The organism is Variovorax sp. WDL1, assembly GCF_001541225.1.
Classification (GTDB): domain Bacteria; phylum Pseudomonadota; class Gammaproteobacteria; order Burkholderiales; family Burkholderiaceae_C; genus Variovorax.
This window is the reverse complement of the sequence record NZ_LMTS01000257.1, coordinates 13,732-61,643: the sequence shown is the minus strand read 5'-3', so window position 1 is coordinate 61,643 and position 47,912 is coordinate 13,732. Positions and strand designations below refer to the sequence as shown.

The 47,912-nt window shown below is 66.7% G+C and carries 47 protein-coding genes and 1 pseudogene; 23 read left to right on the top strand and 25 right to left on the bottom strand.

From position 1 onward, the window contains the following. From APY03_RS32605 to gtdA, 6 genes and pseudogenes are all read right to left on the bottom strand, one after another. A partial coding sequence (locus APY03_RS32605) for a fumarate hydratase (RefSeq protein ID WP_198161339.1) occupies window positions 1-544 on the bottom strand: 544 nt, incomplete at its 3' end. 14 nt (window positions 545-558) lie between these two features. Continuing rightward, window positions 559-1,554 carry a Bug family tripartite tricarboxylate transporter substrate binding protein gene (locus tag APY03_RS32600; protein ID WP_068683755.1) on the bottom strand — a complete coding sequence of 332 codons (996 nt, stop codon included), beginning with the start codon at window positions 1,552-1,554 and terminating at the stop codon, window positions 559-561. Window positions 1,555-1,583: 29 nt separating this feature from the next. Then, window positions 1,584-2,804 carry a 3-hydroxybenzoate 6-monooxygenase gene (locus APY03_RS32595; protein WP_068683754.1) on the bottom strand — a complete coding sequence of 407 codons (1,221 nt, stop codon included), beginning with the start codon at window positions 2,802-2,804 and terminating at the stop codon, window positions 1,584-1,586. Continuing rightward, the gene (maiA, locus tag APY03_RS32590; RefSeq protein WP_068683752.1) at window positions 2,801-3,445 is read right to left on the bottom strand and encodes a maleylacetoacetate isomerase; all 645 of its coding nucleotides are present in this window, start codon (window positions 3,443-3,445) and stop codon (window positions 2,801-2,803) included. Before maiA ends, APY03_RS32595 begins: the two co-directional genes overlap by 4 nt. A gap of 14 nt (window positions 3,446-3,459) precedes the next feature. Then, window positions 3,460-4,164, bottom strand: a complete 705-nt coding sequence (locus APY03_RS32585) for a fumarylacetoacetate hydrolase family protein (protein ID WP_068683750.1) — start codon at window positions 4,162-4,164, stop codon at window positions 3,460-3,462. Window positions 4,165-4,203: 39 nt separating this feature from the next. Further along, window positions 4,204-5,263 (bottom strand): annotated as a pseudogene (gtdA, locus tag APY03_RS32580) (gentisate 1,2-dioxygenase). Between the two features lie 113 nt (window positions 5,264-5,376). On the opposite strand from gtdA, the gene APY03_RS32575 reads away from it, so the two are divergent. Further along, window positions 5,377-6,309 carry a LysR family transcriptional regulator gene (locus tag APY03_RS32575; RefSeq protein ID WP_068683748.1) on the top strand — a complete coding sequence of 311 codons (933 nt, stop codon included), beginning with the start codon at window positions 5,377-5,379 and terminating at the stop codon, window positions 6,307-6,309. A gap of 360 nt (window positions 6,310-6,669) precedes the next feature. Then, the gene (locus APY03_RS32570) at window positions 6,670-7,068 is read left to right on the top strand and encodes a cupin domain-containing protein (RefSeq protein WP_068683746.1); all 399 of its coding nucleotides are present in this window, start codon (window positions 6,670-6,672) and stop codon (window positions 7,066-7,068) included. A 32-nt stretch (window positions 7,069-7,100) separates the two neighbouring features. Here APY03_RS32570 and APY03_RS32565 read toward each other — a convergent pair whose 3' ends face one another. Further along, on the bottom strand, window positions 7,101-7,595 hold the full coding sequence (locus APY03_RS32565; protein ID WP_068683744.1) for an NADH-quinone oxidoreductase subunit NuoE family protein: 495 nt from the start codon (window positions 7,593-7,595) through the stop codon (window positions 7,101-7,103). A gap of 450 nt (window positions 7,596-8,045) precedes the next feature. On the opposite strand from APY03_RS32565, the gene APY03_RS32555 reads away from it, so the two are divergent. Both APY03_RS32555 and APY03_RS32550 read left to right on the top strand, forming a co-directional pair. Next, entirely contained in the window at window positions 8,046-9,134 is a 1,089-nt protein-coding gene (locus APY03_RS32555) for an alpha/beta fold hydrolase (protein WP_232324496.1), read from the top strand. Between the two features lie 63 nt (window positions 9,135-9,197). Then, a complete protein-coding gene (locus APY03_RS32550; protein ID WP_068683740.1) occupies window positions 9,198-10,103 on the top strand; it encodes a ZIP family metal transporter in 906 nt (301 codons plus the stop codon). 3 nt (window positions 10,104-10,106) lie between these two features. On the opposite strand, the gene APY03_RS32545 is transcribed toward APY03_RS32550, so the two are convergent. Together APY03_RS32545 and APY03_RS32540 are read right to left on the bottom strand one after the other, a co-directional pair. Further along, window positions 10,107-11,540 carry an aldehyde dehydrogenase family protein gene (locus tag APY03_RS32545; protein ID WP_068683738.1) on the bottom strand — a complete coding sequence of 478 codons (1,434 nt, stop codon included), beginning with the start codon at window positions 11,538-11,540 and terminating at the stop codon, window positions 10,107-10,109. 51 nt (window positions 11,541-11,591) lie between these two features. Next, entirely contained in the window at window positions 11,592-12,146 is a 555-nt protein-coding gene (locus APY03_RS32540) for a peroxiredoxin (RefSeq protein WP_068683737.1), read from the bottom strand. A gap of 116 nt (window positions 12,147-12,262) precedes the next feature. Here APY03_RS32540 and APY03_RS32535 point away from each other — a divergent pair, with 116 nt between their 5' ends. From APY03_RS32535 to APY03_RS32520, 4 genes are all read left to right on the top strand, one after another. Further along, window positions 12,263-13,837, top strand: a complete 1,575-nt coding sequence (locus APY03_RS32535) for a phospholipase D family protein (RefSeq protein ID WP_068683736.1) — start codon at window positions 12,263-12,265, stop codon at window positions 13,835-13,837. Between the two features lie 160 nt (window positions 13,838-13,997). Next, window positions 13,998-14,351, top strand: a complete 354-nt coding sequence (locus tag APY03_RS32530; protein WP_174262757.1) for a hypothetical protein — start codon at window positions 13,998-14,000, stop codon at window positions 14,349-14,351. After that, window positions 14,338-14,577 (top strand): hypothetical protein, encoded by a 240-nt coding sequence (locus APY03_RS32525; RefSeq protein ID WP_068683734.1) that lies wholly within the window; start codon window positions 14,338-14,340, stop codon window positions 14,575-14,577. Before APY03_RS32530 ends, APY03_RS32525 begins: the two co-directional genes overlap by 14 nt. A gap of 275 nt (window positions 14,578-14,852) precedes the next feature. Then, window positions 14,853-15,413, top strand: a complete 561-nt coding sequence (locus tag APY03_RS32520; RefSeq protein WP_068683733.1) for a hypothetical protein — start codon at window positions 14,853-14,855, stop codon at window positions 15,411-15,413. A gap of 49 nt (window positions 15,414-15,462) precedes the next feature. On the opposite strand, the gene APY03_RS32515 is transcribed toward APY03_RS32520, so the two are convergent. After that, window positions 15,463-17,631, bottom strand: coding sequence for a sodium-translocating pyrophosphatase (locus APY03_RS32515; RefSeq protein WP_102905485.1), 2,169 nt, complete (start codon window positions 17,629-17,631; stop codon window positions 15,463-15,465). A 251-nt stretch (window positions 17,632-17,882) separates the two neighbouring features. On the opposite strand from APY03_RS32515, the gene ppa reads away from it, so the two are divergent. Beyond that, window positions 17,883-18,413: an inorganic diphosphatase gene (ppa, locus tag APY03_RS32510; protein ID WP_068683730.1), complete on the top strand. Its 531-nt coding sequence runs from the start codon at window positions 17,883-17,885 to the stop codon at window positions 18,411-18,413. Between the two features lie 16 nt (window positions 18,414-18,429). On the opposite strand, the gene APY03_RS32505 is transcribed toward ppa, so the two are convergent. The 4 genes from APY03_RS32505 to APY03_RS32490 all read right to left on the bottom strand — a co-directional run bounded on the left by APY03_RS32505 (window position 18,430) and on the right by APY03_RS32490 (window position 22,422). Beyond that, window positions 18,430-19,464: an L-idonate 5-dehydrogenase gene (locus APY03_RS32505; protein ID WP_068683726.1), complete on the bottom strand. Its 1,035-nt coding sequence runs from the start codon at window positions 19,462-19,464 to the stop codon at window positions 18,430-18,432. Window positions 19,465-19,486: 22 nt separating this feature from the next. Further along, window positions 19,487-20,260, bottom strand: coding sequence for a glucose 1-dehydrogenase (locus APY03_RS32500; RefSeq protein WP_068683723.1), 774 nt, complete (start codon window positions 20,258-20,260; stop codon window positions 19,487-19,489). 64 nt (window positions 20,261-20,324) lie between these two features. Continuing rightward, a complete protein-coding gene (locus APY03_RS32495; protein ID WP_068683721.1) occupies window positions 20,325-21,473 on the bottom strand; it encodes a GNAT family N-acetyltransferase in 1,149 nt (382 codons plus the stop codon). Between the two features lie 10 nt (window positions 21,474-21,483). Next, window positions 21,484-22,422 (bottom strand): DMT family transporter, encoded by a 939-nt coding sequence (locus APY03_RS32490; RefSeq protein WP_068683718.1) that lies wholly within the window; start codon window positions 22,420-22,422, stop codon window positions 21,484-21,486. 231 nt (window positions 22,423-22,653) lie between these two features. Here APY03_RS32490 and APY03_RS32485 point away from each other — a divergent pair, with 231 nt between their 5' ends. Further along, the gene (locus tag APY03_RS32485) at window positions 22,654-22,992 is read left to right on the top strand and encodes a P-II family nitrogen regulator (protein WP_068683717.1); all 339 of its coding nucleotides are present in this window, start codon (window positions 22,654-22,656) and stop codon (window positions 22,990-22,992) included. A gap of 41 nt (window positions 22,993-23,033) precedes the next feature. Here the strand turns inward: APY03_RS32485 and APY03_RS32480 are convergent, their stop codons facing one another. From APY03_RS32480 to APY03_RS32455, 6 genes are read right to left on the bottom strand one after another with little or no spacing between them, the layout of a single operon-like run. After that, entirely contained in the window at window positions 23,034-23,624 is a 591-nt protein-coding gene (locus tag APY03_RS32480) for a TIGR00730 family Rossman fold protein (RefSeq protein ID WP_068683715.1), read from the bottom strand. Window positions 23,625-23,678: 54 nt separating this feature from the next. Then, window positions 23,679-24,128: a diacylglycerol kinase gene (locus APY03_RS32475; RefSeq protein WP_083944706.1), complete on the bottom strand. Its 450-nt coding sequence runs from the start codon at window positions 24,126-24,128 to the stop codon at window positions 23,679-23,681. Then, window positions 24,125-24,694 carry an RDD family protein gene (locus APY03_RS32470; RefSeq protein WP_068683712.1) on the bottom strand — a complete coding sequence of 190 codons (570 nt, stop codon included), beginning with the start codon at window positions 24,692-24,694 and terminating at the stop codon, window positions 24,125-24,127. Before APY03_RS32470 ends, APY03_RS32475 begins: the two co-directional genes overlap by 4 nt. Before the next feature lie 12 nt (window positions 24,695-24,706). After that, window positions 24,707-25,534 (bottom strand): DUF3106 domain-containing protein, encoded by an 828-nt coding sequence (locus APY03_RS32465; protein ID WP_068683710.1) that lies wholly within the window; start codon window positions 25,532-25,534, stop codon window positions 24,707-24,709. A 15-nt stretch (window positions 25,535-25,549) separates the two neighbouring features. Further along, window positions 25,550-25,975, bottom strand: coding sequence for a DUF3619 family protein (locus APY03_RS32460; RefSeq protein ID WP_068683708.1), 426 nt, complete (start codon window positions 25,973-25,975; stop codon window positions 25,550-25,552). Next, window positions 25,972-26,538, bottom strand: a complete 567-nt coding sequence (locus APY03_RS32455; RefSeq protein WP_068683706.1) for an RNA polymerase sigma factor — start codon at window positions 26,536-26,538, stop codon at window positions 25,972-25,974. The genes APY03_RS32460 and APY03_RS32455 overlap by 4 nt, the downstream gene beginning before the upstream one ends. Before the next feature lie 280 nt (window positions 26,539-26,818). Here APY03_RS32455 and APY03_RS32450 point away from each other — a divergent pair, with 280 nt between their 5' ends. The 7 genes from APY03_RS32450 to APY03_RS32420 all read left to right on the top strand — a co-directional run bounded on the left by APY03_RS32450 (window position 26,819) and on the right by APY03_RS32420 (window position 35,931). Continuing rightward, complete coding sequence (locus tag APY03_RS32450; protein WP_068683704.1) at window positions 26,819-28,594, top strand: acetolactate synthase 3 catalytic subunit; 1,776 nt, start codon at window positions 26,819-26,821, stop codon at window positions 28,592-28,594. 132 nt (window positions 28,595-28,726) lie between these two features. After that, window positions 28,727-29,218, top strand: a complete 492-nt coding sequence (ilvN, locus tag APY03_RS32445; protein WP_068683703.1) for an acetolactate synthase small subunit — start codon at window positions 28,727-28,729, stop codon at window positions 29,216-29,218. A 23-nt stretch (window positions 29,219-29,241) separates the two neighbouring features. Beyond that, on the top strand, window positions 29,242-30,279 hold the full coding sequence (gene ilvC / locus APY03_RS32440) for a ketol-acid reductoisomerase (protein ID WP_332112725.1): 1,038 nt from the start codon (window positions 29,242-29,244) through the stop codon (window positions 30,277-30,279). Between the two features lie 87 nt (window positions 30,280-30,366). After that, on the top strand, window positions 30,367-31,191 hold the full coding sequence (gene pssA / locus APY03_RS32435; RefSeq protein WP_068683700.1) for a CDP-diacylglycerol--serine O-phosphatidyltransferase: 825 nt from the start codon (window positions 30,367-30,369) through the stop codon (window positions 31,189-31,191). Window positions 31,192-31,373: 182 nt separating this feature from the next. Continuing rightward, window positions 31,374-33,077 (top strand): 2-isopropylmalate synthase, encoded by a 1,704-nt coding sequence (gene leuA, locus APY03_RS32430; protein WP_068683699.1) that lies wholly within the window; start codon window positions 31,374-31,376, stop codon window positions 33,075-33,077. A gap of 18 nt (window positions 33,078-33,095) precedes the next feature. After that, a complete protein-coding gene (locus APY03_RS32425) occupies window positions 33,096-34,634 on the top strand; it encodes a 2-isopropylmalate synthase (protein ID WP_068683696.1) in 1,539 nt (512 codons plus the stop codon). A gap of 115 nt (window positions 34,635-34,749) precedes the next feature. Continuing rightward, window positions 34,750-35,931 carry a serine hydrolase gene (locus APY03_RS32420; RefSeq protein ID WP_068683695.1) on the top strand — a complete coding sequence of 394 codons (1,182 nt, stop codon included), beginning with the start codon at window positions 34,750-34,752 and terminating at the stop codon, window positions 35,929-35,931. A gap of 44 nt (window positions 35,932-35,975) precedes the next feature. Here APY03_RS32420 and APY03_RS32415 read toward each other — a convergent pair whose 3' ends face one another. From APY03_RS32415 to aat, 3 genes are read right to left on the bottom strand one after another with little or no spacing between them, the layout of a single operon-like run. Beyond that, window positions 35,976-36,770, bottom strand: a complete 795-nt coding sequence (locus tag APY03_RS32415) for an IclR family transcriptional regulator (protein ID WP_068683693.1) — start codon at window positions 36,768-36,770, stop codon at window positions 35,976-35,978. Window positions 36,771-36,802: 32 nt separating this feature from the next. After that, window positions 36,803-37,552 (bottom strand): arginyltransferase, encoded by a 750-nt coding sequence (locus APY03_RS32410; RefSeq protein ID WP_068683691.1) that lies wholly within the window; start codon window positions 37,550-37,552, stop codon window positions 36,803-36,805. Next, window positions 37,549-38,301 (bottom strand): leucyl/phenylalanyl-tRNA--protein transferase, encoded by a 753-nt coding sequence (gene aat / locus APY03_RS32405; protein ID WP_068683689.1) that lies wholly within the window; start codon window positions 38,299-38,301, stop codon window positions 37,549-37,551. The genes APY03_RS32410 and aat overlap by 4 nt, the downstream gene beginning before the upstream one ends. 117 nt (window positions 38,302-38,418) lie before the next feature. On the opposite strand from aat, the gene APY03_RS32400 reads away from it, so the two are divergent. Further along, window positions 38,419-40,749: a xanthine dehydrogenase family protein molybdopterin-binding subunit gene (locus tag APY03_RS32400; protein WP_083944705.1), complete on the top strand. Its 2,331-nt coding sequence runs from the start codon at window positions 38,419-38,421 to the stop codon at window positions 40,747-40,749. 3 nt (window positions 40,750-40,752) lie between these two features. On the opposite strand, the gene pobA is transcribed toward APY03_RS32400, so the two are convergent. Next, entirely contained in the window at window positions 40,753-41,934 is a 1,182-nt protein-coding gene (pobA, locus tag APY03_RS32395; protein WP_068683685.1) for a 4-hydroxybenzoate 3-monooxygenase, read from the bottom strand. Between the two features lie 133 nt (window positions 41,935-42,067). Here pobA and APY03_RS32390 point away from each other — a divergent pair, with 133 nt between their 5' ends. The 5 genes from APY03_RS32390 (at window position 42,068) to APY03_RS32370 (ending at window position 46,877) form a co-directional block, all read left to right on the top strand. Beyond that, the gene (locus APY03_RS32390) at window positions 42,068-42,838 is read left to right on the top strand and encodes an IclR family transcriptional regulator domain-containing protein (RefSeq protein ID WP_068683684.1); all 771 of its coding nucleotides are present in this window, start codon (window positions 42,068-42,070) and stop codon (window positions 42,836-42,838) included. 49 nt (window positions 42,839-42,887) lie between these two features. After that, a complete protein-coding gene (locus APY03_RS32385) occupies window positions 42,888-43,547 on the top strand; it encodes a response regulator (RefSeq protein ID WP_068683683.1) in 660 nt (219 codons plus the stop codon). Beyond that, window positions 43,544-44,857, top strand: coding sequence for an ATP-binding protein (locus APY03_RS32380; RefSeq protein WP_068683682.1), 1,314 nt, complete (start codon window positions 43,544-43,546; stop codon window positions 44,855-44,857). Before APY03_RS32385 ends, APY03_RS32380 begins: the two co-directional genes overlap by 4 nt. A gap of 71 nt (window positions 44,858-44,928) precedes the next feature. Beyond that, window positions 44,929-46,386, top strand: a complete 1,458-nt coding sequence (locus APY03_RS32375) for a DegQ family serine endoprotease (RefSeq protein ID WP_068683681.1) — start codon at window positions 44,929-44,931, stop codon at window positions 46,384-46,386. A 140-nt stretch (window positions 46,387-46,526) separates the two neighbouring features. Next, window positions 46,527-46,877, top strand: coding sequence for a hypothetical protein (locus APY03_RS32370; protein ID WP_068683680.1), 351 nt, complete (start codon window positions 46,527-46,529; stop codon window positions 46,875-46,877). 16 nt (window positions 46,878-46,893) lie between these two features. Here the strand turns inward: APY03_RS32370 and APY03_RS32365 are convergent, their stop codons facing one another. After that, complete coding sequence (locus tag APY03_RS32365; protein ID WP_332112694.1) at window positions 46,894-47,847, bottom strand: carbohydrate kinase family protein; 954 nt, start codon at window positions 47,845-47,847, stop codon at window positions 46,894-46,896. Window positions 47,848-47,912 lie beyond the last annotated feature (65 nt).

Below are 47,912 nucleotides of genomic sequence, written 5' to 3'. Positions count from 1 at the left end.
CCCCCATGGTCGGCACGGTCTTGAGCACCCAATCGACCACGCTGTCTCCGGGGTTCAGCATCACCAGCTTGCTCTTGTTCTCGCTGCCGCCGCCCTTGGCGGCCACCGTGACCTCGACGGTGTTGCCGGGCACGATCTCGGTGAAGATCACGGCCGGCGTGTTGTCCTTGGTGTTCTTGCGGTCGAACTGCGGATCGGCGACCACCGAGGCACGCAGCATGTTGTCAGGATGGTTGTAGCCGCGGCGCACGCCTTCGTTGATGGCGTCGTCCAGGCTGCCGGTGAAGCCGCCCCAGCGCACGTCCATGCCGACCTTGAGGAACACGTTGACGATGCCCGTGTCCTGGCAGATCGGCCGGTGGCCGATGGCGCTCATCTTGCTGTTGGTGAGGATCTGCGCCATCGCGTCCTTGGCTGCAGGGCTCTGCTCGCGCTCATAGGCACGCGCCAGGTGGGCGATGTAGTCGCCCGGGTGGTAATAGCTGATGTACTGGAGCGCGGCGGCAACCGACTCGATCAGGTCGGCTTGCTGGATGATGGTCATGGCGGCCGGCAAGCTCAATCGAGACTGATGTTGCCCCGGCGAACCAGGCTCTCGTAGAGAGACGAGCGTAGTTCGACCTGGCGCCGGATCTCTTGCGGCGACCAGTCGAGGACCTCGAAGGCGAAGGTGTCGAAGCGCGCGCGGATGTCTGGTTCCGCGATTCCCTTGGCGACGTCCGCGTGGATGCGTTCGGCGATCGAGGCGGGGAGGCCCTTGGGGCCGACCAGCACGACGAATCCGTTGACATCGAGACTCGGAGGACCGCCCGCCTCCGCGACGGTCGGAACGTCAGGCATCTGGGGCACGCGCTTCGGCGCCGCCACGGCGAGGTAGCGCAGCTTGCCGCTCTTGTAGATGCCCTGGCTCGACGGCAGCGTGGCGAAGGCCCAGGGCACATCGCCGGCGCCTACGCTGGCGTAGAGCTGAGACACCTCTCGGAATGGAACATGCTGCATGCGTGTGCCGCTCAATTGCTCCAACTGCTGCGTCCCTAGGTGTGCCGGGCTTCCAACGCCCCAGGACCCATAGCTCAGCGCGCCCGGCTGCGCCTTGGCGGCAGAAACGAGGTCGGCCATGCTGCGCCACTTCGATTCGCTGGACACGGCGACGAAGAAGGGTGTGCGAAGGAGGGGTGCAATAGGATCGAAATGCGCGAGCGGCACGAAGTTCTTCGACTTGTAGAGGTAGGGCAAGGCTGCCATGTGCTCGCTGTCGAGCTGCAGCAGCGTGTAGCCATCAGCCGCCGCGCGCTTGGCGGCATCGATCGCGATGAAGCCGGCGCCGCCTGGTCGGTTGTCGACCAGAACACGCTGCTTCCACTGCCTGGAGAGCTTGTCCGTCACCAGGCGCAGCACGGCATCCGGGCCGCTGCCGGCCGCGAATGGCGTGATGATGGTGACGGGCCTGGACGGGTAGTCCGGCGCCTGCGCGGATGCGCCGGCCGTCACTGCAAAAGACAGAAGAAGAAGGGCAGGGCGCGCAAGACGCGTGCAAAGTGAGGCGATGTCCATGGTTCTTGTCTCGTGTCGTTGTAGGTGGTTCAAAAAGCAGTCAAACAGTTCTCGGGCTTCCAGGCGTAGATCCATTCGAGCGCGTCATAGAAGCGCTGGGGCTTCCTGCCGCTCCACAGGCTGTTGCGCACCAGGCGCTCGACGCCTGTGGCATGGCAGAGGCGTCCGAACTCGCGCACCGACAGCACCACGCGCGCCGCGCGGGCGACGCGCGCGGATTCGTAGCGGCGGAAGGCCGCCGACCAGTCGACAACGCCGCCTTTCGCGCGACATTCCCTGGCCGCGGCGCTCAAGGTGACGGCATCCTCGAGCGCCATGCAGGCGCCTTGGGCAAGGTACTGCATCATCGGATGCGCGGCATCGCCGAGCAGCGTGGCGTGGCCTTCGCTCCAGCGCGCCACCGGATCGCGATCAGCGGTACTCCAGCGCCGCCAGCTGCGTGGCAGTTCGAGTAAGCGGCGTGGACGGGCGTCGATGCCTGCGAAGTACGACATCACTTCGTTCTTGCTGCCATCAGTCACGCCCCATTGCTCGGGCTCGCGGCTGTGGAAGGTGACGACCAGGTTGTATTGCTCGCCGCCGCGCAGCGGATAGTGCACCAGGTGGCAGTTCGGGCCTGCCCAGACCACGGGTGCATTCCACTGCAGATCCTCCGGCATCTCGGCGGCGGGAATGACGGCGCGATACACCACATGACCGGAAACGCGCGGCACATCGCCGACCAGCCGATCGCGCACCACCGATCTCACGCCGTCGCAACCGACCAGTGAGGCGCCGGTGAAGCGCTGCCCGGTGGCGGTGCGAATCTCGGCCATGCCGTCGACGCGTTCGATGGACGCAATGCGCGTATCGACATGGATGCGCACCAGCGGATTGGCGCGTGCAGCAGCATGCAGCGTGGCATGCAGGTCAGCACGGTGGCTGACCGCATAGGGGTTACCGAAACGCGCAAGAAAGTCGGCGCCGAGCGGGATCGACGCGACTTCGCTGCAGTCCACTGCGTCCATCATCACCATCCGCTCGGTGAACACCGCGGCACTCCGGATCTGTTCGCCCACGCCGAGCTCGTCGAGTGCGGCGAAGGCATTGGGGCCGAGCTGCAGTCCGGCGCCGATCTCGCCAATCTCGGCGCTCTGTTCGAAAAGTTCGACGGGCAGTCCTTCGCGAGCCAGTGCCAGCGCGCAGGCCATGCCGCCGATTCCGCCACCCGCGACTAGCACGGGCGCTTTGGAGTGAATTGCGTTGGTCATTCTGCGTCCACCTGCGCGTTAGGCGCCGCCCGCCGAAAGGCAGCGATCTGCATGAGATGCGCGTCGATGCGCGTGACGTTGGGATAGGCGTCCAGCGCGACATCGAGGCGGCGCGCATTGGCCACCTGCGGAACGAGGCAGCAGTCGGCAAGGCCAGGCTGGTCGCCGAAGCAGCAACTGCCGCTGTGGCCGTCGCGTGCGAGCCGTTCTTCCAGTGCCGCGAAACCCACATCGACCCAGTGCGCGATCCAGGCATGCTTCTGCGCCGCCGAGACACCGAGCTTGCCTTCGAGATAGTGCAGCACGCGCAGGTTGTTGAGCGGATGGATTTCGCAGGCCACATGCGAGGCCAAGGCACGGACCCAGGCGCGCTCGGCTGGCTTTGCAGGCAGCAGCGCTGGCTTGGGAAAGCGCTCTTCGAGGTACTCCAGGATGGCGAGCGACTGCGTCAGCAGTGTGTTTCCGGTCTTGAGCACCGGCACCAACTGTTCCGGATTGATCGCGCGAAACGCGGCGCCGAGATGCTCACCGCCGTCGCGCCGCAGGTGGATGGGAAGTGTTTCGTAGTCCACGCCTTTGAGTCCGAGTGCTATCCGCACGCGGAAGGTGGCTGAGCTGCGGAAATAGCTGTAGAGCTGCATGGTTGCGTCCGTGCTCATGCAATACGAACCGCGAGCGGAGCAAGGCCGTGGATCTGCAGCTGCAGCGTCTGTCCCGGAACGACCGCGCCGATGCCTTCGGGCGTTCCCGTGAAGATCAGGTCGCCGGCCTCCAGCGCGAACAGCGCGGACAGGTTGGCGATGATCTCGTCGACCGACCAGATCAGGTGCCCGATGGTGCTCCGCTGGCGCACCTGACCGTCGACCTCCAGCACGATGCCGGCTTGATTGATGGCGCCCGCATCCTCCCGACGACTCAGCGGACCGATCGGCGCTGAGAAATCGAAGGCCTTTCCCACCTCCCACGGCCGGCCCTTGTCGCGCGCCGCGATCTGCAGGTCGCGGCGCGTCATGTCCAGGCCTGCTCCATAGCCGTAGATGTGCTGTGCGGCAACTTCGGGCGCGATGTTGCGACCCGCCTTTCCAATGGCCACCACCAGCTCGGCTTCGTAGTGGTAGTTCGATGTCAGGGGCGGGTAAGGCAACTCACCGACGGCGCCTTGCCGCACGGGGACCACCGAGGCGTCGTCGTTGGGCTTGCAGAAGAAGAAGGGCGGCTCGCGAGCGGGGTCGAAGCCCATCTCGCGGACGTGGCCAGCGTAGTTGCGGCCGACGCAATAGACGCGGCGTACCGGAAACAGGTCATGGGTGCCGACAACCGGCAGGCCGACGATGGAGGACGGTTCGATCACGAAGGACATGGAATCTCGAAGGTTGGAGATGAAGGAAAGGAGCCCTGTTCAGGAATCCAGCCACTGCTCGCGGTGGATGGCGACGGCTTCCTGCACGGGTCGGTCGGAGTAGCTGAAGAGCACCGCGTCTTCCTCGGCCTCCAGGCGCAGCGTGGCCCACGAGGGAACGACGAAGGTGTCCTTCGGCGCGAAGTGCAGGCGCTGGCCTGCGACCTCTGCAGTGCCGCGGCCTTCGACCCCCGCTGTACACCGCGCCGTCGGTCCCGCGGGCGCCCTTTCCGCAGAAGCCCTTGGGCAGCAACTGGAGATAGGTTGCGATGGTCGGGATCGGCGTGCCGCCGGTCAGCGGATTCACGTAGCGCAGCTTCCAGCCTTGCCATGCGTCCGGCGCCTCCAGCTTCTGAAGCGCGGCCAAGGCTTCGCGGCTGCGCGCATAGGGATAGCTGAAGATCGGTGAACTGGCGGTGCGATGCACGTGCCGCACCGGAACCATGTTGTGGCCATAGCGCGCGAAGCTGGTGCCCTCGGCCCGAGTCAACTGGTGGGTGCGCTCCTCGCCGTTCTCCGCGAAGCCGGCGTCGAAGAAGCGCACCAACGGAACATCGAGGCCGTCGAGCCAGATCACGGGCTCGGCCGCTTCTGCGTCGACGCCCTCGTTGCCGTGGTCATGCCAAGTCCATGCGGGCGTGATGATGAAGTCGCCCGGGAACATCGTCGTGCGTTCGCCGTCGACCGCGGTGTAGGCGCCCTTGCCTTCGACGATGAAGCGCAGCGCCGACTGCACGTGGCGGTGCGAGGGCGCGATCTCGCCCGGCATGATGAGTTGCAGTCCCGCGTAGAGCGATTGGGTGATCGAAGAGCGGCCCGCCAGCCCGGGGTTCTCCAGGACGAGCACGCGGCGCACGGCTTCCTCGGCCGTTATGAGCGTGGCCGACTCCATCAGGAGCGGCTTGATGTCGGCATAGCGCCAGATGGCGGGAACGCAGGGGGATGCGGGTTCGAGCGGCACCAGGTTGTGCAACTGTTCCCAAAGGGGAAACAGGCCGAGTTTCCGGATGCGGTCGTAGTAGGCGCGCCGCTCGTCGTGTTCAGCCGGGGCCGGGTTCATGGGTTGTGTCTCCTTCATGGGCGGCATTCTTCGACCGCTTGACTATTTCCTCAATAGCTTTGAGGGATACTTGATATCGAAATTCTCGATAGTGAACACCGAGGAGTGCAACCATGGCATCGCTCGATCTCGAATGGGTGGCGGTCTTCGACGAGGTCTACAAGACCGCGAACGTATCGCGCGCCGCGGAGCGGCTCGACATCACGCAGGGGGCCGCGAGCACCGCTCTGAACCGGCTGCGCGCCTACTTTGACGATGCGTTGTTCAGCCGCACGCCGCGCGGCATGCTGCCGACGCCCCGCGCCGAGGCGCTCTACCCGGTGCTGCGCGGCGTGCGCGAGGGCTTGGAGCAGGCACGCGCCGGGCGAAGCACATTCGTGCCTGCACAGGCAGAACGGACATTTCGCATCTGCATGACGGACATCAGTGAGATCGTGCTGGTGCCGATCCTGATGAATCACCTGCGGCTCGCCGCGCCGGGTGTTTGCGTCGAGGTCGAGAAGATCTCGCCTGAAAGCCCACGGCATCTGGAAGGGGGCGATGTCGACCTCGCAGTAGGGTTCATGCCCCAGCTGGAGGCTGGCTTCTATCAGCAGGTGCTGTTCTCGCAACGCTTCGTCTGCGTGGCGTCACAGCAGCATCCCCGCATCGGACATCGCTTCACGAAAGCTGCCTTCGGGCGCGAGCAGCATGTACTGGTCTCTGCGTCAGGCACGGGCCATGTCATCGTGGACAAGACGCTGGCACGAGCCGGCGTCGAGCGCCGCATTGCACTGCGCGTGCCGAGCTTCCTTGGCGTCGCCAGCATCGTGGCGGACACCGAGTTGATTGCGACTGTTCCCTCTCACTTCGCGACGGTGATGCAGCGCCGCGAGCGCATACGGATTCTTCCGATGCCGCACGCGCTGCCTGCCTATGAGGTCAAGCAACACTGGCACGCACGCTTCCATTCCGATCCCGGCAACGTGTGGCTGCGGCGCACCGTGGCCGAACTGATGACACCGGGAAGCGGTTTGACGAAGTTCGCTGCGGACAGGGGCGTGTAGGCCCACCTCGAACGTCGTCGGATCTGGCTTGGAACGATCAAGTCAGTACGGCAGCGGTCGCGTCCCTGGTTCCCCGGGCAGTTGCTCGCGTGGGCAATTCGTACGCGCGATCCGCAGTCCCGATCGCCTCGCCTGCCTTAACCGACACACTCCTCCACCTTTGGTATCGACGGTACTAACGTGCAATCGAACGAATGCTCGATCTGTTGTGAACTCGCGCTGTGACACGTCGGCGCCACTCCCAGCTTGACCCGGCCCCACTGGTTGAAGGAACTCATGGGATGCATGTCGCTTTGCCGCTCAAGCGTGCGCCGCGTGCGCCGAGTACGTAACCACTCTGAACGTGATAGGAGAACCCCCATGAAATGCATTCGAAGTATCGGCGCGGTGCTTGTCGCCGCTGGCGGATTGGCCCTGACCGCGTCTTATGCTCAGCAGTCGGGGTTCACCCGCACCGACGTTCTGAGGCACGATCTGAGCGTTGCCGGACGAGAGGTCATTCAGGTTCGCGTTGACTTTGAGCCGGGAGTAGCGTTTCCCCGCCACTCCCATCCAGGTGAAGAGATCGCCTATGTGCTCGAGGGCACGCTCGAGTATGAACTCGACGGAAAGCCGCCGATCACGCTCAAGGCAGGTCAAGCCCTGCTTATCCCCGCTGGAGTGAACCACGTGGCGAGAAATGTCGGCACGGTCAAGGCGTCGGAGCTCGCGACGTACTTGGTGTTGAAAGGCAAGCCACTCCTCCTGCTCGCTCAATGAGGGCAAGCCATATGACTTGTGAGCTTCCTGGTTCACGGCCTCCCTTCTGCGCTGGCGCGCAGGCCGTCGACCAGCTGGTCGAGCTTCTCGTCGCTCATGAAGCTGCACATGGCGCGGTCGTTGACCAGCATCACCGGCGCGTCGGCGCAGGCGCCCAAGCACTCGCTCTGCTGTAGGGTGAACAGCCCGTCGGCCGTGGTCTCGCCGATCAGGATGCCAAGTTTGTTCTCAAGGTGTTCTAGCGTACGCCGGCCGTCGCGCAGCTGGCACGGCAGATTGGTGCAGACGTTGAGCTTGAACCTGCCCACCGGCCGCTGGTTATACATGCTGTAGAAGGTCGTCACCTCGTGCACGCCGATGGGCGCCATCCCCAGATAGGCTGCGATCTCGCGCTCGCGCTCAAGGCTGACGAAGCCCTCTTCCTGTTGCACGATCGACAGACAGGCCATCACGGCCGATTGCTTGCCTGCCTCAGGGTACTTGGCCACTTCGCGCGCGAAGCGCGTCATCATTTGGTCTGAAATCATCAGTATCCCGGCACACGACGTCCGTCGTGACGATCAGATCGCAGTAAGCACAGAAGCTGAGTAGTAAAGAACGAGAGAACGGGCCATGAAATGCTCCAAGACAACTGGATGCTCATCTTCGATGGACTGCAGATGCTTGGCATTGGCCTGGAGTTCGCCGGAAGGGTAGTCCAAAGGATTGGAAACAGTCGAGGCCGCGTGCACAAGCCGCGCGCCCGCTCGCCAGCGGGGCTTTCGCTGAGCTGGCCTTTCAGATGGTCGGAGCAATTGCAGTCGCGTTCAGACGTTGGTATCGAATAGACCATCGTCCAATTGATTCAACCAGGGGCTTCTGCTGTGATGAAGGCCTTCCTAAAGCAGAGCCAGGAGACCTCACATGACAACGCTCGCACAAGAGCTCTTCTACCAGAATGTGCGCTACTACTGGCGCGCGGCCATGAATGAATGTGTTTGCGAGTTCCGCCGGATATGCGTAATGCGTTGAGCGCGCCGGGCCATGCACGGCACGCAGTAAGCCGAGCACAGGTCGCGCAACGGAATCTTCCTGTTCTCGAGGCCACCGTTCAAGTACTGATTGTGGTTACGCTCTTGCTCGGAGCCACCTTGTTGGGGTCGTGCACCCGTGTCGAGAAGCGCATCTCGCGGGTAGAAATCGGCTTCCTTCAGATTGATTCAGAGGTTCAACTCAGAAGAATGATCGTCCGAAGTTCGAGGCCCAGGGGCAGCGTGCTTTTTCTGCACGGCTTTCCCGAAACCTTGTATGCGTGGAAAGACATCGCGCTCGCTCTGGCCGACGACTACGAAGTGCACGCTTTCGACTGGCCGGGCTTCGGTCTGTCAGCGAGACCGCCCATAGAAAAATTCTCCTACGCACCCAAGGACTATGCGCGCGTGCTGAAGGAGTACATCAGGAAGTCGAACCTCGACGCGTCCTCACTGACCATCTACGCGACAGACATCGGAGCCTTGCCTGCGCTTCTGCTCGCCCTTGAAGAGCCGGGCATTGCCCAGGCCATCATCGTGGGCGACTTCGCGCCGCTGAACAGGCCGCAGTACATGGCTGAGAACCTGCAGGCGCTGAAAGCGAAGCCCTCCTCGGACTTGGTGCGCGCCGCGTTGAACAAGAACCGGGACGAGATCCTGGAGAACGCGTTCAGAAGGGGCCTGACCAAGAACGAGCAGTTCGAGCTTTCGCAGGAGCTGAAGGACGACATGCTCCGCGGCTGGAACCACGGCAGCCTCACCACTGCCGACGCCTTCTATCACTACTACGCCCACTTTACCCGCGACCAGGAGTACTTCGAAGCCAACCTCAACACGCTTCGGACGCCCGTCAGGATTGTCTGGGGCGAGAAGGACTTCTACATCAAGAAGGAAATGGGGCTCGAGCTCGCACAGAAGGCCAAGCTGCAGATCCAGGTACTCGCCAACATCGGGCACTACCCGCATCTCCAGGATCCAAGGCGAACCATCGAAGACGTTCGCGCGTTCTCGGGAAGCGGCAGAAGGAAGGCGGTTCCCGGCGCGTCTGCGAGGTAGCTCTATCGTGAGGATTGAAATTCCCGAACCCGGGCTTAGATGAGAATTACTATCATCTAATCCATGAACCGTAGTTCCTACATTGCCAGCGCCGCCGACCGCGCCCCTTTGCCATTGCGGCAGGCCCTCGGGATTGCCATCGTGCTGGCCGGCGTCCTGGCGCTTGGCGCGCAGTTCTGGCAGTACGTGGCCGCGCGACCCGTGGTGTTGCAGGCCCTGGCCGGCGGCTCGATGGCGGCACTCGCCACCGCGCTGGGCACCTTGCCGATCGCGTTCTCGCAACGCTTGTCGGACCGCATGCAGGACACGCTGTTCGGCTTCGGCGCCGGCGTGATGCTGGCGGCCAGCGCCTTCTCCCTGATCATCCCCGGCATCGCCGCGGCGCGCGCTGCCGGCGCGGATGCCTGGGCTGCCGGCGGCATCGTCGGCAGCGCGATCCTGCTGGGCGGCGTGGCGCTGCTGGTGCTGGACCGGGTGCTGCCGCACGAGCACTTCATCAAGGGCGTGGAAGGGCGGGACACGCGCGCGCTGCGGCGCACCTGGCTATTCGTGTTCGCGATCGCGCTGCACAACCTGCCGGAAGGCCTGGCGATCGGCGTCGGCTTTGCCGGAGGGGATGCGCTGCGCGGCAGCGCACTGGCGACCGGCATCGCGATCCAGGACGTGCCCGAGGGCCTGGTCGTCGCCGCGGCGCTGCTGGCCGCGGGCTACCGCCGGCCGTTCGCGGTGGCGATCGGCATGGCCTCCGGCCTGGTCGAGCCGCTGGGGGCGGTGCTCGGGGCCGCGATCGTCAGCCATTCGGCGCTGCTGCTGCCGTGGGGCCTGGGTTTCGCGGCCGGGGCCATGCTCTTCGTGATCAGCCACGAGATCATCCCGGAGTCCCATCGCAAGGGCCATGAGGCCTTCGCAACGGGCGGGCTGATGCTGGGCTTCGTGCTGATGATGCTGCTGGATACCGCGCTGGGCTGATGCTCAGCCGTGGCGCACGGCCACGGTCTTGAGCGTGGTGAAGCCGTAGAGCGCCTCGAAGCCCTTCTCGCGCCCGTAGCCCGAGGACTTGACGCCGCCGAAGGGCAACTCCACGCCGCCGCCGGCCCCGTAGTTGTTGACGAAGACCTGGCCGCTCCTCACCCGCCTGGCCATGCGGAACTGGCGGCCGCCGTCCTTCGTCCAGATGCCGGCGACCAGTCCGAACTGGGTCGCGTTGGCGAGCGCCACTGCCTCGTCCTCGTCGCGGAAGGACATCGCCGCGAGCACCGGGCCGAAGACTTCCTCCTGCGCGAGCCGGTGTGCCACCGGCACGTCGCGCAGCAGAGTGGGCGCCTGGTAGAAGCCGGTCTGCGGCGCCTCGTCGACCACGACGCCCTGGGCCACCATCGGGATGCCGGCATGCTGGGCGTCGGACAGGAAGTCCCAGACGCGCTGCTGCTGCGTCTGGCGGATCAGCGGGCCGACGTCCAGGTCCATGGCCGCGGGTCCGACGCGCAGCGCCTCGAAGGCCTGGCCGAGGCGCTCCAGCAGCAGCTCGTAGATCTCGCGCTCGACCAGCACGCGCGAGCCGGCCGAGCAGGTCTGGCCGGCGTTCTGCACGATGGCGTTGATCAGCACCGGGATGGCGGCGCCCAGGTCGGCGTCGGCAAAGATGATCTGCGGGCTCTTTCCGCCCAGCTCCAGCGTGACGGGGCAGTGGCGCTCGGCCGCCACCTGCTGGATCAGCGTGCCCACCGTCGGGCTGCCGGTGAAGCTGATGTGGTCGATGCCCGGGTGCCGCGCCAGCGCATCGCCCACTTCGTGGCCGTAGCCGGTCACGATGTTGATCGCGCCGGGTGGGAAGCCGACCTCCGCCGCCAGCTGCGCCACGCGGATCAGCGACAGGCAGGCGTCCTCGGAGGGCTTGACCACGCAGACGTTGCCTGCGGCCAGCGCGCCGCCGACGCTGCGGCCGAAGATCTGCATCGGGTAGTTCCACGGAATGACGTGGCCGGTGACGCCGTGCGGCTCGCGCCAGGTGAAGACGCTGTACCCCTCCTGGTAGGGGATGGTCTCGCCGTGCAGCTTGTCGCAGGCGCCGGCATAGAACTCGAAGTAGCGCACCAGCGCCAGCGCATCGGCACGCGCCTGCTTGACGGGCTTGCCGCAGTCGCGCTGCTCGAGCAGCGCCAGCTCGTCCGTATGCTCGGCGATCTTCTGCGACAGCCTGTAGAGCAGCCGGCCGCGCTCGGCCGCGCTCTGCTTCTGCCAGTTGCCCTCGAAGCAGTCGCGCGCCGCGCGCACGGCCGCGTCGATGTCGGTTGCGTTGCCGCGCTGCAGCTCGTCGAAGGGCTGGCCGTCGGAGGGGTCGAGAACGGGGAGGGTGCGGCCGGAGGAAGAGGGGACGCTTTCGTTGGCGATGTAATGGAGCTGCATGGCTGAAATTGTGCGCGATGGCGGCCAGCCCCGGCCGGTGGCTGCTGGCGGCTAGCGTTGGGCGGTCTGCTTCGGCAGCGCCTTCAGCGCATTGAGCATGCGCTCCACGTGCTTGTCCGGGTTGAGGTTCTGGTAGTAGTAGGCGACGGTGCCGTTGGGCGCGACCACGTAGGACAGCCGGTTGGCGAAATCGGGGCGGGTCTGCATCACCGCGTCGAATCCCTCGATCACGACCTTCGAACGGTCGGCGGCCACCGGGAACTTGCTCTGGCACTGCTTGACCGAGAAATCCTTCAGCGTCTCGATGTCGTCGGCCGAGACGCCGATTACCGAGGCGCCCACCGCCTCGAACTGTTCCATGGCCTCGGCGAAGGCGTGCGCCTCGATGTTGCAGTCGGTGGTGCCGGCCGCCGGGAAAAAATACACCACCACCGGGCCCTTGGCCAAGGCGTCGGCCAACGAATAGGTGAAGGCCTTGCCACCCAGGGCGGCGGTCGCGGTGAACTTGGGCACCGGGTCGCCGATGTCCAGGGCCGCGAGGGCAGGGGATAGTCCGATGCTCGCGAGCCCAAAGGCGGCGAGACGCGCGAGAATCCGTCGGGTCATGGTGTAACTCCAAGAAGAGGCATCGCGAAATTCTAGAGCCGGGTGCGTTGTGGGGCAGAGGTGAAGCCAGTCCGCCCCTGGTGCCGTATCCGGAACAAGTCCAAAGAGGGGAAAGAATGAACGCATGGGTCCAACTGCTGCGCGCGGCGCTGCTGTGCGCCCTCGCCGCAGGGCTCGCGGCTTGTGGCTCGCTTCCGCCGGCCAGGGAGCGGCCCGCGGCATTCGCGGCGCCTGCCGATGCGTCGACCACCCTGGCCAAGGTGGTGGCTGCGTCCACGCCGCCTGGCGAGCATTCCGGCTTCCGCCTGATGCCACTGGGCGTGTATTCGCTGGACGCCCGCATCCAGCTCGCCAAGCGCGCCGAACGCTCCCTGGTGGTGCAGTACTACCAGCTCGAGAACGATGGCGTCGGCCGGTTGCTGATGCGATCGCTGCGCGAGGCCGCGGCCCGCGGCGTCAAGGTGCGCATCCTGGTGGACGATCTCTACACGGCCAGGAGCCAGCACCTGTTGCTGGCGCTCTCGCAGACGCCCAATGTAGAGGTGCGGCTGTTCAACCCGTTCTGCTGCGGGCGCGACGGCTTCCTCTCGCGCTTCGCAGCCTCGCCGCACGAGATCTACCGGCTCAACCACCGCATGCACAACAAGCTCTTCATCGCGGATGGCGCGATGGCGGTGGTCGGCGGGCGCAACATCGCCGACGAATATTTCGTGTTGAGCGAGGCACAGAACTTCATCGACATGGATGCGGTTGTCGTCGGCAAGGTGCTGCCCCAGCTCGAAGCCATCTTCGACGCCTACTGGAACAGCGAGCAGGTCTGGCCCATCGGCGACATCGTGCGCGGCCAGGGTGGCACGACGCCGGGCGCCGCCGAGTTCGATTCCTGGGTCGACATGGCCGCGCCGGCGCCCAAGATCGTTCTGCCGCCCAACGACATCCTGGGCTACGGCCCGATTTCCGAGGAACTCGACGAGGGACGCATGGGCCTGCTGTGGGGCCCGGCCTATGCCGTAGCCGATCCGCCCACCAAGCCAACGACCATGACGGCCGAAGAGGCCCTGGCAACCAGCGTGACGATGAAGATCTGGGAGCGCCTGCTCGAGGCCAAGCAGGAGGTGCAGATGACCTCGCCCTACCTGGTGCCCGGCGAGCAAGGCATGGCTGCCTTCGAGGAACTGGGCCGGCGCAAGATCAAGCTGGTTCTGCTGACCAACTCGCTGGCGGCCAACGACGAGCCGCTCGTCCACACGGGCTACATGCGCTACCGCGAGCGCCTGCTGAGATCTGGGGCCGACCTCTATGAATTGAGCCCGGAGCGCACCACGGCGAGCAAGCGCTTCGGCTCCTTTGGCAGCTCGCTGGGCCGGCTGCATGCGAAGACCGCGGCCATCGATCGCTCGCGAATCCTGCTCGGCTCGGCTAATCTCGATCCGCGCTCGGCCACCCAGAACACCGAGATGGGCATGCTGATCGACAGCCCGCAGCTCGCACGCGAGATGCTGCGGGTGATCAACGTGAGCCGGGTTCAGAACTCGTACCGCCTGCGCCTGGCCAAGGACACCGGCCGGCTCGAATGGCTGACCACCGATGGCGAGAAGGAGGTCATCCTCACCTCCGAGCCGGAGGCGACCTTCTTCCAGCGCTTCTACAACAGGCTGATCGCGCCGATCGTGCCTGAGATGCTGCTGTAGCCGACGGGGCGATGCTGCCCTCGGACGAGCACCGGCTGGTGATCCATGGCCTTCCGACCGAGATGTTGCACAGGCCTGCTGGTGCGGTGCCGTGCCTCGCAGAAGGCCGGCGCCGCGGCCGGGCACTTGTAATCCGGTATCGTTGCCCCAAATGCCCTGCATGAACGCTACTCAATCTCCGGCGCCCAAGACCGACCTGGCGGTGACGCATGTTCTTGCCCAGCTCCTCGAGCGGCTTGAACACAGCCCCGTTCCCGTGGGCGCAGAGCAGTACCGGTCGGTCGTGACGCACTTGGTCGACGAGTTCCGCGACGTTGCCCCCGGCGATGGGCTGGGCAAGTTGCTGGACGCCTATCCTGCCGCCGCCGAGGTGTACGAGAACCTCAACTACCAGCACGCCGGCCTGTGCCGCTCCGGCCTGGACGCCTCGCTCGCCGCCGAGCTGGCGGCCAAGGATGCGATCCAGCGCATCATGCGCCGTGCAGCGCCGGACGCCGCCCATGGCCAAGGCTGAGATCAAGACCGCCATCGTCGCCGATGGCCTGCGCTACAAGGCCAAGGCGTCCGGGTCCCCGTTCCGGGCGTCGGCCTCGTTCAGCGGCGCGACCATGTCCTGCTTCCTTTGCGGCAAGCACCGCGTGCGCTCGCAAATGCGCACGCGCCAGTTCCTGGGCAAGTCGCAAACGGTCTGCGCACCTTCCTGCAAGGCGCTGGACGAGGCAGAGTCGGCAGCGGCCTGAATCGCCCACACCGGATGTGACGGCCCGCGTCGGCGCGTGATGCGCTCCAGCTGAGCTCAGGTTCGTGACGTTTTCGCGACGTGGTCGAGCAATTCACTTGCCTCTGTAAACCGACTACCAAAAGCGCCAAATTCGATCTACAGTTGGAAACAATTGATGCAAATATTTGCGTCAATACTAAAGTTCCAATTCACGGTCGATTAAATGAATTCGCTTAAAACCATTCACTGCTATTGGTTGCGGCGCGTCCATGACGACGGCAAGGGCGGCCTGCGATGAGCCGGCCTGCCCGTCATGTCGTCATGCAGGTCGTCAAGCGCTCCGGTGGCGCCACCCACCACGTGGAGTTCACCATGGACGACAACTTCGCCGAGCGCTTGCGGCAATTGCGTTCGCTGGTCCCTCCGCTCACGGCCCTGAACCGGCAGCGCGACCTGGTCATCGACAAGGTGCGTGTGCGGCTGCCCACCGCCGTGTGGCGCCTCGGCGGCGAAGCGGAGGCGGAAGTCGACGGCTCCTGCATCGTGATTGCCGCCGAAGGCTTCTTCAATTGCGGCGGCAAGGATCGAAAGACCAAGGAGAAGCTGGTCACCTACACCTTCCCGATTGGGCGGCTCATCGAATTGCACTCCGAGCGTCCCGCCGGCGAGACTTTCTACATTCGCGACGGCGTCTTCACCAATGACGAGCCCGCCAACTCCGCGGCAGGCCGCTGGGTTGCCTCGCTGCACGAGATGGAAGAGACGCGTCCGCCGGAGTCGCCGTCCGACTTCGACACGCTCCAGGGCGTGCCGCTGCGCACCGAGCAGGGCGCACTGCCGGCCAGCCTGAACTGAGCGCGCCGGCGGCCAGCGCCGCCGATGCGCCTGCGGGCCTACCGAAGCCTCACTTCACTCCGGCAGCGGGTGCCGCCGCTGGTGCCGGCGTGGCGGCCGGGGCAACCGCCGGGGCAGGCGAGGTTGCGGGCGGGGTCATCGCGGCGACGTCGCCGGTGTGGAACTTGACCACCAGCGGCACGATGAGGAGCGCCACGATGTTGATGATCTTGATCAGCGGGTTCACCGCCGGGCCGGCCGTGTCCTTGTAGGGGTCGCCCACGGTGTCGCCGGTCACGGCTGCCTTGTGGGCCTCGGAGCCCTTGCCACCATGGTGGCCGTCCTCGATGTACTTCTTGGCGTTGTCCCAGGCGCCGCCGCCGGTGCACATGGAGATCGCGACGAACAGGCCGGTGACGATGGTGCCCATCAGGAGGCCGCCCAGCGCCTTCGGTCCCAGCAGCAGGCCGACCAGGATCGGCACCACGACCGGCAGCAGGCTGGGGATCATCATTTCCTTGATCGCGGCGCCGGTCAGCATGCTCACCGCGCGGCCGTATTCGGGCTTGCCGGTGCCTTCCATGATGCCGGGGATCTCGCGGAACTGCCGCCGTACTTCCTCCACCACCGAGCCGGCCGCGCGGCCGACGGCTTCCATTGCCATGGCGCCGAACAGGTAGGGGATCAGGCCGCCGATGAAGAGGCCCACGATCACCATCGGCTCGCTCAGGTTGAAGCTGATGGCCTGGCCGTAGGTCTCGAGCTTGTGCGTGTAGTCGGCGAACAGCACGAGCGAGGCCAGGCCGGCCGAGCCGATGGCGTAGCCCTTGGTCACGGCCTTGGTCGTGTTGCCCACCGCGTCCAGGGGGTCGGTGATGTCGCGCACGCTGGCCGGCATCTCCGACATCTCGGCGATGCCCCCGGCGTTGTCGGTGATCGGGCCGTACGCGTCGAGCGCCACCACGATGCCCGCCATGCTCAGCATGGCCGTCGCTGCCACGGCAATGCCGTAGAGGCCGCCCAGCCAGTATGAAGCCATGATCGCGATGCAGACGCAGATCACCGGCCAGGCGGTGGAACGCATCGACACGCCCAGGCCCGCGATGATGTTGGTGCCATGGCCCGTGGTCGAGGCCTGCGCGATGTGGCGCACCGGCGAGTACTGGGTGCCGGTGTAGAACTCGGTGATCCACACCAGCGCCGCCGTCAGCGCCAGGCCGACGAAGCAGGCGCCGAAGAGCCTGATCTGGCTGCCCGAGGCCGCAATGGCGTTGTCCGGGATGAGCCACTGCGTCACGAACCAGAAGGCGATCAGCGACAGGATGCCCGCCACCGCCAACCCCTTGTACAGCGCCGGCATCACGTTGACCATGCCGGGCGAGGCGCGCACGAAGAAGCAGCCGATGATCGAGGCGATGATCGAAACGGCCCCCAGCGCCAGCGGATACAGCACCGCGTTGACCGGCGCCGCCGTCACCATGAGCGCTCCCAGCACCATGGTCGCGATCAGCGTCACCGCGTAGGTCTCGAACAGGTCGGCCGCCATGCCGGCGCAGTCGCCGACGTTGTCGCCCACGTTGTCGGCGATCACGGCCGGGTTGCGGGGATCGTCCTCGGGGATGCCGGCCTCGACCTTGCCCACGAGATCGGCGCCGACGTCCGCGCCCTTGGTGAAGATGCCGCCGCCCAGCCGCGCGAAGATGGAGATCAGCGAGGAGCCGAAGGCGAAGCCGATCAGCGGATTGAGCAGGGTGGCCAGCTTGGTGTCGGGCGTCAGCTGCCCGTTTCCTGCCAGGACCCAGAAGAAGACCGTGACCCCCAGCAGGCCCAGGCCCACCACCAGCATGCCGGTGATGGCGCCGCCGCGGAAGGCGACATCGAGGGCCGGGCCGATGCCCTGTGTGGCGGCCTGTGCGGTGCGCACGTTCGCACGCACGGAAACGTTCATGCCGATGAAGCCGCAGGCGCCCGACAGCACCGCGCCGATGATGAAGCCGACCGCGGTGGTGACGTCGAGGAAGACGCCGATCAGGATCGCGAGCACGATGCCCACGACCGCGATGGTGCGGTACTGCTTGGCCAGGTAGGCCGCCGCGCCGGTCTGGATCGCGGCTGCGATCTCCTGCATTCGGGCGTTGCCCGGGTCTTTCGAAAGTATCCAGCTGCGCGCCCAGAAGCCATAGCCCACGGCCACGAGGCCGCAGACGATGGCGAGGACGAGAGGGGTGTTGCCGATCATGCCTTGCTTCTCCATTCGTTCGTTGTGACTTGTGGAGACGAAAGCACGGAGCCTGTGCGCAACGCGTACGGGTCAGTGCTTCCGCCGCGTTGCTTCCTCGAAGCCCCGATGCCTGAAAAGGCGGGGCCGATTGGCCAACGTGGGCAATTTACAGGCAAAAGTCTCGTTTGGTGCGACCGGCCGGTGACACGGAAAGTAAACTTCGGGTTTGTCCGAATCCCTCTAACACTTATCCACTACAAGACAGTCCTATGTCCCTCGGCCAAGTTTCTCCCGGCAAAGATGCCCCCGAAGCGTTCAACGTCATCATCGAGATCCCGATGAACGCCGATCCGATCAAGTACGAGGTCGACAAGGAGTCGGGCGCGATCTTCGTCGACCGCTTCATGACGACGGCGATGCACTACCCGACCAACTACGGCTACGTGCCGCAGACGCTCTCGGGCGACGGCGATCCGGTCGACGTGCTGGTCATCACCCCCTGGGCACTGGTGCCGGGCGTGGTCGTGCCCTGCCGGCCGATCGGCATCCTGATGATGGAGGATGAGGCGGGCGTCGACGGCAAGGTGCTGGCCGTGCCCACCGACAAGGTGCTGCCCATCTACAGCCACTGGAAGAAGGTCGAGGACGTGAACCCGATGCGCCTGAAGGCCATCACGCACTTTTTCGAGCACTACAAGGACCTGGAGCAAGGCAAGTGGGTGAAGGTGCTGGGTTGGGAAGGCATCGATGCTGCCAAGAAGGAGATCGTGGACGGCATCGCGAACTACAAGAAGGGTTGACGCGCCCCCTTCGACCTCAGTCGAAGTTGAGTAGCACCTTCATGGCCTGCGAGCGGTCGGCGGCGAGCGCGAAGGCGCGCGCCGAATCGCGGTAGGACAGCGTGGCCGAGATCAGCGGCTTCACGTCCACCAGCCCCTTGTTGAGCAGCTCCACCGCGACCGCGAACTCCTCGTGGAAGCGGAAGGCACCGCGCAGGTCGAACTCCTTGGCCACGATGGTGTTGACGGGCAGCGTCATCTCGCCGCCCAGCCCCAGCTGCACGATGATCCCGCGCGGCCGCAGCGCCTCGAAGGCGCCGACCAGCGCGCGCTGATTGCCGCTGGCCTCGAACAGCACGTCGAACTGGCCCTTGCCGGCCGTGAAGCGTGCCAGCCCGTCGGGCTCTTCCGCCACGTTCACGACTTCGTCGACGCCCACCTTCATTGCCTTGCCCAGCGTGTGCGAACCGACATCGGTGGCCACGATGTGCGTGGCCCCCGCGCGCCGCGCCGCAATGATGGCCAGTGCGCCGATCGGGCCGCAGCCCGTGACCAGCACACTCTTGCCCAGCAGCGACCCCGCGCGGCGCACCGCGTGCAGCGCCACCGAGAGCGGCTCGGCCATCGAGCCTTCACCGTCGCTCACGCTGTCGGCCAGGCGATGCGCCTGCCAGTGCTCCACCACGATTTCCTGGCGGAAGGCGCCCTGCACATGGGGCGTGCGCATCGCGCTGCCGTAGTAGCGCATGTCCAGGCAATGGTTCTGCAGGCCCTGCTGGCAGTAGCGGCACAGGCCGCAGGGGCGGCTCGGGCTGATGGCGAAGCGCTCGCCCGGCGCGAACACGCCCGCGCCGGCACCCACGGCCTCGATGATGCCGGCTACCTCGTGGCCCAGCACCATGGGCTCCTTGATGCGCACGGTGCCGAAGCCGCCGTGCTGGTAGTAGTGCAGGTCGGAGCCGCAGATGCCGCCGCAGCGCACGCGCACGCGCAGCTGGCCGGGGCCGAGCTCGGGCGTCGGGACGTCCTCGATGCGCAGGTCGCCGGGGGCGTGGATGACGAGTGCTTCCATGTTGGCTTTCCTTGGGGCGGGCTCAAAGGGTGGCGGTCACGCCGCCGTCCACGTAGAGGATGTGGCCGTTGACGAAGTTGGAGGCACCGCTGGCGAGGAACACGGCCGCACCTACCAGGTCTTCCACATCGCCCCACCGGCGCGATGGCGTGCGCCCCACCAGCCAGGACGTGAACTCGGGGTTGTTCACGAGCGCATCGGTCAGCTCGGTCTTGAAGTAGCCCGGGCCGAGGCCGTTGACCTGGATGCCGTGCGGGCCCCAGTCGATGGCCATCCCCTTGGTCAGCATCTTCACCGCGCCCTTGCTGGCGGTGTAGGGCGCGATGCCCGGGCGCCCCAGCTCGCTCTGTACCGAGCAGATGTTGACGATCTTGCCGCGCCCGCGAAGGATCATGTGCTTCGCCACGGCCTTGCCGACCAGGAACACGCTGTCGAGGTTGGTCTTCATCAGCTCGTGCCAATGCGCCTCCTCGAACTGGTCCAGCGGCGCGCGGCGCTGCATGCCGGCGTTGTTGACCAGGATGTCGATGACGCCGATCTCCGCCTCGATGCGGTCGATGGCTGCATTCACCGCCTCGCCGGAGGTCACGTCGAAGGCCGCGGTGGAGACCGTGGCGCCTTCCTCGCGCAGCCGTGCGGCGGCCTGCTCGAGCTTGTCGGTGCTGCGTGCGTTGAGGACGATGTGCGCACCTGCGCTGGCGAGCCCGCGCGCCAGCGCGTAGCCGATGCCGGCGCTGGAGCCGGTGACGAGCGCGGTGCGCCCACTGAGGTCGAAGTTTTGCAGGACGGGTTGCAAGCTGGTCTCCGGAAGTGACGGGTGTCGGACGCAGCCAGCGTAGCTGAGCCCGAGAGCGAGCCGCTTATCCCGCTTGCCGGAAGGGGCTGCGCTCCCCCAGGTGGTCGAGATAGTTCGCGATGCCTTCGTCCTCTCGATCGAGAAAGCGCTCCACCGCGTCGGCGAAGGCTGGATGGGCCAGCCAGTGAGCGCTGGTGGTCTTCACCGGCATCAGGGCGCGCGCCATCTTGTGCTCGCCCTGTGCGCCGCCCTCGAAGCGCTGCACGCCGTGCTCGATGCACCAGGCAAGCGGCTGGTAGTAGCAGGCCTCGAAGTGCAGGCAGTCCACGCGCTCGAGCGCACCCCAATAGCGGCCATAGGCGACCGAGGCATCGGCGGAGAGGGCGATCAGGCTGCTGGCGATGGGCTTGCCGCCGCGCTCCGCGATGAACAGCAGCCAGGCCTCGGGCATATCCTCGGCCATGCGGCCGAAGAACTCGGGCTTCAGGTAGGGCGGGTTGCCGTGCTCGCGGTAGGTGCGGGCGTAGCAGCGGTAGAAGAAGTCCCAGTCGGCTTCGGAGATGTCGGCGCCACGCGACCAGCGGAAGCGCACGCCGGCATCGTGCACCTTGCGGCGCTCCTGGCGGATCTTCTTGCGCTTGTCGTGGGAGAGGCTGGCCAGGAAGGCGTCGAAATCCTTCCAATGTGCGTTCTTCCAATGGAATTGAACGGTGTGTCGCAACATCAATCCGGCGGCGGCGCAGGCCGCGATGTCCTCGTCGGCGCCGAAGAGCAGGTGGAGCGAGGACAGTTCTTCCTCCTTGCACCAGGCGAGCAACGCCTGCACGAGCAAGGCGCGGCTGGCGGCGTCGCGCGCCAGCAGGCGCGTTGCCGGCACCGGGGTGAAGGGCACCGCCACCACGGCCTTCGGGTAGTAGGCCAGCCCGTGCTGCTGGTACGCGTTGGCCCAGGCCCAGTCGAACACGTATTCGCCGTACGAGTGGCTCTTGAGGTACATCGGGCAGGCCCCGGCCAGCTCGCGGCCGCGCCACAAGGTCAGGAAGCGCGGAGCCCAGCCGCTTTCGGGCGAGGCGCTGTCGCTTTGCTCCAGGGCGTCCAGGTAGGCGTGGCGCATGAAGGGAGACGGCGCGCACTGCGCGGCCAGCAGGCTGTCCCAGGCGGCGGCATCGACCTCGGAGACAGCGCCATGGATGCGGACGACGAAGTCGGTCAAGGGCTTCCCATCAGCGGCCGCGCGGGCCGGTGGTCTCGGCGATGTAGATGCCGCCCAGCACCAGCGCCAGCGCTACCGCATGGTAGAGCGACAGCGCCTCGCCGAGCACGAGCACCGCGAGCAGCGGCCCGAAGATCGGCACCAGGTTGAGGAAGACACCCGCCCGCGCCGGACCGATCAGCCCCACGGCGTGGATGAAGGTGACCTGCGAGACGAAGGAGGGCAGCAGCCCGACGAACAGCACCAGCGCCCAGCCCGTGGGCGTGGGTACGAAGAAATCGCCCATGGCGATTTCCGCCACGAGGAGCGGCACCGACACCAGGCAGGCCACCGCCGCGCTCGCCGCGAAGAAGACGACGGCCGGTACGTCAGGCCGCCGCCGAAGGCCCAGCGCATAGGCGGCGTAGAGCAGGCTGGCCACGATCATCCAGACGTCGCCGATGTTGAAGCCGAGTTCGGCCAGCAGCGCGAGATGGCCGCGCGAGGCCACCACGACGATGCCCGCGAGCGTGAGCGCCACGCCCACCAGTTGCAGTCCGCCGACGCGGGTGCGAAAGAAGAGCAGGCTCCCCAGCAGCACCAGCACTGGAATGGTGCCTTGGATGATTGCGATGTTGATGGCCGTCGTGTGATGCGCCGCGGCGTAGAACAGGGCGTTGAAGCCGGTGAAGCCCAACGTGCCCATCACCGTGATGAAGCGCCAGGAGGGCAGCAGGCTGCGCCAGTGCAGGGCGATCTGCCGGCGCGCGCACAGCCCGAGCGCCAGGCAGCAGACGATCCAGCGCGAGAAGGTCAGCATCATCGGCGAGACCTCGCCCACCGCCAGCCGGGCGGCCACGGCGTTGGCGCCCCAGATCAGCGTGGTGAACACCAGCAGGACATAGGCTTGGTTGTGGAGCCAGGGGAGGAACGAGGAGAAGAGGCCGGTGGGGGAGGAACCAGAGCGCATGGCCTGCCGAGCGTATCAGTCCGCAGGATTGCGCGCGCGACGCCCTGCCCAAGCCGTCGGCGCAGGAAGGCGAATGACATAATCTTTTGGACTCGCGCGCCCCTGGCACGCAACATGCAGGACGGACGAAGGCATCGTGGGCATCCGGATAGGCCATTGCCGCCTCGGCGCCGATTGGCGCTACCCTATCGCCAGCAAGTTCAACGAAATCGCCCGAAAGAAAGAGACCCTATGAAGCAAATCACCGCCATCGTCAAACCGTTCAAGCTCGACGACGTGCGCGAGGCGCTGGCCGAAGTCGGCGTCACCGGGCTCACCGTGACCGAGGTCAAGGGCTTCGGCCGGCAGAAGGGGCACACCGAGCTCTACCGCGGCGCCGAGTATGTGGTCGACTTCCTGCCGAAGATGAAGGTCGAGGTGGTCGTCAACGAGGCCGACCTGGACCGTTGCGTCGATGCCATCGTCGCCGCCGCGCGCACCGGCAAGATCGGCGACGGCAAGATCTTCGTGACCAACGTCGAGCGCGTGGTGCGCATCCGCACCGGCGAGGAAGACGAAGCTGCCGTCTAGGCGGCGCTCGGAGCCGAAGCCGCCGTCCACGCGGGCGGCGCTCAGAGCACTTCGGCGAGCTTGTCCCCGCGCGGGTGGCGCCCCGCCTCTTCGAGCAGCGCATCGAGCAGAGCAGCGGCGTCGTTGCCCGAACGAATCAGTCCCATCTGCCATTCGCCCATGAAGCCCTCGCGCACGCTGTGGGCCAGGAAATCGAGCAGGCCGCCGTAGTAGCCCGCCACATCGAGGATGCCGACCGGCTTGTCGTGATAGCCGAGCTGGCGCCACGTCCAGATCTCGAACAGTTCCTCGAAGGTGCCGATGCCGCCCGGCAGGGCGATGAAGGCATCGGCACGCTCCCCCATCATGGCCTTGCGCTCGTGCATGGTGTCGACCACGTGCAGCTCGTCGCACAGGGGGTTTGCGAGCTCCTTGTCGACCAGGGCCTTCGGGATGATGCCGACCACGCGCCCGCCGCTGGTGCGCGTCGCTTCCGCCACCATGCCCATCAGTCCTGTGCGGCCGCCGCCGTAGACCAGCTGCCCGCCGCGTTCGCCGATCCAGCGGCCGACCGACTGGGCAGTCGCCGAGAACTCCTGCCGCTCGCCGGGGCGCGAACCGCAATACACGCAAATCGAAAAAGAAGGGGTCATTCCTTGATCATGCCGCCATCGAATGACGTGCGGCTTGCATAGGGGCCGTTCGCGCTAGCCCGAGAAGCGGTGCCACAACGCAGCGGACCAGACGCCGCAACACAGGAGGATGGACAGCAGCACCGCGGCGCTGCCAACGTCCTTGGCGTTCTTGGAGAAGGAGTGCCATTCCGGGCCCACGCGGTCGACGGCCGCCTCGATGCCGGTGTTGACCAGCTCGACGATCATCACCAGGACCACCACGGCCGCGAGCAATGCGGTTTCGACCCAGGTCCGGCCGACCCAGAAGGCAGCCGGCACCATGACGATGGCGCACAGCACTTCCTGGCGGAAGGCTGCCTCGGCCCAGCCGGCACGAAAGCCGTCGAGCGAGATGAGGGTGGCGTGCCAGATGCGCTCCAGGCCGCGCCGCGACTTCTGGGGATTGACGGGGCTGTCGACGGTGCCTACTGGACTACCCTCCGCGCTGGTTCTGTTCGACGAGGGAGCGGCGCGGCGTGTCATCGGCGGCTCAAGGGTTTGGAGGGGATGAGGCGGGTGCCGGCCCAGGCGTCGTGCCAGAACTGCCGTTCGGCGTGAAAGCGCGAAAGTAGCGCCCAGACGATCACCCAGCCCAGGATCAGCACCGCGGACTCGCCGCCACCCAGCCCGAAAGGCGCGATGGCGGCCAGCGGCGGCAGGAACCAGACCCAGGAAAGCAGATAGCGCAGCAGCGCACGGCCTTGCGTGACCGGCCGGCCGAGCCGGTCGACCACGCGGATGCCCCAGGTCTTCATGGCCAGCGTCTGTCCCTTGGACCAGAACCAGACGAAGTAGACCCCGAACACGACGAACAGAAATGCCTGCAGCAGATGCCGGCGTGAATCCATGGCGTCGCGCATCTGGCCCAGCGTGCTGAACAGCCAGCCCGCGACGAACACCACGGCGAACAGCAACATGCCCTCGTAGAGCCAGCAGGCCATGCGCCGCCACAGGCCGGGCGCGCACAGCGCGGGGGGAAAGGCGGGGGCGGAGGGATCAGGAAAGGCCGTGCCGCGGGCGCCGGCGCTGTCGGAGGAACTGGAAGGCATCGGCAGCTTGTATCACGGGGCGGCGGGGGGCTGATCGCTGGTGCGCACCGGAGACGTGGCCGAGGCCGAGGCATCCGCCGGGGCAGCCGGGGCGGGAGGTGCCGGCACCTGCGCCTCTGCGGCGACAGGCGGGCCGGATGTCGGGACTGCCACACGGGTCACGCCCGGAGCGGCGGCAGGCAGGCGCACGGGAGACGGCTGCGACATGGACGTGGGCGGCGCCAGCTGGATGCGCGGGGTGTGTTGCGCGTCAGGCGTTGCAGCGGGGAGCTGGACCAGCTTCTGGGCCGGCACCGGCCGGATCGTCGCCGCGGCACCGGGGCGGGGCTTGGCGCGTGCGGCCAGCTCGCGTTTTTCTTCCTCGCTGAGCGCCTGGTAGGCCTCCCACTTGGCCTTGCGCTCGTCGACCGGAACCTGCTTCACCTCGGCGAAGTTGAAGCGAGCCTGCGAGCGTTGCTGGTTGCTCAGCGTGGCCCACTCGGTCATCCGGCTGTGGAGGATTTCCTGCTCGGCCGGCGACAGCCTCGCGTAGTTGCGCGAAAGGGCCAGCCATTTGCGCTTGTGGGGCTCGGTCAGGCTGTCCCACTGCGACGCAAGCGGCTCAAGGGCGCGCTGCTGGCGGGCGCTCAGGTCGCGCCACAAAGGCTTGGATGGTGCCGCCGGCCTCGCCGCGGCCGCGGCGCTCTTCGGGCCTGCGCCCTGGGTCGGGACCTGGGCGCCGGCGGACTCCACTGCGGTGCCTGCGAGCGCCAAAATCAACAGCGCGCACGCGCCTCCGACCGTGCTCGGCAGCAGCCGGCGCAGCGGGATGGGCGCGTGGGAGCGAGGGCGTTGCGGCATGTGAAGGGACGGGGTTCAGCGCTGGACGTCGGCGCCCTCGGATTTCAGGAACTGGGCGAAACCGGGGTCGGTATACGCGGCAGGCGGCAGGTCGTCGGTCAGCAGGGCGGCATCGACTTCGGCGAGCTCGTCAGTCCGGCTGTCCTCCTGCAAGCTGGTGATGACAATGAGGCCGGAAACGAGCGCGATCAGGGGGATGATCGAGCCGACACGTGTCCACCAGCCACCGCCCAGCGCCGCGGTGCCGCCATTCGGCACCATGGCTGGGGCCGTTTGCAGCACGCGCACCACCTTGCGGCGCGCCACGGCCTGCGTGCGCGCGGCGCGCAGGCGCTCGCTGATCTGGTGCGGCAGATCCTCGGCGCCGGCCGTAAGCCGCGCGGCCACTTGGCGGCCGAACTGCTCCTCGGTCGCGGCAGAGGTCGAAAGCGTTGTATTCATAGCGAAATTCCCTTGGCCTTGAGTGCCTTGCTCAGGGCGTGGACGGCGCGCGAACAGTGGGTCTTGACGCTGCCTTCGGAGCAGCCCATTGCAGCGGCCGTCTCGGCGACGTCCATTTCCTCCCAGTAACGCATCAAAAAGGCCTCGCGTTGACGACCCGGCAAAGCGGCAATTTGTTCCTCGATCTGGTGAAAAATCTGCGCGCGGCGAGTGCTGTCCTCGGCGCTCTCGCTTTCCCGGGTGTCGGAGCCGACCGTGAAATGCTCGAGCAGGTCGAATTCGCCATCCTCCGCGATGTTCTCGAAGTCGCTCATGTTCGAGAAGAGAGCCCGCCGGGTCTTCTGGCGCCGGAACCAGTCCAGGGTGCAGTTCGAGAGGATTCGCTGGAACAGCAGCGGGATTTCATTGGGCGGCTTGTCCCCGTAGTGCTCGGCCAGCTTCATCATGCTGTCCTGCACGATGTCGAGGGCGGCTTCCTCATCCCTCACGTGGTAGACCGTGCGCTTGAATGCGCGCCGTTCGACGCCTTTCAGGAAATCGGAGAGTTCTTGTTCAGTGGCCAAGCGAGTCCGGCACCGTGCGCGCCGTGTGGGGAGTGTCTCGAGGACAGGGCATTTTTGTCGCCGCGGATTATGCCTGCCCGCCTGTTACAGCCGTGCGTGCGGCGTCGGGCGGACTTCCGATGTCATAATCCGCGCTGCAAGTCAAAAGGCAAACGGGTCACGGTCCGGCGGTACGACAAGTCCGCTCATGGCTTTGGCCTCAAGTTTCGACGCGGCTTCACAAGAGCTTGCGAAGGAGCACCCAAGGTTTTTCGTTCCCGAAAAAACGCAAAGGTTGATCATGGAAATGTCAAAGGCGGAACTCGCTTCCGCGGCAGCCGTTACCGGCAGTCAAACGCAAGAACTCATGGGCGCCGAGGTGCTGGTCAAGGCACTGCAGGCCGAAGGCGTCCAGTACGTCTGGGGCTACCCCGGCGGCGCGGTCCTCTATATCTACGACGCGTTCTACAAGCAGGACACCATTCAGCACGTGCTCGTGCGCCACGAACAGGCGGCGGTGCATGCGGCCGACGGCTATGCGCGCGCCACCGGCGAGGTGGGCGTGGCACTCGTGACCTCGGGGCCGGGCCTGACCAATGCAGTCACCGGTATTGCGACTGCTTACATGGACAGCATCCCGATGGTGATCATCTCGGGCCAGGTCCCGACGGCAGCCATCGGCCTCGATGCATTCCAGGAATGCGACACCGTCGGCATCACGCGCCCGATCGTCAAGCACAACTTCCTCGTCAAGGATCCCAAGGATCTCGCGATGACGATGAAGAAGGCCTTCCACATCGCCCGCAGCGGCCGTCCGGGCCCGGTGGTGGTGGATGTGCCGAAGGACGTGTCCTTCAAGAAGGTCAACTACAGCGGCTATCCCGACAAGATCGAGATGCGCTCTTACAACCCGGTACGCAAGGGCCATGGCGGCCAGATCCGCAAGGCGCTGCAACTGCTGCTCTCGGCCAAGCGCCCCTATATCTATACCGGTGGCGGTGTGCTCCTCGGCAACGCGACGAACGAGTTGCGCGCCTTGGTCGACATGCTCGGCTATCCGGTCACGAACACGCTGATGGGCCTGGGGGCCTATCCGGCGTCCGACCGCAAGTTCCTCGGCATGCTGGGCATGCACGGCACCATCGAGGCCAACAACGCGATGCAGAACTGCGACGTGCTGCTGGCCGTTGGCGCACGCTTCGACGACCGCGTGATCGGCAACCCGAAGCACTTCGCGCAAAACGAGCGAAAGATCATCCACGTCGACATCGACCCCTCGAGCATCTCGAAGCGGGTGAAGGTCGACATCCCGATCGTCGGCGACGTGAAGGAAGTGCTGACCGAGCTAATCTCGATGATCAAGGAAAGCAGCGTCAAGCCCGACGGCGCGGCGCTGGCCGGCTGGTGGGACACCATCGAGGGTTGGCGCAGCAAGGACTGCCTCAAGTACGACCGCGGCAACAAGGACGTGATCAAGCCGCAGCACGTGGTCGAGACCCTGTGGAACATGACGAAGGGCACCGACACCTACATCACCTCGGACGTCGGGCAGCACCAGATGTGGGCGGCGCAGTACTACCGCTTCGACGAGCCGCGCCGCTGGATCAACTCCGGCGGGCTGGGTACCATGGGCGTTGGCATCCCCTACGCGATGGGCATCAAGCTCGCGAAGCCCGAGGCGGAGGTGTTCTGCGTCACGGGCGAGGGCTCGGTGCAGATGTGCATCCAGGAGCTGTCCACCTGCCTGCAGTACAACACGCCGATCAAGATCGTGTCCCTGAACAACCGCTACCTGGGCATGGTGCGCCAGTGGCAGGAGATCGAATACTCCGGCCGCTACAGCCACAGCTATATGGACGCGCTGCCCAACTTCGTGAAGCTGGCCGAGGCCTACGGCCATGTGGGCATGCTGATCGAACGGCCTCAGGACGTGGAGCCCGCACTGCGCGAGGCTCGCAAGCTGAAGGACCGGACCGTGTTCATGGATTTCCGCACCGACCCCACCGAGAACGTGTTCCCGATGGTGAAGGCGGGCATGGGCATCACCGAAATGCTGTTGGGCTCCGAGGATTTGTAACGGACGATAAGCCGACCGCCATGCGGGCCGGCTCCTTCTTTAATCTTTTACTGCGGATGAATCTATTGTCCGTCGAGCCCACGCATTACCGTGCGCGGGGGAGGGCGGCGAAAAGAGGAGTCCCTTGTTGACATGAAACACATCATTGCCGTGCTGCTCGAGAACGAGCCCGGTGCACTCTCCCGCGTCGTGGGCCTCTTTTCCGCCCGCGGCTACAACATCGAATCGCTCACCGTCGCTCCCACCGAGGACGCCAGCCTGTCGCGCATGACCATCGTGACGGCCGGTTCCGACGACGTGATCGAGCAGATCACCAAGCATCTCAACCGCCTGATCGAGGTCGTCAAGGTCGTCGACCTGACCGAGGGCGCCTACACCGAGCGCGAGCTCATGATGGTGAAGGTGCGCGCGGTCGGCAAGGAACGCGAGGAGATGATGCGCATGGCCGAGATCTTCCGCGGCCGCATCATCGACGTGACCGACAAGAGCTACACCATCGAGCTGACGGGCGATCACGGCAAGAACGATGCTTTCCTCGAGGCCATCGATCGCGGCGCCATCCTCGAGACCGTCCGCACCGGCGCCAGCGGCATCGGCCGCGGCGAGCGCATCCTGCGCGTTTGAGAAGCCTCACCCACATCCACCGAATCTACGAAGGAGCAAGCACCATGAAGGTCTATTACGACAAGGACGCCGATTTGAGCCTGATCAAGGGCAAGACCGTGGCGATCATCGGCTACGGCAGCCAGGGCCATGCGCACGCGCAGAACCTCAACGACAGCGGCGTGAAGGTCGTCGTCGGCCTGCGCAAGGGCGGCGCTTCCTGGCCCAAGGTCGAGAAGGCGGGCCTCAAGGTCGCCGAAGTGGCGGACGCCGTGAAGTCGGCCGACGTGGTGATGATCCTGCTGCCAGACGAGCAGATCGCCAACGTCTACAAGAACGATGTCGCCCCGAACATCAAGGAAGGCGCCTCGCTGGTGTTCGCGCACGGATTCAACGTGCACTACGGTTTCGTGCAGCCGCGCGCCGATCTCGACGTCTGGATGGTGGCGCCCAAGGCCCCTGGCCACACCGTGCGCAGCACGTACACCCAGGGCGGCGGCGTGCCGCACCTCATCGCGGTGCATGCGGACAAGAGCGGCAAGGCGCGCGACCTGGCCTTGTCCTATGCAACCGCCAACGGCGGCGGCAAGGCCGGCATCATCGAGACCAACTTCCGCGAAGAGACCGAGACCGACCTCTTTGGCGAGCAGGCTGTGCTGTGCGGCGGCACCGTGGAGCTCATCAAGGCCGGCTTCGAGACGCTGGTGGAGGCCGGCTACGCGCCCGAGATGGCCTACTTCGAGTGCCTGCACGAGCTCAAGCTGATCGTCGACCTGATCTATGAGGGCGGCATCGCCAACATGAACTACTCGATCTCGAACAACGCCGAGTACGGCGAGTACGTGACGGGCCCGCGCATCGTGACCGAGGAAACCAAGAAGGTGATGAAGCAGGTGCTGAAGGATATCCAGACGGGCGAGTACGCCAAGAGCTTCGTGCTCGAGAACGCTGCTGGCGCGCCCACGCTGATGAGCCGTCGCCGCCTGAACGCCGAGCACCAGATCGAAGTGGTCGGCGAGAAGCTGCGCGCCATGATGCCCTGGATCAAGAAGAACAAGCTGGTCGACCAGACCCGCAACTGATCGGACCTCCCGACTCGCGCAAGGGCCACCCATGCGGGTGGCCCTTTGTCTTTGGTGCCGCGCGGCTGCACTACACTGCGCCGATCCATGCATGACGACACGCTTTCCGAAGATCTAGCGCCGCGCAAGCGCCGCAAGGGCATCTACATCCTGCCGAACCTGTTCACGCTGGCGGCGCTGTTCGGGGGCTTCTACTCGGTCGTGATGGCGATGAACGGTCGCTTCGACCTTGCGGCGCTCGGCGTGTTCGCGGCCATGATCCTCGACAGCCTGGACGGCCGGGTGGCGCGCATGACCAACACGCAGAGCGCCTTCGGGGAGCAGATGGACTCGTTGTCGGACATGGTGTCCTTCGGCGCTGCGCCGGCGCTGATCGCCTACGAATGGTCGCTCAAGGGCCTGGGGCGCTGGGGCTGGATTGCGGCCTTCGTCTACTGCGCCTGCGCCGCCCTGCGGTTGGCGCGCTTCAACGTCAACACCGGCGTGGTCGACAAGCGCTGGTTCCAGGGGCTGCCTTCCCCTGCAGCCGCGGCGCTGGTGGCGGGCTTCATCTGGCTGATGACCGAATGGGGCAAGCGCGGCGGCGAGGTGCTGTATCTGTCCTGGCAGCAGATCACCTGGATCACCTTCGGCTTCACGCTCTACGCGGGTCTCACGATGGTGACCAACGCGCCCTTCTACAGCTTCAAGGACATCCAGGTGAAGAAGAGCGTGCCCTTCGCCGTGATCGTGCTGATCGCGCTGGCCATCGCGGTGATTAACATCCATCCGCCGACGGTCCTGTTCGGGCTGTTCGTGGTCTATGGCCTGAGCGGCTACGTGGTCTACGCATGGCGCAAGGCCAAGGGGCAGCCCGTGAGCGTGATCAGCATCTCGACCGAGGAGCCCGACGAACGCGGGCTGCACAAGTGATTTGGCCTGTGCTACATTCGCCACTCCCATGAACAAGATTTCGCTGGCCCTACTACTGATCCCCCACGGGCGGAGACGGTAGAGCGCGCAAGCGAATCCATCACACGGCCCGTCGCACCAGCAACGGGCCGTTTTGTTTTGGGGTTGCTGGTTGTCCATCCAACCACAGCGAGAAATACCAGATGTTGAAGCAACCCGACCGCAAGTACCGCGCCTTCGCGCCCATCGGCCTCAAGGACCGCACCTGGCCCGATGCCGTGCTGACCCGGGCCCCGATCTGGCTGTCGACCGACCTGCGCGACGGCAACCAGGCGCTGGTGGAACCGATGGACATCGCCCGCAAGATGCGCATGTTCGAGACCCTGGTGGCCATCGGCTTCAAGGAGATCGAGGTCGGCTTTCCCTCGGCCTCGCAGATCGAGTTCGACTTCGTCCGCAAGCTGATCGAGGAAGACCGCATCCCCGACGATGTGACGATCCAGGTGTTGACGCAGGCGCGCGATCACCTGATCGAACGCACCTTCGAGTCCCTCCAGGGCGCGCCGCGCGCCATCGTGCATCTCTACAACGCGGTGGCGCCCGTGATGCGACGGGTGGTGCTGGGCATGGACGAGGGCCAGATCGTCGAGCTGGCCACCTCGCACGCGCGCATGTTCAACGAGTTGGCCGCGAAGCAGCCGGCCACGCAGTGGACCTTCCAGTACTCGCCCGAGATGTTCTCCGGCACCGACCTGGCCTTCTCCAAGCGGGTGGTGGATGCGGTCACCGAGGTGTGGGCGCCAACGCCCCGGCGCAAGTGCATCGTCAACCTGCCATCGACCGTCGAGCACTCCACGCCCAACATCTTCGCCGACATGATCGAGTGGATGCACCGCAACCTGGCGCGCCGCGATTCGATCGTGCTGTGCGTGCATCCGCACAACGACCGCGGCACGGGCACCGCCGCCGGCGAGTTCGCCTTGATGGCGGGCGCCGAGCGCATCGAGGGCTGCCTCTTCGGCAACGGCGAGCGCACCGGCAACCTCGACCTGGTGAACGTCGCACTCAACCTGTACACCCAGGGCGTGTCGCCCGGGCTGGACTTCTCGAACATCGACGAGATCCGCGCCACCGTGGAGCATTGCAACCAGTTGCCGGTGCATCCACGCCATCCCTATGCGGGGGACCTGGTCTACACCTCCTTCTCCGGCTCGCACCAGGACGCGATCAAGAAGGCCTTCGCGGCCCGCAAAGACGGCGATATCTGGGAGATGCCGTACCTCCCGATCGACCCCAAGGACGTGGGCCGCAGCTACGAGGCGGTGATCCGCGTCAACAGCCAGTCGGGCAAGGGCGGGATCGCCTATCTGCTCGAAAGCGAGTATGGGCTCGAACTGCCGCGTCGCCTGCAGATGGAATTCAGCCAGGTGGTCCAGCGCGTGATGGACGTCGCCGGCAAGGAGCTCACGGCGGCGGATCTCTGGCAGCTGTTCGAGCGCGAGTACCGCATCGTCGAGGGGGCCGGGCCCCAGCACCGCGTGCTTGAGGAGCGGGGCGAGGGCGCCGACGCTTCCGTGGTGCTGCGCGCCGACCTGCCGTGGGCTGGCGAGATTCGCCGCATCGAGGGCCAGGGCAACGGGCCGATCGATGCTTTCATCCACGCGCTGGCCGAGGCCACCGGGCATTCGATCCGGGTGATCGACTACCACCAGCATGCGATCGGCGCCGGCGCCGATGCGCAAGCCGTCGCCTACCTCGAACTGCGGGTCGACGAGGCCCGCACGCTGTTCGGGGTGGGCAAGGACGCCGACATCGTCTCGGCCTCGCTCAAGGCCATCGTCTCGGGCCTCGAGCGGGCGCGAGCGCAAGGCGCCCGCAGCGCACAATCGATGGTTGAAGCCGCCTGAAAACCAAGGAGATCCGCGATGGCCGACAAGCTCATAATTTTCGACACCACCCTGCGCGACGGCGAACAGTCGCCGGGTGCCTCGATGACCAAGGACGAGAAGCTGCGCATCGCGCGCCAGCTCGAGCGCCTGCGGGTCGACGTCATCGAGGCGGGCTTCCCGGCCAGCTCGAACGGTGATTTCGAAGCCGTCGCGGCAATCGCCGGTGCGATCAAGGATTCGACGGTCTGCGGGCTGTCACGGGCCAACGACCGCGACATCTCCCGTGCCGCCGAGGCCTTGAAGGGAGCTGCCAGCGGCCGCATCCACACCTTCATCGCGACTTCGCCGTTGCACATGGAGAAGAAGCTTCGCATGACGCCAGACGAGGTCTTCGAGCAGGCCAAGCTCGCAGTCCGCTTTGCCCGCAACCTGGTCGGCGACGTCGAATTCAGCCCGGAGGACGGCTACCGCAGCGACCCCGACTTCCTGTGCCGGGTGCTCGAAGCCGTGATCAATGAGGGCGCGACCACCATCAACGTGCCCGACACGGTCGGCTACGCTATCCCCGAGCTCTACGGCAACTTCATCAGGACGCTGCGCGAGCGCATCCCGAACAGCGACAAGGCGGTCTGGTCCGTGCATTGCCACAACGACCTCGGCATGGCGGTGGCCAACTCGCTGGCCGGCGTGAAGATCGGCGGGGCGCGGCAGGTGGAATGCACCATCAATGGCCTGGGCGAGCGCGCCGGCAACTGCTCGCTCGAGGAAATCGTCATGGCGGTGAAGACACGAAAGGATTACTTCGGGTTGGAGCTCGGCATCGACACCCGGCACATCGTGGCGGCAAGCCGCATGGTCAGCCAGACCACGGGCTTCGTGGTGCAGCCCAACAAGGCGGTGGTGGGCGCCAATGCCTTCGCCCATGCCTCCGGCATCCACCAGGACGGCGTGCTCAAGGCGCGCGACACCTACGAGATCATGCGCGCGGAAGACGTCGGCTGGACCGCCAACAAGATCGTGCTCGGCAAGCTCAGCGGCCGCAATGCATTCAAGCAGCGCCTGCAGGAACTGGGCGTGGCGATGGAGAGCGAGGTCGACATCAACGCTGCCTTCGCCCGCTTCAAGGAGCTTGCCGACCGAAAAAGCGAAATATTTGACGAAGACATCCTTGCACTTGTAAGCGCGGAGGAGCATTCGCATGGTGCGGAGCAGTTTGGCTTTGTATCCTTGTCGCAGCACAGCGAAACCGGCGAGCGCCCCCAGGCGCGAATCGTGTTCACGGTGCTTGGCAAGGAAGTCACGAGCGAGTCGGATGGCAATGGTCCGGTCGATGCGTCGCTGAAAGCCATCGAGTCCCACGTCAAGAGCGGGGCGGAGATGGTGCTGTACTCGGTGAATGCCATCAGCGGGTCGACCGAGAGCCAGGGCGAGGTCACCGTCCGTCTGCAGAACGCGGGCCGCGTCGTCAATGGCGTCGGTGCCGATCCGGACATCGTGGTGGCTTCGGCCAAGGCTTATTTGAGTGCTCTCAACAAGTTGCAGAGCCAAGCTGAGAGAGTGGCAGCACAAGGTTAGTTGTTTGCGGGATCCTTTGTTCCGAATGAAGAAAGGAATGCAAGTAACTGATATTGCGTGCCTTTTTTGATTTGGATACACTGCGATACCTGTTAATCGCCGCTGGAGTTTTTTGATGCACGAAGCCCGTTTCTACCGAGTTTCCAGCCAGCGGTTCCTTCCCGCTCTTCGCCTCATCGCCGTCGTGCTTTGCGCCACGGCGTTTTTGTTGCCCACGGCCGAGGCTGCCAAGAAGGCGCCGGCCGGCAAGAAGGCGCAGGTCGCCAGCGACAGCAAGCGCAGCGTGGCCGCCAAGCGCAACGTGGCCTCCAGCAAGCGCAGCGGCAAAGTCGAGCAGGCGGACCGGGTGGTGCGAGGCGGGCGCAACGTGGTGGCTTCGATTCGCAAGCGCGGCGGCAAGACGGTGGTGGCCGTGCAGCGGCGCTCGGTGGTGCGTGTGCCTGAGGTCGCGGCGCGTCAGTCCTTCGGCCAGCTTGCCGGTCTGCACGGCACCGAGGATGCGCTGGACCTGAAGTCCAGCGTGGCGCTGGTGATCGACCAGGATACGCGCGAGGTGCTCTTCAGCAAGAACGACAACGTCGTGCTGCCGATCGCATCGCTCACCAAGCTCATGACCGGGCTGCTCATCAGCGAAGCCCATCTGCCTTCCGACGAACTGATCACCATCACGCAGGACGACGTCGATACCGAAAAGTGGAGCCGCTCGCGGCTGACGGTCGGCACCACGCTTCCACGCGGCGAGTTGCTGCACTTGGCGCTCATGTCCAGCGAGAACCGCGCCGCGCACGCCCTCGGCCGCACCTATCCGGGCGGCATGGCGACCTTCGTGAGCGTGATGAATGCCAAGGCGAAGATGCTGGGCATGAAAGACACGCGCTACGTCGAGCCCACGGGCCTGTCGAGCAGCAATCAGTCGAGTGCACAGGACCTGGCGCTGCTCGTCAATGCCGCCTACGCCGATGCCACGGTGCGCCAACTCTCGACGTCGCCCGAGTACCAGGTCGAGGTCGGCAACCGCGTGCTCCAGTACAACACCACCAACCGCCTGGTCAAGAGCCCCGACTGGGACATCGGCCTCCAGAAGACCGGCTACATCTCCGAGGCTGGCCAGTGCCTGGTGATGCAGGCGCGGATCGCCGGTCGCAAGCTGATCATGGTGTTCCTCGATTCCGCCGGAAAGTTCGGCCGCATCGGCGATGCCGAACGCGTGCGACGCTGGGTCGAAGCCAACCACCACCTGATCAGTCCGGCAGCGGCGACGCCGCAGCCTTCCCTCACGGCCCACGTCGCGGGCTGATCCCCTTGGTCTCTTGACGACCTGAGTGCCGACCGGGCAGTGTCTCAGCCCGCCGGCGGCGTAGCGGCGTTGTAGCCCAACGCGCTGGAGATCTCGTTGGCGGTCGCCTGCAGCTTCGGCAGCCAGCCGTCATCGAGCCGGTCGGCAGGGGCCGAGATCGACAAGCCCGCCACCAGTCTTCCCTGATCGTCGTAGATGCCGGCGGCCATGCAGCGCACGCCGAGCTCCAGCTCCTCGTTGTCCCTGGCGATGCCGTACTGGCGCGCCTTGGAAAGCTCACGTTCCAGGGCAGGCAACTGGGTGATGCTGTTGCGCGTATGGCCGGCGAGGCCCGTGCGCGTGGCGTAGCTGCGCACGCGCTGGGGCTCGTCCACCGCCAGGAAGAGCTTGCCGGTGGAGGTCAGGTGCAGCGGCGCCCGCCCGCCGATCGCCCGTACCACCTGCATGCCCGAGCGCTCGCTGTAGGCACGCTCGATGTAGACGATCTCGTCCCCCTGGCGCATGCTGAGGTTGACCGGCTGCTGTGTCAGCTTGTGCAGTTCACGCATCGGCACCATCGCGGCGTCGCGCACGTTCAGCCGTCCCTTCACCAGGTTGCCCAGCTCCAGCAGGCGCATGCCGAGCCGGTAGCTGCCGGCTTCCGGCCGGTCGACGAAACGGCCGACGGCCAAGTCGTTCAGGATGCGGTGGGCGGTTGACGGGTGCAGGCCGGTCTTTTCGCTGATTTCCTTCAGCGAAATGGCTTCCTCACGGGAGGCGAGCACGTCGATCAGCGAGAACATGCGCTCGATCACCTGGATGACGGGCGTGGCCGGAATATCTGTTTGGGGTTTTCTCATTGGGCAACGCGGTTGGGGGACCGGTTGCGATTTTACTTGGTGAAATCGACCGGCGGTTGCCAACGGCCGCCGACCAGAACCTCATGCGGCGCGAAGCGCGCCTTGTAGTTCATCTTGGTGCTGCCCTTGATCCAGTAGCCGAGGTAGACGTGGGCCAGGCCCAGCTTGCGCGCCTGCTCGATCTGCCACAGCACGCTGTAGTTGCCGTAGCCCGCGCCCGGCTCGGGCTCATAGAACGTGTAGACCGCGGACAGCCCGTCGTTCAGCACGTCCAGGATGGACACCATCTTCAGCGCGCCCGCGGTGCCGTCCGGGCGGGTCTCGCGGAACTCCACCAGCCTGGAGTTGACCCGGCTCTGCAGCAGGAACTGGGTGTATTGGTCGATGCTGTCGTGATCCATGCCGCCGCCGGCGTGGCGGCCGTTCTGGTAGCGCAGGTAGAGCTGGTAGTGCTCGGGCACGAAGCAGAGCTTCAGCACGCGCGCCTGCAGGTTGGCATGGCGCGCCAGCGCGCGGCGCTGGCTGCGACTGGGTTTGAAGGCGTTGGCCAGAACGCGCAGCGGTACGCAGGCATTGCAGCCGTCGCAATGGGGGCGGTATGTGAACATTCCGCTGCGGCGGAAGCCGCTGAGCACCAGGTCGGAGTAGGCGTCGTTGTGGATCAGGTGGCTGGGCGTGGCGACCTGCGAGCGGGCCTGCCTGTCCGGCAGATAGCTGCACGGATACGGCGCTGTCGCGTAGAACTGCAGCGTGTGGAGCGGAAGATCCTTGAGGTGCGTCACGTCGGAAGGGAAGTTCGCGCAGGCAGGAGTTCGGACCAGTATACGGGCTCGAAACGCCACTGCGGCCCCGGCAGATGACGTGCCCTCGCCACGTGTGAGAGAAAGCGCGCGCGCGGCATTTCCCGCGCGCCCAGGCTGGCCAGGTGGCTGGTGTTCTGCTGGCAGTCGATCATCGCGATCCCGTGCCGGCGGCAGAACGAGACGAGCGCGGCGAGCGCGATCTTGGATGCGTCGGGCCGGCGCGCGAACATCGATTCGCCGAACACGGCGCGTCCGATTCCCACGCAGTACAGCCCGCCGGCGAGCTCGCCGTCGATCCAGGTCTCGACGCTGTGGGCATGCCCGGCCTGGTGCAGCGCCGTGTAGGCGCGCACCATCTCGGGCAGGATCCAGGTGCCGGTCTGGCCGGCACGCGGCGCCTGCGCGCAGGCCTGGATCACCGTCTCGAAGCCATGGTCGATCCGGATCTCGCAGTCCGGCGCGGCTCGAAAGCGCTCGAGCGTCCTGCGCAGCGAACGGTGCAGCTTGAAGCGCTCCACGTCCAGCACCATGCGCGGGTCCGGGCTCCACCAGAGAATCGGCTGGCCTTCGCTGAACCAGGGAAAGATGCCGTGCGCATAGGCCTGCAGCAGGCTGGCGACATCGAGGCCGCCGCCCGCCGCCAGCAGGCCGGGAACGGGGTCGGATTCGCCCCACGCCAGGGCGGCATCGGGCAGCGGGTCACCGGGGGCGAGCCAGGGCAGTTGCATGGTCGGAGGTATACACGGCTTCGGCAGTACGCGATGTCGTCGGAAGCGCGAAAGCACCGCTGCCCATATAGTCGTCCCCTGATTCGCGGCCTGCCCACAATGGAAAGAGGACCCCAGGTGACAACAGAAATCAATCCCATGCGCTTCGGCAGCGGCCAGGCCGTACGGCGGCTCGAGGATGAGAGCCTCCTGGCTGGCGCGGGACGCTACACCGACGACGTCACGCTACCGCTTCAGACCCATCTGTTCTTCGTGCGTTCCCCGTACCCGCATGCCCGGTTGGCGGCCATCGATGTCGCGGCGGCGATGGCGATGCCCGGCGTCCTGCGCGTGTTGACGGGCGCCGATCTCCAGCAGGCCGGTGTGAAGCCGATGCCGGGCGCCGTCGCCTTCAAGCGCGCCGACGGTGCCGCTTGCGCATCGCCCCCGCGGCATGTGCTCGCGATCGACACGGTGCGCTTCGTGGGCGAGCCTGTCGCTGCCGTGATTGCCGAAACGGCCGCGCAGGCGCGCGACGCCGGCGAGGCGGTGATCGTCGACTACGAGGAGCTCCCGATGGTGGTGGACACGCAGGCCGCCGCCGCGGAGGGCGCGCCGCTGGTCTGGGGCGAAGCCACCGGCAACATCGCCGCCGAAATGCGCCACGGCAGCGCCGAGGCGGCCAGCGCCGCCTTCGCCCGCGCCGATCACGTGGTGGCGCTGGACGTGGTGAACCAGCGGGTGGTCGCGCTCACGATCGAGCCCCGCTCGGTGCTGGCTGACGCAGACCGGGACTCCGGGCGCCTCACCGTCCGGATGAGCACCCAGATGCCCTCGGGCGTGCGCAACTCGGTGTGTGACGCCATCGGCCTGCCCGCCGAACAGGTGCGCGTGGTGGTGGGCGACGTCGGCGGCGGCTTCGGCATGAAGACCGGCGCTTATCCGGAGGACATCGTGGTGGCCTTCGCGGCGCACCAGCTGCGCCGCCCGGTGAAGTGGGTGGCCGACCGCAGCGAGGAATTCCTTTCCACCTCGCATGGCCGCGACATCGAGGCCCGGGCCGAGCTCGCGCTCGACGCCAATGGCAGGATCCTCGCGCTGCGCATCCGCACCCTGGCCAACGTGGGCGCCTACGCCACGGGCACAGGCGTCGCGATCCAATTGCTCATCGGCCCCTGGGTGCAGACCAGCGTCTACGACATCCAGACCATCGACTTCCACTTCCTTGCGGTGCTCACCAACACCGCGCCGACCGGTGCCTACCGCGGCGCCGGCCGCCCCGAGGCGATCTACACCATCGAGCGGCTGATGGACGAGGCCGCGCGCCAGACCGGCATCGACCGCATCGAGCTGCGCCGGCGCAACTTCATCCAGCCGGCCCAGATGCCCTACACCAACCCGATGCAGCAGACCTACGACACCGGCCGCTTCGAATCGGTCATGGATCAGGCGCTGGCCCTGGCCGACTGGCAGGGCTTCGACGGGCGGGCGGCCGAATCGCAGCGCCGGGGTCGGCTGCGCGGCCTGGGCATCGCGACCTTCCTGGAATGGACTGGCGGCAACGTGTTCGAGGAGCGGGTGACGGTCTCGGTCCAGGCCGACGGCGTCATCGAGGTGTTCTCGGCTGTCAACGCCATGGGGCAGGGCATCGCGACCACCCTGGCGCAGCTGGTGGTGGATGCCTTCGGCGTCCCGATCGAGAAGGTGCGCATCGTCCTGGGCGACACCGACCGCGGCAACGGCTTCGGCAGCGCCGGTTCGCGCTCCATTTTTACCGGCGGTTCGGCCGTTCGCGTGGGGGCCGAGCGCACCATCGACAAGGCACGCGCGCTGGCGGCACAGGAGCTCGAGGTTGCACCGGAAGACGTGCAGTACGCATCCGGTCTCTTCAAGGTCGCGGGCACCGACCTGGCGCTGGACCTGTTCACGCTCGCCGGGCGCCAGCCCGAGGGGCAGATCTTCGTCGACTCCACCAGCGCCGTCGCCGGCCCGACCTGGCCGAACGGCTGCCACGTCTGCGAGGTGGAGATCGATCCGCCGACGGGCGAGATCGGCGTTGTGGCCTATGCCTCGGTCAACGACGTCGGCCGGGTGATCAACCCGATGATCGTGCGCGGCCAGCTCGAGGGCGGCGCCGTGCAGGGCATCGGCCAAGCCCTGTGCGAGCGCGTCGTCTACGACGCCGAGACCGGCCAGCCGCTGACCGGAAGCCTGATGGACTACGCGGTACCGCGCGCCGACATCGCGGCCGCGATGTTCAAGACCGAGATGGACCAGAGCACGCCCTGCCTGAACAACCCGTTGGGCGTGAAGGGCGTGGGCGAGCTCGGCACCATCGGCGCCACGCCCGCGGTGGTCAATGCAGTGGCCGATGCCTTCGCCCGCAACGGCATGGCCGGGCTCACGCCGTGCCTCGACATGCCGCTGACACCCGCGCGTGTCTGGCAGCTGATGCAGCCGGGGCCCTGAGCGTCAGAAGTCCTCGAGCGGCAGTCCCACGTAGTTCTCCGCCACCGAGGTCGAAGCCGCACGCGAGTGCACCAAGTAGTCGAGCTCGGCTTCCTGGATCTTCTGCCCGAACTCGCCGGTATCCGGGAACCGGTGCATGAGCGAGGTGAACCACCACGAGAAGCGCTCGGCCTTCCAGATCCGCCGCAGGCACAGCTCGGAGTAGCGGTCGAGCGCCGATTCACTCTGCTCGCGGTAGAAGACCTCGAGGGCGCGCGACAGGAAGCCGACGTCTGCGGTGGCCAGGTTCAGGCCCTTGGCGCCGGTGGGCGGCACGATGTGGGCCGCGTCGCCCGCCAGGAACAACCGGCCGAATCGCATCGGTTCGGCGACGAAGCTGCGCAGGGGCGCGATGCTTTTTTCCAGCGAGGGACCGGTCACCAGCCGCTCGCGGGCCTCCGGGTCGAGCCGCAGGCGCAGCTCGTTCCAGAAGGCGTCGTCGCTCCAGGCTTCGACCCGCTCCTCCACCGGCACCTGCACGTAATAGCGGCTGCGGGTGGGGCTGCGCATGCTGCACAGCGCGAAGCCGCGCTGCGTGTTGGCGTAGATCAGCTCGTGCGAAACCGGCGGCACGTCGGCGAGCACGCCCAGCCAGCCGAAGGGGTACACCTTTTCGTAGGTGTGGATGGCGCCGGCCGGCACACTGGCGCGGCTCACGCCGTGGTAGCCATCGCAACCGGCGATGAAGTCGCATTCGATCTCGTGCGTGGCGCCGTCCTTCTCGTAGCGCACCATCGGCCGCTCGCCGTCGAAGCCATGCAGGCTGACCTGCGAGGCACTGTAGATCGTCGTCAGGCCCTCGGCCTCGCGCGCATTCATCAGGTCGTGCGTGACCTCGGTCTGGCCATAGACCGTGACCTGCTTGCCGCCGGTCAGGCCGTGCAGGTCGATGCGGTGGCGCGCGCCCTTGAACAGCAGTTCGATGCCCTCGTGCGGCAGCCCTTCGGCCTTGGCGCGGGCGTCCACGCCGGCACGCGCCAGCAGGTCCATCGTGACCTGCTCCAGCACGCCGGCACGGATGCGGCCGAGTACGTATTCGCCGGTCTGGCGCTCGACGATGACGTTGTCGATGCCGGCCTTGAAGAGCAGTTGGCCGAGCAGCAGGCCGGCGGGGCCGGCGCCGATGATGGCGACTTGGGTGCGCATGGGTGTCTCCTGGATGTCAGGGCGAAGCGTAGGACCGGAAGGCCGTCCCGGCATCGCGCCGGCACCATCCTCTGTGCGATGATGAGGCCGCTTGCGCGATGATCGCGCAACACTTGGACGCAGCCGACCCGCCATGACCATCGCCAAGCCGGACTTCATCGAGGGCATCGCCAAGGGCATGGCCGTGCTCGAGAGCTTCGACACCGAGCGCCAGCGCCTCAATGCCACGCTGGCCGCCGAGCGCGCGGGCCTCACGCGCGCTGCCGCCCGGCGCCACCTGCTCACGCTCGCCCACCTGGGTTATCTCGAGACGGACGGCAGCTACTTCTGGATGGCGCCGAAGGTGCTGCGCTTCTCGGGCAGCTACCTGGCTTCGTCGCGGTTGCCGCGGGCGCTGCAGCCCACGCTGAACCGGCTGGCGGCGCAGACCGGGGAGTCGTTCTCGGCCGTGGTGCTCGACGGCGAGGAGGTGGTCATCGTCGCGCGCAGCGGCGCCTACGGCACGCCGACGCGCGTGCTTGCCTACGGCCTGCATCTGGGCGCTCGCCTGCCCGCGCACGCGACCTCGACCGGCTGCGTGCTGCTGGCAGCGATGAGCCCCGCGCAGCTTGCGCAGTGGCTCAAGGGCCGCCTGCTGCCGCGACTCACGCCGCACACCATCACCAGCGCCCGCCTGCTGCGCCAGCGCATCGTCCAGGTCCGCAAGGACGACTACGGCTTCGCCAGCGAGGAACACGAGCTCGCCGTGCAGGCGCTGGCGGTGCCGTTGCGCAACATGCAGGGCCGCACCGTGGCGGCGCTCAATGTCGTGTTGTCCGGCGGCCGTCACCAGGAAGAGACGCTGCGCCGCGACCTGCTGCCGCTGCTGTTCGAGGCGGCGCGCGAGGTGCGCTCGCTGCTCTGAACTTCGCCGCCCGCTACGATCTCGAACAAGCTTTGCCGGACCCCGCGACATGCGACTGCTGCTGCTCGAAGACGACGTGATGATCGGCGAGGCCGTGCTGGACCTGCTGCGGGCCGAGCACTACGCGGTGGACTGGGTCAAGGACGGCGAGACCGCCGACACCGCGCTGCGCACCCAGCAGTACGACCTGGTGCTGCTCGACCTCGGCGTGCCGCGCCGCGACGGGCTCGAAGTGCTGCGTGCGCTGCGTGCGCGCAAGCAGCGCATGCCCGTGCTGATCGCCACCGCCCGCGACTCGGTGCAGCAGCGCATCGAGGGCCTGGATGCCGGCGCCGACGACTACGTGCTCAAGCCCTACGACCTCGACGAGCTGCTGGCGCGCATCCGCGCCTTGCTGCGGCGCGCCTCCGGCCGGGCCGAGCCGGTCTACGAGCACATGGGCGTGAGCATCCACCCGACCACGCGCGAAGTCTCGGTCAACGGCCAGCCGGTGGTGCTGTCGGCGCGCGAGTGGGCGGTGCTCGAGCCCTTGATCGCGCGGCCCGGCATGGTGCTGTCGCGCGCCCAGCTCGAGGAGAAACTCTACGGCTGGAAGGACGAGATCAGCAGCAACGCGGTCGAGGTCTACGTGCATGGCTTGCGCAAGAAGCTGGGCGCGGACTTGATCCGCAACGTGCGGGGGGTTGGGTACATGGTGCCCAAGGAATGAAGTCCTTACGCGCGCGGCTGCTCATCTTTCTGCTCGCCGCCATCGTGGTGGCTGCAGGCACCCAGGCCTTCGTCGCCTACCGCACGGTGCTGAACGAAGCCGACCAGATCTTCGACTACCACATGCAGCAGATGGCCCTGTCGCTGCGAGCCGGCCTGCCGCCCAGCGCGGCCGTCGGCGGCCTGAGCGATGGCGAGCAGAACTTCGAGTTCGTCGTGCAGGTGTGGACGGCCGAGGGCGTGCTCGTCTTCGAATCGGCTGCGCAGGCCGCGCTGCCGCAGCGCGCAGTCCTGGGCTTCTCGAACGTCAGGGCGCGCGGCACCACCTACCGCGTCTACTCGCTGCAGGCCCGCTCGCTGGTGATCCAGGTCGCGCAGGACATGGCGGCTCGCCGTCACATGGCCGGCACGCTGGCGCTGCGCACGGTCGGGCCGATCGCGCTGGCGGCGCCGCTGCTCATGCTGGTCGTGTGGTGGGTGGTGAGCCGCTCGCTGGCGCCGGTGGCGCGCGTGCGCGGCCAGGTCGCGGCGCGGCAGGCCGACGACCTCTCCCCGGTGAGCGAGAGCGGCCTGCCGGAGGAGGTGCGCCCACTGGTGCACGAGCTCAACCTGCTGTTCGACCGCGTGCGCCAGGCCTTCGAGGCGCAGAAGCACTTCGTGGCCGACGCAGCGCACGAGCTGCGCTCGCCCCTCGCCGCGCTGAAGCTGCAGGTGCAGGGCCTGCAGCGTGCGCCCGACGAGCCCACGCGCGAGCTGGCCGTCAACCGCCTGGCCGCGGGCATTGAGCGCGCGACGCGGCTGGTCGAGCAGATGCTGGCGCTGGCACGGCAGGAAGCCAGCGCGGCAGCGGGCACGCCGCCGGAAGCGGTCGAGCTGCAGGAGGTCGCGCGGCTCGCGCTCTCCGATGCCATCGCCGCTGCCCAGGCGAGGCGCATCGACATCGGTATCGCCAGCGCGGACGCGGCCAGGGTGCAGGGCCGGCCGGAGGCCCTGCGCACGCTGCTGCGCAACCTGCTGGACAACGCGGTCAAGTACACGCCCGAGGGCGGGCGCGTCGACATCCGCGTTGCCCGGCAGGCAAGCGGCGCCGAGCTCGTGGTGGAAGACAGCGGCCCGGGCCTGCCCGCCGAGGAGCGAGAGCGCGTGCTCGATCGCTTCTACCGCGCCGGTGAATCGCAGGCGCCGGGCAGTGGCCTGGGGCTGGCGATCGTGAAGTCGATCGCCGACCAGCACGGCGCGACGCTGGACATCGGGCGCTCGGAGAGCCTCGGCGGGCTGCGGGTGAGGCTGCTTTTCCCTTCCACCGTTTAAGGCGAGCCTAAGCGAGCGGACCGACATTCCCTTTCATCGTGTTTTCCACTGACACCTCGAAAGGAATTTCCATGAATATCCGCCTGAACTCGCCCCGCGCCCTTGCCGCCGCGCTGGCGGCCGCCGGGGTGATCGGCGCCGTCGGCGCGGGCGCCTACACCAGTGCAAGCGCCGTGGGCGCACCCGCCGCGGCGCCTGCCGTCGCGGCGCCCCTGGTCACCATGCCCGACTTCTCGACCATCACCTCGCGCGACGGTCCGGCCGTGGTCAACATCAGCGTGACCGGCACCACCAAGACCTCGATGGGGGGCATGGCCGGTATCGATCCGGACGACCCCATGTTCGAGTTCTTCCGTCGTTTCGGCGGGCAGTTCGGCCCGCGCGGCCAGCAGCGCGACGTTCCCGTGCGGGGCCAGGGCTCGGGCTTCATCGTCAGCGCGGACGGCATCATCCTGACCAACGCGCACGTGGTGAAGGATGCCAGCGAGGTGACGGTCAAGCTCACCGACCGCCGCGAGTTCCGCGCCAAGGTGCTCGGGTCGGACCCCAAGACCGACATCGCCGTGCTCAAGATCGACGCCAGGAACCTTCCCACCCTGCAGCTGGGCAGCACCAAGGACCTCAAGGTGGGCGAATGGGTGCTCGCCATCGGCTCGCCCTTCGGCTTCGAGAACACCGTGACGGCCGGCGTGGTGAGCGCCAAGGGGCGCTCGCTGCCCGACGACAGCTACGTGCCCTTCCTCCAGACCGACGTGGCAATCAACCCCGGCAACTCGGGTGGGCCGCTGCTCAACGTGCGCGGCGAGGTGGTGGGGATCAACTCGCAGATCTACAGCCGCAGCGGCGGCTACCAGGGCGTTTCCTTCGCGATCCCCATCGACGTCGCCATCCATGTCAAGGACCAGATCGTCGCCACCGGCAAGGTCAGCCATGCCCGGCTCGGCGTGGCGGTGCAGGAGGTCAACCAGGCCTTCGCCGACTCCTTCAAGCTCGACAAGCCTGAAGGCGCGCTGGTGTCGAACGTCGAGAAGGGCGGCCCGGCCGACGAGGCCGGCCTGCGACCGGGCGACGTGATCCGCAAGGTCGATGGGGAGCCCATCGTCGCGTCGGGCGACCTGCCGGCCCTGATCGGCCAGAAGAAGCCCGGCAGCCGCATCACGCTGGACGTGTGGCGCCAGGGCGAGCGCCACGAGATCAGCGCCCGGCTCGGCGATGCGAGCGAGAAAACGAGCACCGTGGCCAGGACCGAACCCCGCGCCGGCCAAGGCAAGCTCGGCCTCGCCCTGCGGCCCTTGCAGCCGCAGGAGAAGCGCGAGGCGCGCGTGGATGCCGGCCTGCTGATCGAGGATGCGGGCGGCCCTGCGGCCCTGGCCGGCGTGCAGCCCGGCGACGTGCTGCTGGCCATCAACGGCACGCCCGCCAAGTCGGTGGAGCAGGTGCGCGAGGTGGCGGCCAAGGCCGACAAGTCGGTCGCGCTGCTGATCCAGCGCGACGGCGACCGGATCTTCGTGCCCGTCCGCCTGGGCTGATGCCAGGGCGGCGCAAATGCGGCGCCCTTCACGCCATGCCGCGCCGCCCTCCATCACGTGGAGGAGACACCGTGCAAAAGTACCTTTGCCGATAAGCAACCGGCTGTAACAATTCGCGACATTCAACAAGAGGTTTCCCCATGGCTCTCCGCGACCTTGCCCTGACAGTTCTCGAACTCGAACCCAATGAATTTCATTGGGTGCTGATGGAGGCTGTTCAGGCCGACTCGGACGAGTGCCTGGTCTACCGGCCGGTGGACTCCTCGACGCGGGGGCTGCCTGACTATTCGGAGGCGCTGATCGAGGGCGCTTCGGCCCTGCGCGTGGTGCAGGGCCTGGCACCCTTCGGCAAGCCCCGGGCGCCGGTGGGCATCGGGGAGGGCGACGCCGATGAGCCATCGGTCACGCACCCCGCCGCCGGGAGCGATACGGGGGAGCCGGAGTCGGACGCGGACTCCTGCCTGTTCACTACCGATCACTCGATCCTGTAGCGGGTTGCGGCGAGCGCTACCGAGGCGATCTATCGGCCGGCAGTTCGTCGCGGCGCGGCATGTCGGCGCCGCGGCGCGAACAGGTGATCGCGGACGCGCGGGTCGCAAAGCGAAGCAGTGCCGCCAGCCTGACGGCGTCGAGCGCTTCGATGCCGGCGGCGCTGAGGGCCTCGTGCTCGTCCAGCCAGGTCAGCAGGGCGGCCTGGAAGGTATCGCCGGCGCCCACGGTGTCCACCACCTCGACCGGAGCCGCGGCCTCGGCGGCCTGCCGGGTCGGCGTCCAGGCCTCGCTGCCCCGGGCGCCGCGCGTGAGCACGACGAGGCGTACGCCGAGCGACAGCCAGCGCGCTGCGACTTGCCCAGGCGTCGAGTCGGGGTACAGCAGCCCCAGGTCCTCGTCGCTCACCTTCACGATGTGCGAGAGCGCCGCCATGGCTTCGACCGTCGTGCGCCAGCGCGCCAGATCGGGCTCGACGTTGAGCCGCACGTTGGGGTCGTAAGCTACGAGGCAGCGTCCGCGTTCGCGTGCGGCCAGGGCGCGCAGCGCACTGCCGACAGGCTCCACGACCAGCGCGTAGGAACCGAACTGCAGCACGCGAGCTTCCGGCGGCAGTGCCGGCAGGCCGGCCGTGTCGATGGCCCTGTCCGCCGCGCCGTGGCCGTGGAAGGCGTAGTGCGGCACGCCGGCCGCGTCGACGCTCACCACGCTCAGGGTTGTCGGCGCATCGCTGCGCAGTACCAGGCGGGTGTCCACGCCTTCCGCGGCGAGCGCCTGCATGAGCCGTTCCCCGGCTGTGTCTCGCGAGAGGCCGGCAAGGAGCGCCGAGCGGCGACCCAGCCGCGCCAGGCCAACTGCCACGTTGAAGGGCGAGCCGCCGATGCGCGCGTCCAGGTGCAGGCCAGTGGACGTCGTCCCCAGCACATAGACATCCATCAGCGCTTCGCCGCACACCACGAACATGTCATTCATCCTTCCAGCCGAAGAGCGGACGCAGCCCGGCGTAGAGCGCCTTGAAGCGGGCATGCCGGGCGCGA

Coding starts and splice junctions, on each gene's coding strand:
- APY03_RS32600 (WP_068683755.1), bottom strand. CDS start 1,554: ATGGACATCGCCTCACTTTGCACGCGTCTTGCGCGCCCTGCCCTTCTT.
- APY03_RS32595 (WP_068683754.1), bottom strand. CDS start 2,804: ATGACCAACGCAATTCACTCCAAAGCGCCCGTGCTAGTCGCGGGTGGC.
- maiA (WP_068683752.1), bottom strand. CDS start 3,445: ATGCAGCTCTACAGCTATTTCCGCAGCTCAGCCACCTTCCGCGTGCGG.
- APY03_RS32585 (WP_068683750.1), bottom strand. CDS start 4,164: ATGTCCTTCGTGATCGAACCGTCCTCCATCGTCGGCCTGCCGGTTGTC.
- APY03_RS32575 (WP_068683748.1), top strand. CDS start 5,377: ATGGCATCGCTCGATCTCGAATGGGTGGCGGTCTTCGACGAGGTCTAC.
- APY03_RS32570 (WP_068683746.1), top strand. CDS start 6,670: ATGAAATGCATTCGAAGTATCGGCGCGGTGCTTGTCGCCGCTGGCGGA.
- APY03_RS32565 (WP_068683744.1), bottom strand. CDS start 7,595: ATGATTTCAGACCAAATGATGACGCGCTTCGCGCGCGAAGTGGCCAAG.
- APY03_RS32550 (WP_068683740.1), top strand. CDS start 9,198: ATGAACCGTAGTTCCTACATTGCCAGCGCCGCCGACCGCGCCCCTTTG.
- APY03_RS32545 (WP_068683738.1), bottom strand. CDS start 11,540: ATGCAGCTCCATTACATCGCCAACGAAAGCGTCCCCTCTTCCTCCGGC.
- APY03_RS32540 (WP_068683737.1), bottom strand. CDS start 12,146: ATGACCCGACGGATTCTCGCGCGTCTCGCCGCCTTTGGGCTCGCGAGC.
- APY03_RS32535 (WP_068683736.1), top strand. CDS start 12,263: ATGAACGCATGGGTCCAACTGCTGCGCGCGGCGCTGCTGTGCGCCCTC.
- APY03_RS32530 (WP_174262757.1), top strand. CDS start 13,998: ATGAACGCTACTCAATCTCCGGCGCCCAAGACCGACCTGGCGGTGACG.
- APY03_RS32525 (WP_068683734.1), top strand. CDS start 14,338: ATGGCCAAGGCTGAGATCAAGACCGCCATCGTCGCCGATGGCCTGCGC.
- APY03_RS32520 (WP_068683733.1), top strand. CDS start 14,853: ATGAGCCGGCCTGCCCGTCATGTCGTCATGCAGGTCGTCAAGCGCTCC.
- APY03_RS32515 (WP_102905485.1), bottom strand. CDS start 17,631: ATGATCGGCAACACCCCTCTCGTCCTCGCCATCGTCTGCGGCCTCGTG.
- ppa (WP_068683730.1), top strand. CDS start 17,883: ATGTCCCTCGGCCAAGTTTCTCCCGGCAAAGATGCCCCCGAAGCGTTC.
- APY03_RS32505 (WP_068683726.1), bottom strand. CDS start 19,464: ATGGAAGCACTCGTCATCCACGCCCCCGGCGACCTGCGCATCGAGGAC.
- APY03_RS32490 (WP_068683718.1), bottom strand. CDS start 22,422: ATGCGCTCTGGTTCCTCCCCCACCGGCCTCTTCTCCTCGTTCCTCCCC.
- APY03_RS32485 (WP_068683717.1), top strand. CDS start 22,654: ATGAAGCAAATCACCGCCATCGTCAAACCGTTCAAGCTCGACGACGTG.
- APY03_RS32480 (WP_068683715.1), bottom strand. CDS start 23,624: ATGACCCCTTCTTTTTCGATTTGCGTGTATTGCGGTTCGCGCCCCGGC.
- APY03_RS32475 (WP_083944706.1), bottom strand. CDS start 24,128: ATGACACGCCGCGCCGCTCCCTCGTCGAACAGAACCAGCGCGGAGGGT.
- APY03_RS32470 (WP_068683712.1), bottom strand. CDS start 24,694: ATGCCTTCCAGTTCCTCCGACAGCGCCGGCGCCCGCGGCACGGCCTTT.
- APY03_RS32465 (WP_068683710.1), bottom strand. CDS start 25,534: ATGCCGCAACGCCCTCGCTCCCACGCGCCCATCCCGCTGCGCCGGCTG.
- APY03_RS32460 (WP_068683708.1), bottom strand. CDS start 25,975: ATGAATACAACGCTTTCGACCTCTGCCGCGACCGAGGAGCAGTTCGGC.
- APY03_RS32450 (WP_068683704.1), top strand. CDS start 26,819: ATGGAAATGTCAAAGGCGGAACTCGCTTCCGCGGCAGCCGTTACCGGC.
- ilvN (WP_068683703.1), top strand. CDS start 28,727: ATGAAACACATCATTGCCGTGCTGCTCGAGAACGAGCCCGGTGCACTC.
- pssA (WP_068683700.1), top strand. CDS start 30,367: ATGCATGACGACACGCTTTCCGAAGATCTAGCGCCGCGCAAGCGCCGC.
- leuA (WP_068683699.1), top strand. CDS start 31,374: ATGTTGAAGCAACCCGACCGCAAGTACCGCGCCTTCGCGCCCATCGGC.
- APY03_RS32425 (WP_068683696.1), top strand. CDS start 33,096: ATGGCCGACAAGCTCATAATTTTCGACACCACCCTGCGCGACGGCGAA.
- APY03_RS32420 (WP_068683695.1), top strand. CDS start 34,750: ATGCACGAAGCCCGTTTCTACCGAGTTTCCAGCCAGCGGTTCCTTCCC.
- APY03_RS32415 (WP_068683693.1), bottom strand. CDS start 36,770: ATGAGAAAACCCCAAACAGATATTCCGGCCACGCCCGTCATCCAGGTG.
- aat (WP_068683689.1), bottom strand. CDS start 38,301: ATGCAACTGCCCTGGCTCGCCCCCGGTGACCCGCTGCCCGATGCCGCC.
- pobA (WP_068683685.1), bottom strand. CDS start 41,934: ATGCGCACCCAAGTCGCCATCATCGGCGCCGGCCCCGCCGGCCTGCTG.
- APY03_RS32390 (WP_068683684.1), top strand. CDS start 42,068: ATGACCATCGCCAAGCCGGACTTCATCGAGGGCATCGCCAAGGGCATG.
- APY03_RS32385 (WP_068683683.1), top strand. CDS start 42,888: ATGCGACTGCTGCTGCTCGAAGACGACGTGATGATCGGCGAGGCCGTG.
- APY03_RS32380 (WP_068683682.1), top strand. CDS start 43,544: ATGAAGTCCTTACGCGCGCGGCTGCTCATCTTTCTGCTCGCCGCCATC.
- APY03_RS32375 (WP_068683681.1), top strand. CDS start 44,929: ATGAATATCCGCCTGAACTCGCCCCGCGCCCTTGCCGCCGCGCTGGCG.
- APY03_RS32370 (WP_068683680.1), top strand. CDS start 46,527: ATGGCTCTCCGCGACCTTGCCCTGACAGTTCTCGAACTCGAACCCAAT.
- APY03_RS32365 (WP_332112694.1), bottom strand. CDS start 47,847: ATGAATGACATGTTCGTGGTGTGCGGCGAAGCGCTGATGGATGTCTAT.